At 72.8% G+C, this 57,671-nt stretch carries 18 protein-coding genes and 1 pseudogene (1 of these 19 cut by a window edge); 8 read left to right on the forward strand and 11 right to left on the reverse strand.

Annotated features, from left to right (window positions below; all coding sequences use genetic code 11):
* Nucleotides 1-268: 268 nt before the first annotated feature.
* Nucleotides 269-1,309: a lactonase family protein gene (locus tag ACIPAE_RS26665; RefSeq protein ID WP_329362469.1), complete on the reverse strand. Its 1,041-nt coding sequence runs from the start codon at nt 1,307-1,309 to the stop codon at nt 269-271.
* Nucleotides 1,310-1,463: 154 nt separating this feature from the next.
* Nucleotides 1,464-3,263: a hypothetical protein gene (locus ACIPAE_RS26670; protein WP_402448437.1), complete on the reverse strand. Its 1,800-nt coding sequence runs from the start codon at nt 3,261-3,263 to the stop codon at nt 1,464-1,466.
* A gap of 250 nt (nt 3,264-3,513) precedes the next feature.
* Here ACIPAE_RS26670 and ACIPAE_RS26675 point away from each other — a divergent pair.
* Nucleotides 3,514-3,981, forward strand: a pseudogene (locus ACIPAE_RS26675) (Lrp/AsnC family transcriptional regulator); the annotation flags it as partial.
* A gap of 257 nt (nt 3,982-4,238) precedes the next feature.
* On the opposite strand, the gene ACIPAE_RS26680 reads toward ACIPAE_RS26675, so the two are convergent.
* Together ACIPAE_RS26680 and ACIPAE_RS26685 are read right to left on the reverse strand one after the other, a co-directional pair.
* Nucleotides 4,239-4,859, reverse strand: a complete 621-nt coding sequence (locus ACIPAE_RS26680; protein ID WP_402448440.1) for a DJ-1/PfpI family protein — start codon at nt 4,857-4,859, stop codon at nt 4,239-4,241.
* Between the two features lie 223 nt (nt 4,860-5,082).
* Nucleotides 5,083-6,162: a GlxA family transcriptional regulator gene (locus tag ACIPAE_RS26685; protein WP_402448443.1), complete on the reverse strand. Its 1,080-nt coding sequence runs from the start codon at nt 6,160-6,162 to the stop codon at nt 5,083-5,085.
* Nucleotides 6,163-6,634: 472 nt separating this feature from the next.
* Between ACIPAE_RS26685 and ACIPAE_RS26690 the strand changes: the two genes are divergently transcribed.
* The 3 genes from ACIPAE_RS26690 to ACIPAE_RS26700 are packed head-to-tail and all read left to right on the forward strand — an operon-like array spanning nt 6,635 to nt 8,615.
* The gene (locus ACIPAE_RS26690) at nt 6,635-7,057 is read left to right on the forward strand and encodes a hypothetical protein (protein WP_328472195.1); all 423 of its coding nucleotides are present in this window, start codon (nt 6,635-6,637) and stop codon (nt 7,055-7,057) included.
* 26 nt (nt 7,058-7,083) lie between these two features.
* Entirely contained in the window at nt 7,084-7,716 is a 633-nt protein-coding gene (locus ACIPAE_RS26695; RefSeq protein ID WP_329362481.1) for a cell wall protein, read from the forward strand.
* A gap of 11 nt (nt 7,717-7,727) precedes the next feature.
* Nucleotides 7,728-8,615, forward strand: a complete 888-nt coding sequence (locus ACIPAE_RS26700) for a MauE/DoxX family redox-associated membrane protein (RefSeq protein WP_402448447.1) — start codon at nt 7,728-7,730, stop codon at nt 8,613-8,615.
* Nucleotides 8,616-8,741: 126 nt separating this feature from the next.
* Here the strand turns inward: ACIPAE_RS26700 and ACIPAE_RS26705 are convergent, their stop codons facing one another.
* Entirely contained in the window at nt 8,742-13,313 is a 4,572-nt protein-coding gene (locus ACIPAE_RS26705) for an endo-alpha-N-acetylgalactosaminidase family protein (RefSeq protein WP_402448449.1), read from the reverse strand.
* A gap of 292 nt (nt 13,314-13,605) precedes the next feature.
* On the reverse strand, nt 13,606-14,637 hold the full coding sequence (locus ACIPAE_RS26710; protein WP_329362487.1) for a LacI family DNA-binding transcriptional regulator: 1,032 nt from the start codon (nt 14,635-14,637) through the stop codon (nt 13,606-13,608).
* Between the two features lie 278 nt (nt 14,638-14,915).
* On the opposite strand from ACIPAE_RS26710, the gene ACIPAE_RS26715 reads away from it, so the two are divergent.
* Nucleotides 14,916-16,820, forward strand: a complete 1,905-nt coding sequence (locus ACIPAE_RS26715) for a glycoside hydrolase family 35 protein (RefSeq protein WP_402448451.1) — start codon at nt 14,916-14,918, stop codon at nt 16,818-16,820.
* 147 nt (nt 16,821-16,967) lie between these two features.
* Here the strand turns inward: ACIPAE_RS26715 and ligD are convergent, their stop codons facing one another.
* Nucleotides 16,968-17,978, reverse strand: coding sequence for a non-homologous end-joining DNA ligase (ligD, locus tag ACIPAE_RS26720; protein WP_366413451.1), 1,011 nt, complete (start codon nt 17,976-17,978; stop codon nt 16,968-16,970).
* Between the two features lie 130 nt (nt 17,979-18,108).
* On the opposite strand from ligD, the gene ACIPAE_RS26725 reads away from it, so the two are divergent.
* On the forward strand, nt 18,109-19,185 hold the full coding sequence (locus tag ACIPAE_RS26725) for an ATP-dependent DNA ligase (RefSeq protein ID WP_329362493.1): 1,077 nt from the start codon (nt 18,109-18,111) through the stop codon (nt 19,183-19,185).
* Nucleotides 19,186-19,209: 24 nt separating this feature from the next.
* Here the strand turns inward: ACIPAE_RS26725 and ACIPAE_RS26730 are convergent, their stop codons facing one another.
* Nucleotides 19,210-19,911, reverse strand: a complete 702-nt coding sequence (locus ACIPAE_RS26730; RefSeq protein WP_329362496.1) for a TetR/AcrR family transcriptional regulator — start codon at nt 19,909-19,911, stop codon at nt 19,210-19,212.
* Between the two features lie 1,130 nt (nt 19,912-21,041).
* On the opposite strand from ACIPAE_RS26730, the gene ACIPAE_RS26735 reads away from it, so the two are divergent.
* Both ACIPAE_RS26735 and ACIPAE_RS26740 read left to right on the forward strand, forming a co-directional pair.
* Nucleotides 21,042-23,678 carry an AAA family ATPase gene (locus ACIPAE_RS26735; protein ID WP_329362497.1) on the forward strand — a complete coding sequence of 879 codons (2,637 nt, stop codon included), beginning with the start codon at nt 21,042-21,044 and terminating at the stop codon, nt 23,676-23,678.
* Between the two features lie 279 nt (nt 23,679-23,957).
* Nucleotides 23,958-25,010 (forward strand): LuxR C-terminal-related transcriptional regulator, encoded by a 1,053-nt coding sequence (locus ACIPAE_RS26740; protein WP_329362498.1) that lies wholly within the window; start codon nt 23,958-23,960, stop codon nt 25,008-25,010.
* 4 nt (nt 25,011-25,014) lie between these two features.
* Here ACIPAE_RS26740 and ACIPAE_RS26745 read toward each other — a convergent pair whose 3' ends face one another.
* The 3 genes from ACIPAE_RS26745 to ACIPAE_RS26755 form a co-directional block, all read right to left on the reverse strand.
* Nucleotides 25,015-25,911 carry a proline iminopeptidase-family hydrolase gene (locus ACIPAE_RS26745; protein WP_329373689.1) on the reverse strand — a complete coding sequence of 299 codons (897 nt, stop codon included), beginning with the start codon at nt 25,909-25,911 and terminating at the stop codon, nt 25,015-25,017.
* A 111-nt stretch (nt 25,912-26,022) separates the two neighbouring features.
* On the reverse strand, nt 26,023-43,185 hold the full coding sequence (locus ACIPAE_RS26750; RefSeq protein ID WP_402448457.1) for a type I polyketide synthase: 17,163 nt from the start codon (nt 43,183-43,185) through the stop codon (nt 26,023-26,025).
* Nucleotides 43,186-57,671, reverse strand: the 3' portion of a protein-coding gene (locus ACIPAE_RS26755) for a type I polyketide synthase (protein ID WP_402448459.1). 1,966 nt of this gene lie beyond the right edge of the window; 14,486 of the gene's 16,452 nt are visible here — the last part of the coding sequence; its start codon lies off the right edge, out of view — the gene reads right to left on this strand; it ends in the stop codon at nt 43,186-43,188.

The following is a 57,671-nucleotide window of genomic DNA, read 5'->3' on the forward strand; positions in this document are numbered from 1 at the left end:
CCCCCCCCCCCGGCCGGGGCCCCCCCCCCCCCCCCCCCCCCGGGGGGCCCCCGCCCCCCCCCGCCCGGGGGGGGGGGGGGGCGGGCGGCCCCCCCCCCCCCCCCGCCCCGCGCCCCCCCCCCCCCCCCCCCGCTCCAGGAGGCGCCTGTGCGGGCGCTCGCGCGCCTGCGGACGGCCGCCTTGCGCGGCAGGACCGACCGCCGGTCAGACGAACCACCGGTCAGACCGACCACCGGTCAGGTAGGCCGCCGGTCAGGTAGGCCGTCGGTCAGACGAACAGCACGCAGGACACCGCGGGCAGTGCCAGCGAACCCGTCTGCTTCGGGATGCCGGTGGCCGGGTCGACGTCGAACCAGCTCACGTCGCCGGAGTGCTCGTTGGCGGCGTACAGGCGGGTGCCGGACGGGTCGAGGGTGAGGTGGCGCGGCCAGGCGCCGCCGCAGCTCACGGTGTCGAGGAGTTCGACCTGCTCGCCGGTCTCGTCGATGCCGAGCACCGCGATGCTGTCGTGCCCGCGGTTGGCTGCCCACGCGAACCGGCCGCCGGGCGAGACCACCAGCTCCGAGGGGTAGTTGTCGCCCTTGACGCCGTCGGGCAGCACCCGTGTCTCGGCGAGCGGCCGGAGGCTGCCCTTGTCGGCGTCCCAACGGCAGACGGTGACGACCGAGTCGAGCTCGTTCATCACGTAGGCGTGACCGCCGCCGGGGTGGAAGGTGAGGTGGCGCGGGCCGATGCCGGAGCGCAGGCCGAGTTCCCGCTCGACCTCCAGCTCGCCGGTGGCCGGGTCGAGTTCGCAGACCCGTACCGAGTCCGTGCCGAGGTCCACGCTGAGCAGCCAGCGGCCGCTGGGGTCGGGCAGCACCGCGTGCGCGTGCGGGGCCTCCTGGCGCTGCGGGTTCGGCCCGTCGCCCTCGTGCGCCAGGACGCACCGGACCGCGCCCAGCGCGCCGTCGTCCTCGACGGCCAGCACGCTCACGCTGCCGGGCGCCGCGTAGTTGGCGGTCACCAGGTGGCCGTGGTGCAGCGCCAGGTGCGTCGGCGCGCCGCCGCGGACCGGCACGGGGACGCCGAGCAGCTTGGGGGCGGCCGGGTCGGCCAGCGAGAACGCGGCGGCCGTGCCGTCCGGATCGGTCTCGCCGACCGCGTAGAGCGTGCCCCCGTCGGCGGACGCGGTGAGGAAGGACGGGTTCCGCACCTCGGCGGTGTGGCCGAGCGCGGTCAGCGCGCCCGTGCCCGGGTCGACCTCGGCGGCGGTGAGCCCGTGCCCGCCCGCCGACGTGAACGACCCGATGTATGCATGTGCGGCCACTTGCCGTACCTCTTCCGACTGACACCTGTACGGCGGCTGAGAGTAGTACCTGCGGCGGTCGGCGTCGCCCCCGGGTCACCCGGTGGGGGCATGTCGGACCCCCGGGGCGACGCCGTCGGGCGCCCCGGGGGTCCGGATTCCGTTCCGCGGACGGTCAGAAACCGCCGTAGGACGACACGGTGTAGGCGCAGTCCGTGTAGTAACTGCCCGAACGCAGCGTCTCGGAGTCCGCGTGCGAGGTGGCGCCCGAATCGCCCGACGGCTTGTGCAGGAAGTAGATGGTGCCGGTCGGCAGGTAGATGGTCTTCTCCGGGTAGTGCTTGCCGCTGGCCTGGCAGGCGCTGCCCTGCGCACTGGCCTCGCTGGAGTAGGCGTGGCAACTCCCGCACGCCTTGAGGGTGAAGCTGCCGGTGACCTTGCCGGTGTAGAGGATCTGCACCGGGTCAGGGCTGTCGTTGCTGACGATCAGCTTGATGCTGCCGCCGGAGGCCATCGTGGGCACGTGCTTGCCGGCCGGGGCCTCCTCCTTGGCGATCTCCGCGGCGATGGCGAACTTGTGGGCCAGCGCGTGGTTCTTGTCGTGCGGGTACTTGCCGGTGAAGTCGTTCATCGTGGTGAGCGCCGTGTCGAAGTCACCGGACTTGTACTGGTGCACGCCGCACGCGTACGTACCCGACTCCACATGGCTGCCCGCACGCGAGGAGTCCTTGGCCAGGGCCGCCGCGGCGCTGCCGTGCGCCTTGCCGGAGAGGGTGGTGGCGAAGGAGCCGAGGCCGGTGACCTTCTGGGTGGCGCCGCAGGGGTCGCTGCCGCCGATCGCCTTGGCCGCCTTGTCGATGGTGGAGCTGACCGCCGGTTCCACCTTCGCGGCCTGCGGCGACTGCGGGAAGGTGGTGAGCAGTTCGCCCAGGTCGTTCTCGTCGCCGCCGGAGGAGGTGGACTGGTCGGTGCTCTGCAGGTCGACGACCCCGCACTCGTACAGCGACGTCGCCAGCTTGTCGTCGGGCCAGGTGGCCAGTGAGCCGACGCCGTCCTTGCCGAACGAGTCGGGCACGGTGCGCAGGTACTTCAGCGGGGGTATGGCGTCGCAGTACTGCTGCTGGTCGAACGGCGCGGCGACCGTCGAGTAGAACGTCTGCAACCGGGCGGGCACCAACTTGGCGGCCTTGGAGCCGGAGTGGTGCTTCTTGAGGTCGCTGTAGGAGGCGAGGGCCGACTTGTAGGCGGGCTGGGCGGACGAGAAGTCCTTGCCCTTGGCGGCGGTCACCTTGCTGTCGGCCGCGGCGAGGCGGTCCAGCAGCATCTTCTGCGTCGCGTTGTCCCGCGCGTTGTCGTAGAGGACCACGCCGCCGGCCGGCACGGCGAGCAGCACCAGGCCGACCACGACCGCGACCGGTGCGAGCGGCGGCCACGACAGGCGGGTGCGCAGGCCGCGCCACGCGCCGTGTGCGGCGGCCAGCACCAGGAAGGCCAGATAGCCGGCGAGGACGCCGCCGGAGACGCCGTCCGGCTTGGCGGGCAGCGCGACGACCACCAGCGCGGCGGTGGCGATCAGGCAGATCGCCAGGCCCAGCCAGCGGCGCATGAAGGCGTAACCGAGGCCGAGGCCACTGAGGTTGAGCAGCCCCACGGCGACGGCCCGCAGCGCGTCGGCGGGCGGTTTGGGCGCGGCGGGGGGCGCGGGCGGCGGGGGCGGCGGATATCCGCCGGGGCCGCTGCCGGGCGGGCCGAAGCCGCCCGCCGGGGCGCCGTAGCCACCGTAGCCGCCGGCGGTGGGCGGAGCCGGCGGGACGGGCGGGACGGGTGGCGGTGCGCCGTAGCCGCCGGGGCTGCCGTAGCCGCTTCCCGGCGGGTTGCCGGGACCGCCCGGACCACCGGGTCCTCCCGCGCCGCCGGGTGGCGGCGCACCGTAACCACCGCCGCCACCAGCCCCGTTCTGCCCATCCCAAGACACCGCGAACTCCCCCACCCTCGGTCACCGTCGACATCGCCGGGCGCGCGTGATCGCGCCCGGGTGTGGCCGGAGCCTATGCGCACGGCCCGGTTCGTGCCCGTGAATATGAAGATTCCGCCGATGGTCCGCCGGTTCCCTTCCGGCGCGACTTTTCCGTCGGCCATGGCGGTGGCTCGAAATGATCGTCGGCCGACGACCCGTCGGTACGGTGAATATGCCAAGAACACAGCCGTGAGGGGACCACCGGCCCATGCCCGTCGACGCCCTGGACGCCCGTATCCTGCGGCTGCTCCTCCAGCAGCCGCGTACCAGCGTCCGCGAGTACGCCCGTATCCTCGGCGTCGCCCGCGGCACCCTCCAGGCGCGGCTGGACCGCATGGAGCGCGACGGCGTGATCACCACCGCCGGCCCGCGGGTCTCGCCCGCGGCGCTCGGCCACCCGGTGCTGGCGTTCGTCCGGATCGAGGTCGCACAGGGCCATCTCGACGAGATCGGCACCGAGTTGGCGGTGGTGCCCGAGATCATCGAGGCGTTCTCGATCACCGGCGGCGGCGACCTGCTGGCCCGGGTCGTGGCCCGCGACAACGCGCACCTGGAGGACATCATCCAGCGGCTGATACGGCTGCCGGGGGTGGTCAGGACCCGCACCGAGATCGCGTTGCGGGAGCGCGTGGCCGAGCGGGTGCTGCCGCTGGTGGAGACGGTGGAGCGGGCGGCCGAGCGGCTGCGGGCCGCCGAACCGCGGCTGCCGGAGGGGCAGGAGGCGGACGGGGCGGGGTCCGACGCTGATCGGGAGCCGGACCCGGGTACGGACGAGGGTCCGGGTACGGACGAGGGTCCGGCCACGGACGAGGACGCGGGCGCGCCGGCGTCCGCTCCGGCCGCGCGCTCCGCCTCCCCCGCGCCCGGTGCCCCGCCGGCGCCGCGCCCGCAGGGCGGGTGGCACGGCGGGGCGGCGTCCCACGCGCCCGCGGCTCAGCGCGCCGCGAGGTAGTCCTTCGCCTCCTGGGACGCCTTGGACAGCGCGCCGGAGTCGAACGGCGGCTGCGGGTCGTACTCGATGGCGAGCTGGAACGCCTCGGCGGCGACCCGGCCCGCGGCGAGTTCGGCGAGCCGCAGCGCCATGTCGATCCCGGAGGAGACGCCCGCCGAGGTGATGATCCCCCCGGGCTGCTCCACCACCCGCTGCTCGGTGTAGGTGACGCCGAAGGACGCCAGCTTCCCGGCCGCGCTCCAGTGCGTGGTGGCCGTCAGCCCGTCCAGCAGCCCGGCGGCGCCCAGCAGCAGCGAGCCGGTGCACACCGACGTGGTCCACCGGGTGGTGGCGTGGATGCGGCGAATCCACTCCAGCAGCGCCTCGTTGCCGAGGTTGCGGGACGCGCCGGGGCCGCCGGGCACGAGCAGCACGTCGGCCGACGCCGTCGCGTCGAGCGTGGCGGAGGGGATCACGGTCAGCCAGCCGGCGTCGTCGGTGACCGGGGCGGTGGACTGCGCGGCGAAGACCACCTCCGCGCCGGGCAGCATCCGCAGCAACTCGTAGGGGCCGATGGCGTCGAGCGAGGTGAAGCCGTCGAAGACCGGAACGACGATTCGCACGGGCGGAACCTTTCGGGAGTGATCGTTTTCGGGCGTGTCCGACGCCGCTCCGGACCCTTGGGGGCCGGTACGTGTCGCCGTACGGGCGTGTCGGTTTGTCGACCTGACATGTGGTCGGTTCGTCGACTCGTGGGCAGGAAGGGGCAGTTGGGGGTCAGGGGCCCGGTGGTACGCCGAGCCCGGGCGAGTGGCCGGAAGGCGCCCAGGGCACCGATCCGGCCGGCTACCGGGGCGGTTCGGCGGCCGCGGCCGGGCCCGCGGGTACGGGAACGGGATCGGGCGCCGGCGCCGGCGCGGGTACGGGCACGGAGAAGTGCCGTCGGTACTCCCCCGGAGTGACCCGGACCCGGCGCTTGAAGCTGCGGTGCAGCGTCTCGACCGTGCCGAACCCGCACCTGCGGGCCACGCCGTCGAGCGTGGCGCCGGTGGACTCCAGCAGCCGGCGCGCGGCCTCGATCCGGGCGCCCTCGACGTACGCCCCCGGGGTGCGGCCGGTCTCGGCGCGGAAGACGCGGGTGAAGTTGCGCTCGCTCATCCCGGCGCGGGCGGCGAGCGCGGGCACCGCGAGGTCGTCGCAGAGGTGGTCCGCGATCCAGTCGAGCACATCCCGCAGCGGCGACCTGTCCGGGCGCTGCGCGGCGAGTTGGGTACTGAACTGGGCCTGCCCGCCCGGTCGTTGCACGAACATCACCAGGTGACGGGCGATCGTCCTGGACACCTCCGGGCCGTGGTCCGCCTCGACCATGGCGAGCGCGAGGTCGATGCCCGCGGTGACCCCGGCCGACGTCCACACGTCGCCGTCGCGGACGAAGATCGGGTCGGGGTCGACCGTGACGGCCGGGTAGCGCTCGGCCAGTTCGGCGCAGACCGACCAGTGGGTGACGGCCCGGCGCCCGTCGAGCAGCCCGGCCTCGGCGAGCAGGAAGGCGCCGCTGCACACGGACGCAGTACGCCGGGCGGTGCGCGCGGTGGCCGCGAACCACTCGACGAACTCCCTTTCCTGGCAGGCTCGTTGGACGCCGGGTCCACCGACCGCGACGAGCGTGTCGACCGGGCTGCCGACTCGCGCGGGGGGCAGTGTCGGGGTCACCGCGAGGCCGCCGCTCGACGCGACCGGGCCGGCCTCGGCGGAGACGACCTCGATCACCGTCCGGTCCGCGCCGTCACCCACGTGCGGGTCCGCCGCCCCGGCGCCCGCCGCGGCGGCTATCCGTCCGGCGCTCGCGAACACCTCGTGCGGCCCGGTGAGATCCAGGATCTGGAAGTCCGGGTAGACGGCGAAGACGATACGGCGGCTGGTCACGTCACCATCCTGGGCGCGGCCCGGGAATGGCGGCAAGGACAGGGTTATGACGATTCCGGCCACCGTCGGTGCACCGGGAAACCATCTACGCGCGTCCGCCCTCTGGCGGACGCGCGTAGAAGCGCGCATCATGGCCGTGCTCCACCGCACTACAGCCCCAACGTCCCCACCCGGCACAGCCGGAGGCGCCCGATCCCGGGGCCCACGCGCGCAGCGCCGCGTCGCGTGCGGCTCCACGAGACACCACGGGCACGCCACACCCCGGGCACGTCGCAGACCGTACGTCGCAGACCGCGTTTCGCACGTCGCACCTCGTACGCCGCACGTCGCACCTCGTACGCCGCACCTCGCGCATCGCACCTCGTACGCCGCATCCTGAACTCCTCCCGAACTCCCGCGAACCCCACCTCGCATCCCGAATTGTCATGCACAGGACACCTCGGTATTCCGACATCAGCGAAGGGAACCCGACATGGCTTGCGGATCGACCAGCCTCTGGGCAGGTGAGACCTCCTGGTTCTGCTGCGGCAGCTCCTGGGGCCCCTGCGGCAGCGCCGGCACCGGCGCCTGCGGCACCTGCCAGTCCAGTTCCAACCAGGCCGCCTGGCCCTACGCCAGCCAGGCGTGCTTCAACATCACCCGGCCCGACCTGTGCGGCGAGGGCCTTCCGCAGCGCGGCTGCGGTTCGGTGATGAACGTCAAGCACCAGTGCTCCGGCGCCCAGGTCTGCGTCACGATCTCCGACTGCGGCCCGAGCACCCACAGCTTCTGCGGCGAGGCCACCTGCTGCAACGGCGCCTGCCGCACCAACCGTGTGATCGACCTGACCCCGGCGGCCTTCTCGGCGATCGGGAGTCTCAGCTCCGGCCTGCTGCCGGTCTACATCTACGAGTGACCCGACCCGGCAGGAGGAGCACCGACATGAGCAACCGCCAGGACCCCAGGGCCCGTTCCGGCTTCGACCGCAGGCGCTTCCTGACCACCGCCGCGCTCGGCGGCGCCACCATCGTGGGCGCCTCGGCGCTCGGTGGACTCGACGCGGACGCCGCGTTCGCCGCGCCGTCCCCCTCCCTCGACCCCGCGATCGCGAAGTCGGCGTTCGCCGAGGGCCGGATCACCGCCATCAAGGGCACCGTGCTCGAAGTGGCCGGCTCGTACGGCGACCGGCACCTGATCCAACTCACCAACGCCACCAGCGTCTGGAAGCTGCACACCACCACCGCCGATGCGATCGAGGTCGGCGACGGCCTGTACGCGCGGGGCGTCGACATGCCCGACGGCACCATCGCCGCCGACGCGGTGTGGGTGAACATCGTGAACCTGTTCTGCACGATCCGGGGCATCGCCAAGGACCGCCTGCACCTCACGCACGGCGACGGCAACCACGCCGTGGTGGGCCGGATCGTGCCCCAGACGACCACCGCGTCCTACCTCGGCGGGTCGCTCACACCGGACCTGTCCCGGGTGCGGATCGGGCAGTCGGCGCAGGTGCTCGGCGCCTGGCGGCCCGCGGACGACTCGGTGGACATCGCCCGCGTCACGGTCGGCCATTGAGGAGCGGCGCGATGATCCTCGACCTCGCTCCCCTGGTGTGCGGTGTGCTGCTCGCGGTGAGCGGCGCGGCCAAGCTGCTGGGCCGGCGCACCGCGCAGGTGGCGGCGAACACCGTACTGGTGCGGGTGCTCGGCAACGGCCACCGGGCGGCGTTCGCGCTGCGCGCGGTGGGGGCCGTCGAACTCGTGGTGGCCGCGGGTCTGCTGGCCGCCTTCCCCGGCACGGTCCTGCCCGGCGCGGCCACCGCGCTGCTCGGGGCGGGCTTCACCGGCTACCTCGGCTATGCGAAGGCGACCGCGCCGCAGTCCTCCTGCGGTTGCAGTGCCCGTGACGAGGGCCCGATCGGCGTGCGCTCGTTCCTGCGGGCCGGCGCGGTACTGGTCGGCGGGGTGGCCGCGGCCTTCGCGGGCACCGCCTGGTGGTCGCGGGTGGCCCGGGACCCGGGCTGGTCGGTGCTGGTGGTCGCGGTGGCCGCGGCGGGCCTGCTCGCCCTGTCCACCGACCTGGACCGGGTGTGGATGCCGCTGCGGCGGCTGCGGCTGCGGGTCTTCGGCACTCCGCTGCCGGTCGGCCCGCGCGGCTGGGTGCCCGTCGAGGCGTCGGTGGAACTGCTGGAGCGCTCGCTCGCCTGGCAGGCATCGGCGCCGATCGTCCGTTCCGCGCTCCTGGACTCCTGGGACGACGAGGGCTGGCGGGTGTTGCGGTTCGCCGGCGTGCACCACGACGCGGGCGGCGCGCGGCCGGTGAACGTGCTGTTCGCTCTGGACGACCAGGCGACCAGGGACGCGAACCCGAGCCCCGCGGTGCGGGTGTCGGTGATCGACGACCGCACCCAGGAGGTCGTGCCGGTGGACCTGCTGGAGCTGTCCGGGCTGCACAAGCCGCTGCGGATGGCCTGACCGCGCCCTCGCGGGACCCGCGCCCGGGGTTGCTCGCGCGCCCTGCGTGCCCCGCGGCGGCCGGAACCGCGCCCGGGGTGGCCGCTCTCCGTGAAGAGCGGCCACCCCGGTTTCCGTGCGTCTGCCCTACTGCGGCGGGTAGCCCACCGGCGGGTTGGCGTACGACCCGTAGACCCGCATCTCGGCGGCGGCCGCGAACGGCAGGCCGTTGAGCGCGTTCAGCCCGGTGAAGCGGACGTAGGAGGCCCTGACCGGGGGGAAGTTGATCGCTTGCGTCTGCGGGGAGTCCACGAGGGTGCCGTGGGTGACGGTCTGCCAGGTGGTGCCGTCGTCGGAGACCGCGATCTCGTAGTCACCGATCCGGCCGTTGAGACCGCCGCTCTGGCGGTCGAGGTAGCCGAAGCCGTCGACGTCGGCGGGTCCGGACAGCTTCAGGGTGACCCAGTGCGGGTAGGGCGCCTCCGAGTTGGTGTAGTCGGTGTGCCAGATGGTGCCGGGGTCGCCGTCGAGCACGTTGGCGACCGGGCCTTCGGTGGGGTCGGAGGAGAGGTTCTCGGAGTCGGCGGTGGCGGTCATGGAGCCGGGCGAGAGCAGCGCGCGGGAGGCGACCGTCGCCTTGGCGTCGGTGGCGACGGTCTTGGTGGCTCCGCCGTTGGTGTAGGAGGCGGTGGCCTTCCAGCTCGCCGAGGTGCCCGCCGCACCGGCCGGCGCGGTGATCAGCCAGGTGGTGGTCGCGCTCGCGCCGGGCTTGACGGCCGCGAAGGCGTTGCCGCCCTGCTTCTCCACTTCGGCGGTCCAGCCCGCGGGCAGCCCGTCGAGTGTCATCCGCACGCCGGTGGCGTCGGTGGTCTCGCTGTTGGTGAAGGTGGTGGCGTACTCGCTCGGCACCCCGGGGCTCAACTCCGCGGTGGGCGGCACCGTGACGCTCGCGCAGGCCGGCCCGGTGGCCGAGGGGCCGAGGTCGGTGACGGTGAAGTCGTCCAACACGAAGTCCGTGCCGGAAGCCCCGCCGAGCTTGCGCAGGCCCACCCAGGTGTCACCGCACCCGGCCACGATGTCCTTGCTGTAGGTGGCGGTGTCCAGCGCCGGGTCGAGGGTGTCGCGGGTGACGTCCTTCGACGTGACCTTGCCGCCGCCGACGGTGTCGGCGCCCGTCACCCAGGCCCACTGCCCGGCCACGTTGGTCTGGTACCTGAACGACACCCGGTACTGGTGCCCGGCGGTGAAGGGCACGGTCGCCGGCACGGTGCGGTAGACCAGTCCGGTGTTCTCCTCGTGGGCCTTCAGCGAGTGGTCGCCGCCGATGACGTCGTCCACCGCCTGACCCTTGAGGGTGCCGGAGTTGTAGGGGGCGTAGGTGTTCTTCCAGGTCTTCTGGCTGTAGGGCGCGTGCAGGTCGCTGATGCTGGTGCGCGGGTCGGTGACGCCTCCCGCGTCGCCCTTCACGAAGGGGCCCCAGCCGGGCTGGTTCCCCTCGAAGTCCTCGCTCGCGACGAGGGTGCCGCCGGCCGCCTTGCTGCCGGCCTTGGGCAGCGGGACGGTGCTGTCGGCCATCAGCCGCACGTCGTCCAGGGTGACCGCCGGGTCGCCCGCGGCGGCGCCGATGGCGACGGTGACCCGGCCGCCGGGCGGTGCGGTGAAGGTGACCGAGGCGCGCTGGGCGTACGTCCCCTCCTTGGCGTCGGCCGCCACCTCGTTGGGCGCGGGTGTGGTGTCGAAGGTGTTCGCGGCGGGCTGCTTGCCGCCGCTGACGCCGAGGGTGACGGCGCGCCGCTGCCCCTTGGCGATCTCGACGTCGGCGCTGAGCGTGTAGGTCTTCCCGGCCTTCAGTCCCTTGACCTGCTGGGAGATGCCGGACGCGGCGCCGGTGCCGAGGCGGGCGACGTTGTCGCCGTTGGTGGTGCGCGCGACGGCCGCGCCGCCGGTCGGGTGCCAGGCGGTCAGGTCGCCCGCGTTGAAGCCCGGGTCGGACAGGCCGCTGCCCTGGCCGTAGTCCACGTCCGTGTGCGGGGCCTTGCCGCCGGTCGGCACCAGGACGTACGGCTGGTTCTTGGTGGTGGTCAGGGTGACCTGGCCACCGGACGGGGTGATGTCGGCGGCCTTGACCCGGCCGGTGTCGGTGAGCCGGTAGAGGGTGAAGTGCCGGTCCCGGGCGAACTGCGCGGTGAGCCCGAAGGTGTGGGTGCCGCCCGACGCGCTGAAGGCGTACATCTTGTCGGCGTCGCTCGGCGAGGAGGTGCCGTCGCCGCCCTTGGCCTCGCCCCACGGCAGCAGGTAGCTGTCGCCCTTCAGGACGAGGGCGCCGCCCATGGTGATCTGCCGCACCCCGTCGGTCATCGCGATGTCGACCCCGCCGGTGAGCCGGGCGGACTTCCCGAAGTCCCAGTCCGTCACCTGGTAGTGCTGGAGGAACTTGGTGGGCAGGTTCTCGGTGAAGATGTTGCTGTAGAAGGCGTTCCAGTCGTCCTGGCCGGTCCAGCCCTCGAACTCCTTGATGTCGGAGCCGCCGAGCAGCGGGTCGACGTTCCACACGTCACGGTCGGTGTTGCCGATGAAGCGGACGATGTTGGAGTTGATGCCCTTGTTGGTGGGGCCGCCGTAGTTCTTGTCGCTGGCCCAGTGCGACCAGATCGACTCGCCCTCGAACTTGTACGCCCACTCGCTGGCGACCTCGAAGCCCATCTTGTGCAGCTGGGTGGCGAGTTCGTCGGCGAGCCAGCCGCTGGAGTAGTAGGCGTCGATGTAGACGGTCTTGATGCCGGGCGCTTCCTTGCGCAGCTCCTTGAAGCGGTCGAGGATCGCGCCGCTGCCCAGGTCGGTGCGCTGGTCGATGTGGTACGACTGGTTGAGCCAGTCCCAGCCGTTGACCTGGCCCTGGACCAGGCCGGAGCTGAAGTGCTTCGCCTGCGGGTACGCCTCGGTGACGTTGACGTGCACGGCCAGGTCGGCGTTGTACTTCGCGCCCTGGGCGGCGAGTTGGTTGAGGTCGCTCAACCCGCCGGCCCGCACGTTGTAGTCGCCGCCGTAGTCCGGGTGCCCGGAGTCGTGGCCCTCGTTGGCGTAGCCCTTCTCCAGCACCCACTGGCCGAGGTCGTCGGTGGCCAGCGAGATCCGCTTGACGTTGTCGAGCGTCTTCAGGAACGGGTTGGTCGCCTCGCTGGCGAAGTTGAACGGGATGTGCTGCACCACGCGTTCCGGGACCCGGTCCGCGCCCAGCGGGCGCGTCATCGCGTTCCGGTAGGCGATCGCGCCGTCCTCCCAGGTCACCTGGCCGTCGCCGTTGGCGTCCCCGGCCAGCACCACCGTGGTCTTCGGCAGCGTGTACGTCGCCACCCGCGGGTCGGTCGCGCCCTTGGCCGCGTAGGTGTAGTTGCCGACCGACAGCTCCGCGCGCCGGGCGCCGCCGCCCGCGTCCACGATCCGCGACTGGAGCCGGGTGTTGCCGTTGTCGTTGTTGTCCTGCGCGGCGTCGTCGGTGGCGTCGGTGAGCAGCCCCGCGGACAGCCGGGAGTCGGCGACGAAGCCGTAGGGGGTGCCGACCGACGCGGCGTCCGGCGTGGTGGCACCGGTGACCGCGATGAACTGGTCGGCGGTCGTGGTGGAGTCGGTGGAGATCCTGGTACGGGCCAGGTTCGCGTGCGGGTCGGAGGTGTCGACCGACACCAGCGACTGGTCGGGGATCGACAGCTCGTCCACGGTGCGGGCCGCACTGCCGGCGATCTTCTTCACCTCGAACACCACGGTCTTCTTCGCGGTCACGGTGATCGCCGAGGTGATGGTGACGTTCGGCAGGTCGGCGAAGGTGGATGTGTACGTCGCGGTGTCGCCCGTGACGCGCATCGCGGTGGTCGCGGTGTGCGCCTTGCCGTTGATGTCGAAGGTGTCCAGCACCGACGGCTGCCCGCCGAGCGTGCCGCCGTCCATCGCGTACGACACGACCTGCGGGAACTCCTTGGCCACCTGGACCTTCAGCCCGCCGCGGGACAGGGTCACCGGGGTGGCGGGGTGCGCCGGGGGCGGCGGCGTCACCGGCGCGGGCGTGGTGTCGCCGGTCGCGCGCACCCGCAGCTCGGAGACGGACGCGTTGTCGCTGCCGTTGATCGCGCTGTCCGCCTCGAACCTGACGTAACGGCCCTTGACCGGCTTGTCGAACGCGACCGTCTGCACCTCGGTGTCGGCGGTGGGCTGGTGGAACGACCCCGTGGCGGCGGGTGCGCCCCAGTCGCCCTTCGGGTCCTTCGCGACGGCCGGGTCGTCGGTGACGTAGACCTTGAAGTCCTTGACCGGGCCGTTGTCCTGCTTCTTCACGGAGTAGTCGAGGCCGGTGAGGGTGAACGACCCGCCCACGTCGACGGTGAGCCAGTGCGGCATCGGCGTCTTGGCGACGCCGGCCCCGTTCACGACGTCGTACGCGACGGTCCACTGCGTGCCGGTGTCGTCGTCGAACGCCGCGAGCGCGGTGCCGTCCAGCGCCGGCGGCGCCGGATACGCCGGCGACTGCGAGTCGGCGCCGACCAGGCTGTACTGGCCCGGGTCGATGGGTGTGCCGGGGTCCGCGGCCGCCTGCGCGGCCGGCGCCGCCGCCAGCGCGGGGGTCACTCCGACCGACAGCAACGTCAGCGAGGCGAGGAACGCGACCGCGGTCGCAAGCCGCCGGCTACGTCTGCGACGCGGTGAACGGGGTGGGCTCGAGGTCATGCTCAAGGTCATGCCAACTACCGCCTAGGGCTGGGAGAGCGCCGAAAGTGGTGCCGACTGTAGCCGCGATGGCATCGATAACACCAGAGTCTGTGAACCAAGCGAGCAAGCCTGATATCGCCGCACACCCGATGAGCATCCGGTCCAGCCGGATAGCGGGCGCGTGGGGCCGCTCCCCCTGGCTCCGCCGGGGGCGCCCCCACCCGGGCGAAGCCCTGGGGGGGACAACGGCGCGGCCAGCCCACCACCGGCGGGTGGTCCCTCGACCGACAGCACCCACCACCCCGGAGGGTCAGGGCACCCTGACGGGAGCAGTGCTCGCGCGGACCACCAACGTGGGCTCCACGGAAGCGGGTTCGGGGGCGGCGCCCGGCTCGGCGATCGCCCGGACCAGGTGCGCCACCGCGAGCGCCCCCATCTCCGCGAACGGCTGCGCGACCGTGGTCAGCGAGGGCGAGCAGTACTCGGCGAGCGCGATGTCGTCGACCCCGACCACGGAGATGTCGTCCGGCACCCTGCGCCCGAGTTCGTGCAGCGCCCTGATCACGCCGAACGCCATCTCGTCGCTCGCTACGAACACCGCGGTGACGTCGGGGATGCGGCCCAGGATCAGGCCGTTGCGGTAGCCGGACGCGGGCGACCAGTCCCCCGCCAGCTCCGGCGGGACGGTACGCCCGGCGGCCTCCAGCTCGGCCCGCCAGCCGGCCGCGCGGCTCGCCGCGTCCAGCCACTGCCCGGGCCCGGACACGTGCCACACCGTCTCGTGGCCCAGGTCGAGCAGGTGCCGCGTCGCCAGCCGCGCGGCGAGCGACTGGTCGACGGCGACCACCTCGGTCGCCGAGGTGCGCGAGCCGTCGATGGTGATGGTGGGCACCGCACCGGTCAACTGCTCGATCTGCCGCGAGACATGGATCAGCGGCACCGCGAGGATCACGCCCTCCACGTGCTGGTCGGCCAGCCGCTGCAGCGCCCCCTCGATCGCGGAGGTGTCCAGCGACGCGGTGGTGGCGGTGCTCACCGCGTACCCGGCGGCCTGCGCGGCGTGCTCGATCCCCGAGGTGAGCGCGGTGCGCGAGTAGAAGCTGGTCTGGAGGGTGACCACGCCGATGGTGCGGCTGCGGCCCGAGGAGAGCATGCGGGCGGCGTTGTTCCGCCGGTAGCCGAGCTGCTCCACCGCGGCGAGCACCTTCGCGCGGGTCTTCTCCTGCACGTTCGGGTGCCCGGCCAGCGCCCGGGAGACCGTCTGCGCGGACACTCCCGCGACCCGCGCGACGTCCGTCATCCCCGGCGGCCGTACGCTCTCGCGCCCGCTCTGCTTCTCCATGGGCCCCTTCCGCTCCTCCCTCGATGATAACGGTCCCATCCGCCCCCCTCCCGTGCGGCCGAGCGCCCCTCGGGGGTGGCCGCCGCCCGTGAAGGACACCCCGGCCCCGGAGAGGGGCCACCCAGGGGCCGCCGGACACCCGGCACCGGCCGGGCTTGGCATCGATATCATCCTGTGCAACAGTTCCCCCGAGGTTGCTCCACCCGTGAGCACGTCACTAGGGAGCGAGCATGGCGAAGTCGGCGGTGGACCGGACGGTATCGGTATCATTCCGCGGGATGGCGGTGGGCGTGGACGCCGATCAGCGGGACACTGCCGATCAGCGGGACGCGACGGCCGCCGTGGTCCCGGTCGGGAGCCCGGCGCAGCCACCCGCCCCGATCCTGTCCTACCCGCGGGGCGAACTCCTGCGGGACGGCGAGCCGCACCGGATACTCGCCGGGTCGCTGCACTACTTCCGGGTGCACCCGGCGCAATGGGCGGACCGGCTGGCCCGGTTGGCCGCGCTGGGCCTCAACACCGTGGACACGTACGTTCCGTGGAACTTCCACCAGCCGCGCCGCTCGGCGCCCCGCTTCGACGGCCCGCGCGACCTCGCACGGTTCCTCGACCTCGCGCAGGACGCCGGCCTGGACGTGATCGTCCGCCCGGGCCCGTACATCTGCGCGGAGTGGGACAACGGCGGGCTGCCCTCGTGGCTGACCGGCATGCCAGGGCTGCGGCCACGCACCTCGCAGCGGCTGTTCCTGGACGAGGTGGCACGCTGGTTCGACGTCGTGGTACCGAAGATCGCGGCGGCGCAGGCGGCGTACGACGGGCCGGTGGTCGCCGTGCAGGTGGAGAACGAGTACGGCAGCTACGGCGACGACACCGACTATCTGGAGTGGCTGCGGGACGCGCTGGTGGATCGCGGGATCAGCGAGCTGCTGTGCACCGCGGACGGCCCGACCGAGCTGATGCAGGACGGCGGTTCGCTGCCGGGGGTGCTGACCACCGCGACGTTCGGCTCGCGGGCCGGGCAGGCGGCGCGGCTGCTGCGCGAGCGCCGGGCCGACGAGCCGTTCGTCTGCGCCGAGTTCTGGAACGGCTGGTTCGACCACTGGGGCGACCCGCACCACGTTCGATCGGCCGGCAGCGCGGCGGGCACGCTCGGCGAGATCCTGGACGAGGGCGGCTCGGTGAGCCTCTACATGGCGCACGGCGGCACCAACTTCGGCCTGTGGGCGGGCGCCAACCATGACGGCACCCGCTTCCAGCCGACCGTCACCAGCTATGACTCCGACGCGCCGATCGCCGAACACGGCGCGGTCGGGGCGAAGTTCGTCGCGCTGCGGGAGCGGCTGCGGGCGGTGGCCGCCGGGACGCAGGACGGCGCCGCGGCGTCCGGGGTACGGGATCGCCCGCTGCCGCCGCCGGCCGAACTGCTCGCCCCGCGCGACCTGCCGGTGCGGCAGGGCGCGGGTCTGCTCGGCGGGCTCACCGCGATGTCCGCGGCGGTGCGCTCGCCGTACCCGATGAGCTTCGAGGAGCTGGGGCAGCCCTCCGGCCTGGTGCTGTACCGGGCGTGGCCCCGACTGCCGCACGGCAGCTGCGAGTTGACGGTGACCGGACTGCACGACCGGGCGCAGGTCTTCGCCGACGGGGTGCCGTTGGGCGTGCTCGACCAGGAGACCGGCTCGCTGGCCGTCGAGGGCGCCGGGCAGCGGGTCCGGCTCGAACTGCTGGTGGAGAACCAGGGCCGGATCAACTACGGCCCGCTGCTGGGCCAGGGCAAGGGCATCCTCGGCGGGGTCCGCGTCGAGCGGCGGCTGGTGCACGGCTGGGAGATGCGTGAACTCCCGCTGGACGAATGGTCGCCGGACGACGTGCGGATCGCGCCGGACGCGGCCGCGCCCTCGGGCGGCGCGGGCTTCGCCGTCGCGTCGTTCAGCGTGCCGCGGCCCGCCGACACCTTCCTCGCCTTCCCCGGCTTCGGCAAGGGCTTCGCCTGGGTCAACGGCACGCTGCTGGGCCGCTATTGGGAAATCGGTCCGCAGCTGACGCTGTACGTGCCCGCGCCGCTGCTGGCCGCGGGCGGCAACACCGTGACGGTGCTCGAACTGGAGCGCTTCGGCGACCGGATCGAGCTGCGTGACCGGCCGGAGCTGGGCCCGCCGCAGGAGTTCGTGGAGACCTTCGACTGAGGCCCGCCCCCATGACGTGACCCGGGTCCCGGTGCCTCCGGGCCCGGGTCACCCCCCACCGCACTCCCCCGGCCGCTACGCGTCGGTGCCTTCCGGCGCCCGCGCTTCCTCCCGTGTCCCCTTCTCCTTGCTCTCCCTGCTTCTCCCTTACTTCTCCTTCTTCGCGCGGCTCGGCTGCACCCGCTTCGGCTCGCCCGCCATCTTCGGGTGGTCCGGCGGATAGGGCAGGTCGCCCAGCCCGTGCTCGGCCTCGTCGCGCGCGGCCAGCTCCAGGGCGGCGTCGAGCCGGAAGGCGTGGTCCTCCATGTCGGCGTGCAGGTCGCCGACCTCGGCGTACCGGCCCGGCATGGTGGCGAGGTCGAAGTCGGCGGGCACCGCGCTGTCCAGCTCGTCCCAGCGCAGCGGTGCGGAGACGGGGGCCTGCGGGCGGGGCCGTACCGAGTAGGCGCTGGCGATGGTGCGGTCGCGGGCGGTCTGGTTGTAGTCGACGAAGATCTTCGCGCCGCGCTCCTCCTTCCACCAGGCGGTGGTGACGTGCGCCGGGTCGCGCCGCTCCAGTTCGCGGGCGATCGCGATGGCCGAGCGGCGGACCTGGACGAAAGTCCACTCGGGGGCGATCGGCACGAAGACGTGCAGGCCCCGGCCGCCGGAGGTCTTGGGCCAGCCGGTCAGGCCCAGCCCGTCGAGCACGTCGCGCAGTTCGTGGGCGGCGCGCACCGCGTCGGCGTAGTCGGTGCCCGGCTGCGGGTCGAGGTCGATACGCAGTTCGTCGGGGTGCTCGGTGTCGTCGCGGCGCACCGGCCAGGGGTGGAAGGTGAGGCAGCCGAGGTTGGCCGCCCAGGCGACGGCGGCGGTCTCGGTGGGGCAGATCTCGTCGGCGTGGCGCCCGCTGGGGAAGGAGATGCGGCCGGTCGGAATCCAATCGGGCAGGTTCTTGGGCGCGCGCTTCTGGAAGAACGACTCGCCGCCGACGCCGTCGGGGTAGCGCTCCAGGGTGGTGGGCCGGTCCCGCAGGACGCGCAGGATGCCGTCCCCGACGCTCAGGTAGTAGCGGACGACGTCGGCCTTGGTGAAGCCGCGCTCCGGGAAGTACACCTTGTTCGGGTTGGACACGCGGACCGTGCGCTCGCCGACCGTGAGCTCCAGCGCCTCTGCCATGCCCCTCACGCTAGGCCGCCTCGCCGCGGATCGCCCGTCGGCGCGGCAGCCGCCTCACGCGCGCGGGCCGGGGCTCCCCCCGCCCGTCACTCGGCGGGCGCCTCTCCGCCGCGCGGCGGAGAATCCCGGCATGGACCTTCCCGTGATGCCGCCGGTGCGGCCGATGCTGGCGAAGTCGGCGGCGGCCGTCCCGCCGGGGATGCTGTACGAGCCGAAGTGGGACGGCTTCCGGGCGATCGTCTTCCGTGACGGCGACGAGGTCGAGCTGGGCAGCCGCTCGGGCAAGCCGCTGACCCGCTACTTCCCCGAACTGGTCGAGGCGCTGCGCGAGCAGGTGCCCGCACGCTGCGTGCTGGACGGGGAGATCGTGATCGCGAGGGACGGCCGGCTGGACTTCGACGCGCTGCTGGAGCGCATCCACCCCGCCGACTCGCGGGTGCGCCATCTGGCGGAGGTCACGCCGGCGAGCTTCGTCGCGTTCGACCTGCTGGCGCTGGGCGACACCTCGCTGGTGGCGGCGCCCCAGCGCGAACGGCGCGAGGCGCTGCTGCTCGCGCTGCGCGACGCGGCGGCCCCCGTGCACGTCACTCCCGCCACCGACGACCTGGCCGTCGCGCGGGAGTGGTTCGCGCAGTTCGAGGGCGCGGGCCTGGACGGCGTGGTCGCCAAGCCGCACGAACTGCCGTACCAGCCGGGGGCGCGGTCCATGGTCAAGGTCAAGCACGAGCGGACCGCGGACTGCGTGGTGGCGGGGCTGCGGCCGCACAAGAGCGGGCCGGTGGTCGGCTCGCTGCTGCTGGGCCTGTACGACGCGGACGGCCGGCTCCAGCACGTCGGGGTCTGCGCGTCCTTCCCGATGGCCCGGCGCGCGGCCCTCATGGAGGAGCTGGCGCCGCTGCGGATGGAGTCGGTCGAGGGCCACCCCTGGCAGGAGTGGGCCAGCGAGGAGGCGCAGTCCGCCGACCGGCTGCCGGGCGGGCCCAGCCGCTGGACGGGCAAGAAGGACCTCTCCTGGGTGCCCTTGCGCCCGGAGCGCGTCCTGGAGGTGGCCTACGACCACATGCAGGGCGACCGTTTCCGGCACACCGCCCAGTTCCGCCGCTGGCGCCCGGACCGGACCCCTGACAGTTGCACGTACGCGCAACTGGAGGAGCCCGTCTCCTACGACCTGGCGCAGGTGCTGGGCGGCGGCGGGCCGGCCGGCTGAGCGCCGGGCCCGGGCCGCGCGGGCTCACGACTGTACGGGCTCCGCGCCGGCCCCGGGTGCCGCGCTGTCCTCGCGGATGCCCTCCTCCTGTTCCTGGGCGGTTTCGGACTTCTCACGGGACGGTTCCGCGCCGGATGCCCCCTGCGTGGACGCGGCCGGGCCGCCGGCGACGATGCGCAGCGCCTCGGCGAGGTCGTGGCCGGTGGGGGCCTGCTCCGGGTCGATGAGCCACAGCGCCAGCACCCCCGTGAGCAGGGCCTGGTGGAACATGCCGACCAGCTGCGCCGACTTCTCGTCCGCGGCGCTGTCAACGCCCTGGAAGAGCTCGGCGATCGCCTCGTGGGCGTCGGGCAGGGCCCCCGCGATCGTCTTGCGGAGCTCCTCGTCGTGCGGGATCTGTGCGAAGACCTCGAAGCTCACCCGCCACAGGCGGCTGTTGTCCGGAAACAGTTCGATCATCCGCGTCCAGGTGGACTCGAAGCGCTCCAGCGGGTCCTCGGACGCGGGGGCCTCGGCCGGAAGCGCGCGCAGCATCTCGCTGCCCCACTCGTTCATCGCCCTGATCAGGGCGGCGCGCAGCAGGACTTCCTTTGTCCCGTAGTGGTAGCCGATGGAAGCAAGATTGGTGCCGGACGCCGCCACAATGTCACGTGCCGTAGTCCGGGCGTAACCCTTTTCATACAGGCAGTGCTTGGCGCCTTTGAGCAGTTCCTCGCGATGTCCCATGGTCCAACTGTAGCTCTGGATCAGACGTATGTATTACACACTGCGCGCAATTCGTAGGAACGCATGTGGCTGCTGGTGAAGAAGCCGCTTTGCCGGACGAAAAGCCGAGGTGAGCGAGGGCGCGGCCCGGGACGCGACCGCACGCCGCGAACCGGTCCGCGCCCCCGCCCACCTGGCGTCGAGCCGATCTCCCGAGCGGCCGGCGCGGCCCGCGGACCCTTCCGCGCACCCCTCGGAGGGCGGCGCGCGGACCCTCGGGGGCGGCCGACGATCGGGCAACCGGGGGGAATTCCGGGCGCCGGAACCGGGTCGGGCGAGGGTCGTCGGGAAAAACCGCCGAGCCCGGCGAACGGAGGCAGCGGATTTTCTCCGCTTGGCGCTCCGCGGTGGGCTCCCGTCCCCCGGCCGGCCGTCGTCCGGCGCCTTTTCCCGTTCCCGTACCGGGCGGACAAGGGGTGTTCGGCCCAGGAACACGCGGTGAGCCGAAGCCCCCTTCTCCCCGCCACCGCATAACATTCCGACCTGATTCCGAAAGCTATTCCCGAGGAATATCGCGGGTATCCGCATTCGCCGGAGGCCCCGGCGTGGACCCCGCTCCCGCACGCGGACGCGGTAGGGGCCGTATACAAGCGAAAGTCATCCAACTGTCAACCAGATTTTTCCGGCCAGGCCATTCCGGCCCGTCGGGGCAACCCGGCAGTGGCCGCCTCGGCCGCCGATCGACGGCTCGCCCGCGCGGGCGCGGCCGCTCGGCCAACGGCGTTCGCAGGGCGTCCGGCCTGGGCCGACGCCCCCACTCAGGGCGTGCCGGCTCCCCCGCTCCGACGGCGAACCGGCCGAATGTGGATCATAGGGGCCCGCGGACCGAAGGAGCCCTGTGAGTCCGCCACGAACTGCCGCGGACTTCAGGACCGGAACGTGCCCCCGCGGCTAGCCGGCGAAGGGACATCTCCCCTGATCCAACCCCCTATGCGCCCGTAGAGAGGGCGCCACCCCTACATGCGAACTTACTGCCGTGCAACTTGCGGTCAGCGCGAAACGACTGCCCGCTCTCTAGACTTACGCCGTTGATCGTACGTTGCATCGAGTCGCCAATTCGGGGGAAGATGATGACTCTCGTGGAACATCGTATGGACATTGAGATCATCGAATCAACACTGGCCGATTTCCTCTCCGGGCAAGCCCGTCTGCTGTTTATCGAGGGCGCCTCAGGCTGCGGAAAGAGCGATTTAATCGACTTCCTCGCAAAGCGAGCGGTGGCCGAGGGCGCCGCCCTCCTGCACGGGGTCGGGTCACCGGGCGAGGCGGACGTCCCGTCGGGAGTACTGCGGCAACTGCTCGCCGACGCGCCGACCCCGCGGCTGGCCCAGGTGCCGCAGGCCACGGACGGCCGGCCGCGCGCCGAGGCCATGCGCGAGTTCTGCGCGGCGATCCAGGAGCTGAGCCAGAACGTGCCGGTCGTCTGCTGCGTGGACGACCTCCAGTACGCGGACGCCGTGTCGTTGCAGTACCTCCAGGCGCTCATCCGGCACGCCCGTACCGGTCCGGTCCTGCTGGTGGCGGCGCGGTCGCTGCACTTCAGCTCCCAGGACCCGACGTTCGACACCGAGTTGCTGCGCCGGCCCGACTTCCGGCGCATCCGGCTGGGCCGGTTGAGCGAGGCGGCCGTCGCGGAGGCGGTCGCCGGCTACCCGCGGATCGCCGCCATCCCCGGGTCCGCCGCGGCGCTGCACGACATCAGCGGCGGCAACCCCCTTCTCCTGCGGGCCCTGCTGGAGGAGACCCGCGCCACCACCCCGCCCGCCACCACCACGGAGGAGTTGGAGCCGGAGCGCGGCGGGCTCTTCTCCCAGGCCGTGCTGACGTGCGTGCTGCGCAGCGGCCCGGCCGCCTTCGACCTGGGCGTCGCCCTCGCGCTGCTCCAGGACCGCGGCTCGCCGGAGCAGGCCGCGCTGCTGCTGGGCATCCCGGTCTCCGCGGTCGAGCAGGCCGACACCGCGCTGCGGGCGGCGGGCATCCTCGACGGCCACCGCTTCCGGCACCCGGGCGCCGCGGCCGCCGTGCTGGACGCGCTGGAGCCGGCCAAGCGGGCCCGCCTGCACCGGCGTTGCGCCCGCCTGGCCTACCAGGCGCAGGAGCCGGCCGCGAAGGTCATCCAGCACCTGCGCGCCTCCGTCCACGCCCACGAGCCGTGGCCGGACACCCTGTGGGCGGTCGACGTGCTGCGGGAGCGAGCCGAGCAGCTGATGGTCACCGACGACCCGCGGCAGGCCGCCGACCTGCTCCACCTGGCCTACGACGCCTGCACCGACGAGGGAACGCGGGCGGAGATCAAGACCCGGCTGTCCTCGATCACCTGGCGGTTCGACCCGGCCGCGGCCGAGAAGCACCTCGCCGAGCCGCTGCGGCTGGCGCGCGCGGGCCAGCTCAGCAAGGGCCGGCTGACCGCTCTGGTCCGCTCGCTCAGCGCGCAGGGGCGCATCGCCGAGACCGACGAGGTCCTGCGGCGGATGAACCCGCCCGGGCCGGACTCCGGTACGGCGCACGATCCCTACCCGAACCTGCCCCACGCGGCCTTCTGGGCGGTGCGGGACCGGGGCATGAGCGATCTGGCGGACTGCGAACGGTTCCTGCAGGACGCCGTCCTGACCGAGACCACGCTGCTGCCGATCGTGCAGGCCCTCCAGACGCTCATCCTGTCCGAGCACCCGGAGCGGGCCACCCCGTGGTGCCAGACCTTCGCCGACGACGCCGCCTGCCGCAACGCCCCCGCGTGGACCGCGGTGTTCGCCACGCTCCACGGCGACGTCCTGCTGCGTCTCGGTGACCTGCGCGGCGCCGAACGGCAAGCTCTACGCGCGTGGGAGGCGCTGCCCGGCCGCAACGGCACCGTCTTCGTGGCGGCGCCGGCCGCCCTGTTGATCAGGGCGCGGACCGCGATGGGCCAACACGCCACGGTGGCCCGGCTGCTGGACCTGCCCATCGCCAACTCCCGTGACGACAGCGTGTACCTGTCCTCCTACCTGTACGCGCGCGGCGTGCACTACGTGGCGACCAACCAGTACGCCTCCGCGCTGCGTGACTTCCTGGAGGTCGGCAGGCTGCTGCGGTCCTGGGGACTGGACCGGCCGGTGGCCCTGCCGTGGCGGACGGAGGCCGCGGACGCGCTGGTACGGCTCGGGGAGCCCGAGCAGGCGGAGCAGTTGGTGGCGGAGCAGCTTTCCCTGCCGGACGCCCGGCATCCGCGGGTACGGGGCATCTCGCTCCGGCTGCGCGCGGCGATCCGGCCGCCGGAGCAGCGGCAGGCGCTGCTGAAGGAGGCCATCGACGAGCTGCGGCTGTCGGGGGACCGGGTGGAACTGGCCCGGGCGCTCGCCGACCTCGGCCAGCACCTCCAGGCGGTCGGGGAGACCAACCGGGCGAGCATGCTCACCCGGCGGGCCTGGAACCTGGCGCACGCGTGCGGCGCGAAGACGCTGCGCGAGGTCATCCTGCCCGGGCTCGCCGCGCAGTTGAACCCCTGCTATCCCACGGTGCCGCGGCAAAGACGGGGGGCCGAGGAGAGCGACGCGAAGCTGAGCGAGTCCGAGCGCCGGGTGGCCGCGCTCGCCGCGCACGGCTACACCAACCGGGAGATCTCCTCGAAGCTGTACATCACGGTCAGCACCGTCGAGCAGCATCTGACCCACGTCTACCGCAAGTTGAGCATCAGCCGCCGCCAGGACCTGCCGGTGGACCTCCCGCTCGGCTCCATGGAGAGCGCCTGAGCGACCGGGCGACGCGCAGGGCGGCCGCCCCACCGGCCGCCCCACCGTTCACCCGTCCCGCCGCCCCACCGTTCGCCCGTCCCGCCTCCCCACCGGCTTTCCGCACCGGCCGCCCCACCGGCCGCACGTCTCGCCGCCGCACCGGCTGCCCCACCCGCCGCCCTCGTCGCCGGCGCCGGCGCCGGAAACTGTGGGCGTTCGCATACCCGCCGTGCAAAGCAACCTGGAGTACGTTGACCCTCGGCATATCCAGATGCGACGGACGGGGGTCCTGTCAGGATGTCGGAGCCGGTATCTGATGAGCGGAACTGCCTCGAACTGGACGACGTCAGCGCCGCGGCCTACCGGGAAGCGATCCAGATCGGGACGTTCTCCCGCCAGGAGCTGGGCGACCGGATGGAGTTGCCGTCGGAGGAGGTCGTCAGGGCCGAACGGGTCCTGCGCCGGCTCCGGCTCCTTCAGGCGATGCCGGGCGCGCCGGACGTGCTCGTCCCGGTGAACCCGGACGTCGCCTCCGCCGATCTCGTCGGGCCGCTGGACGAGGAGGTCCACCGGATACAGAGGGCGGCGGCCGAGATCCGCAGCCAACTGCTGTCGCTCGTACCCGTGTACTTCGAGGCGCGCCGGCGGCGCAACGAGGTGGAGGCGTTCGACATCGTGTCCGACGCCGACACCGTCCAGTCGATGCTCGACCACTACCGCAGGCGGTGCCGCAGCGAGGTGCTGGACGTGCAGCCCGCCCGCCCCCGGTACGGCGCCGAGTCGGACCGGCCGGGGCCGTCGATGCTCTCCGCCCTCGAACGCGGGGTCGAGCTGCGGACGATCTACCAGCACACGGCGCGCGGTGATCTGACCACCATCGCCTACGTGCGGCAGATCACCGCCCGTGGCGCGCACGTACGCACCACGGAGGAACTCGTCGACCGGATGGTCGTCTACGACCGGGAGGTGGCCTTCCTGCCCGCGCAGTCGGCCCGGGGCGGCGGGGACGGTGCGGTCGTCGTGAAGGAGCCGAACCTGGTGGCCTTCATCTGCTCGCTCTTCAACTACTTCTGGAGCCGGTCGGTTCCGTTCGCGCCGAACACCGCGTCGCCGGCGCCGCGCACCGACGACCTCAAACGGTCGATCCTGCGGCTCATGGCGAACGGCTACAAGGACGAGATGGTGGCGCGCCGGCTCGGGATGTCGGTGCGCACCTGCCGCCGGCACATCTCCGACCTGACGGAGGAGCTGAAGGCCACGAGCCGGTTCCAGGCGGGTGTCATCGCCGCGCAGCGCGGTCTGATCGACGGCCAGCCGGAGCCCGGGGCGGGCTGGCTCGACGACAGGTGAGCGGTCACAGCCCCGCGAGGAAGGCCAGCAGGATCTCGTCGAAGCGCTCGGGCTCCTCCAGGTGGGGCAGGTGGCTGGACTCCTCCAGGATCTTCCAGCGCACGTCGGGGATCAGGTCCTGGTAGGGCTGCACGGTCGCCGGCGTCGCCTCGTCGTGGCGGCCCGAGATCAGCAGCGTCGGCACGGCGATGTCGGCGATGACGTCCTCCACGGACCAGTCGCGCAGGGTGCCGACGACGTGGAACTCGCTCGGGCCGTTCATGGCGTAGTACACGGTGGGGTCGTTGTACAGCTCGTAGAACGACGCGGTCCAGTCCCGGGGCCAGGGCTTGAGCCGGCACACGTGCCGCTCGTAGAAGGGCTGCGCGACGGCGTGGTACGCGTCGGTGTCGGTGGTGCCGGCCGCTTCGTGGCGGGCGAGTTCCTCGTCGGTGCCGGGCGGCAGTTGGGACCGCAGCACCTTCATCTCCTGCATCCACAGCGGGTAGGAGGCGGGCGAGTCGGCGATGACGAGGCCGCGCAGCCCGGCGGGGCGGGTCGAGGCGTGCTTCGCGGACAGCAGGCCGCCCCAGGACTGCCCGAACAGGATGTAGTCGTCGGCCACGCCCAGGCCGCGCAGCAGGTTGTCGAGTTCGTCGAGGAACAGCTCGACGGTCCAGAAGTCCGCGCCGGCGTCCGGCAGATGGGTGGAACCGCCGTTGCCGAGCTGGTCGTAGTGGACGACCGGCCAGCCGTGCGCGGCGAAGCCGGCCAGCCGCAGCAGGTAGTCGTGCGTGCTGCCGGGACCGCCGTGCACGGCGACCAGTGCCGGCCGGCCGGCGCCCAGCTCGCCGGTGACGCGGTACCAGGTCCGGTAGGGACCGAACGGCAGGGTTCCTCGGGCGCTCGGGGCCGGGTGCATGATGTCCATCGCCTCTCTTTGGCACGTCGGTGACACGTCGGTTCCTGACGGTGGGGGGAGGCCGGCCGGACCGGCCTCCCCCGGAGCCGCCCGCACAGGGGCGGGCGCCGCTCAGTCCAGGGTGGTCAGCCACTCCTGGACGACCCGCGCGGTGTCCGCTGCCTTCCCCTCGATGAGGCTGAAGTGGTTGCCCGGGACGGTCCGGTACTCCTGGCGGCTGTCCCAGGGCTTCGCCTGCCAGTCGTCGTCGGGGCCGGCCGAGTCGCCGGCGCCGGGCAGGAACGACTCCTCCGCCCCGACGAACAGCACCGGTGCCCGCAACTCCCCGACGGTGAACTGCGGGACCAGGTCGAAGTAGCAGCTCATGGCCGACAGCACGGTGCTGTCGAACATCTCGTACTCCGAGTCCTTGGCCACCAGCCCCATCACCAGCTGCCGCATCAGGTCGCGCTGGTCGCCGTCGCCGGTGTCCACCTGGTAGGTGTCGATCAGCACCAGGCCGGCGGGACGGACGCCCATGTGCTGCTCCAGGTGGACCGCCACGGCGTGGGCGATCACCCCGCCCCCGGAGTAGCCGAGGAGCACGAACGGCTCGCCGGCCGCCGTCTCGACGGCGCCGGCCGCGAACGCGGCGGTCGCGGCCTGGACGGACGACGGCAGGCTCTCCCCGTGTCCGAAGCCGGGTGTCGGCAGCGAACTGACCGAGCGCAGGCCGCGGAAGGGCGCCGCCAGCCGGGCGTGCTGGTGCGGGCCGGCCGTCGCCATCGGCGAACTGATGCAGATCAGCCGGTTCGTGGCCGGGCCGTCGGCCAACCGCACCCCGACGGGCGGGTGTTCCAGCTCCGTCACCGAGGAGAACACCGGCCGCAGCGCGGCCACCGCCCGCAGCAGGTCGAAGCCCTGCGGGACGTTGTCGGACAGCACCGCGCCGCGGAACAGCTCCGACAGGGTGTCGGGGCGGCGGCCGGGCGCCTGCTCCGGCTGCTGCGCCGCCGCGGGTTGCCCGGTGAGCGTCCCGTCGAGCTGGCCGGCGAGCTCCTCGTGCAGCCGGGACGCCAGCTCGGCGGGCGTCTTGGCGTCGAAGACGGCCATGGGCGGCAGCCGCAGCCCCGTCGTGGCGTTGAGGTGGTTGCGCAGCTCGACGGCGCTGAGCGAGTCGAAGCCGGACTCCAGGAAGTCCCGTTCGGGCTCCACGGCCTCCGGCCCGCTGTGGCCCAGCACCATCGCCGAGTACCGCAGCACGACGTCCTGGATGGCCCGCTTCTGCTCGGCCTCGGCCATGCCGGCCAGCTGCCGGCGCAGCGAGACCGCGTCGGCGCCGCCGCCCGCCGCACGGCGCCTGGCCTTCGGCGCGAGCCCCCGCAGCAGCGCCGGCGGCTCGCCGGACCAGCCGCGCAGCCCCTTCGGGTTGACCCGCAGCGGCACCAGCGTCGGGTGCGCGGTGGTCAGCGCCGCGTCGAACGCCGCGAGGCCCTCCTGCTCGGTCAGCGCGGGCAGGCCCTGGCGCTTCATGCGCTCCCGGTCCGCGTCGGTCAGCCACCGGCTCAGCCCGGTCGCCACGTCCCACAGGCCGTAGGCGAGGGAGCATGCCGGCAGGTTCAGGGCGCGCCGGTGCCGGGCCAGCGCGTCGAGGAACACGTTCGACGCGGCGTAGCCCGCCTGTCCCGCGGCCAGCACCAGGCCGCCCGCGGAGGAGAACATCACGAACGCCGCCAGGTCCATCTCCCGGGTCAGCTCGTGCAGGTGCCAGGCGGCGTCGGCCTTGGGCCGCAGCGACGTCTCGACGTTCTCCGGGGTCAGCGCGGAGACCAGCCCGTTGTGCGCGACACCGGCGACGTGGACCACGGCCCGCAGCGGATGCCCGTCGGGGATCGCGGCGAGGACGCCGGCGAGCGCCGAGCGGTCCGAGACGTCGCACGCGGCGATCGCCACCTCGGCGCCGGCGCGCCGCAGCTCCTCCCGCAGTTCCTCCGCCTCCGGGGCGTCCGGCCCGCTGCGGCTGACCAGCAGCAGGTGCCGGACGCCGTGCGCGGTCACCAGGTGCCGGGCGACCAGGCCGCCGAGCCCGCCGGTGCCGCCGGTCACCAGTACGGTGCCGTCGCCGGCGAGCACGCCCGGTTCGGCCTCGCCCGAGTCGCCCTCGCGCGGTTCGCTCTCGGCCGGGTCGCTCTCGGCCGGTTCCTCCTCGGCCCTGACCAGCCGCGGCGCGAGCAGTTCACCGCCGCGCAGCGCCGTCTCCGGCTCGTCCCCGGCGACGGCGGCCGCGAGCGCCCGCTCGGACTCGGGGGTGCCGTCGACGTCCACGAGCAGGAAGCGGTCCGGGTTCTCCGCCTGCGCCGCCCGCACCAGACCCCACACCGGTGCCTGCTCCAGCCGAACGTCGCCGCCGTCGGCCGCACCGGTGGTCACGACCGCCAGCCGCGACCCGGCGTACCGCTCCTCCGCCAGCCACTCCTGGACCAGTGCCAGGACACCGTGGACGGTCCCACGCACCGCGGCGGGCATGTCCGCCTCCCCGGGCGGGCCGTCCACGGCGGCCACCGCGTCCACCCGTACGGCGACCACCTCGGGTACGGCGGCGCCGGCCTCGACTGCGGCGGTGAGCGCGGCGAGGTCCGCGTAGGAAGCGGCGTCGCCGAACCCGGTCGGGTCCGCGAAGGAGCCGATCAGCGCGGAGGGCACCGCGCGGGCAGGCAGGGCGACCGGCGTCCAGTCGATCCGCAGCAGCGGCTCCTTGCGCCCCGCGGCGGGCACCCGGAACTGCTCCGGCGACGCCTCCCGCAGCATCAGCGACTCGATGTGGACGACGGGGGCGCCCGTGGGGTCGGCGAGTTCCACGGACACCGCCTGCGGTCCCGTCGCGGCGATCCGTATCCGCACCGCCCGCGCGCCCTCGGCGTGGACCGACAGGCCGCTCCAGGAGAAGGGCAGCACGGTGGCGCCCAGGGTGTCGTCCTCGCGGATTCCGGCGAAGGCCATGATGTGCAGGGAGGCGTCGAGCAGGGCGGGGTCGACTCCGAGCCGGCTGACGTCCTGGTGCGCGTCCTCGGGCAGCTCCACTTCGGCGAACAGGTCCTCGCCGCACCGCCAGGCGGCCTTGAGCCCCTGGAAGGCCGGACCGTAGCCGTAGCCGTACTCCGCCAGCCGCTCGTAGGCGCCGTCGACGTCGATGGTCGTGGCGTCGGCCGGCGGCCACTGGGTGAAGTCGTACGACGGTGCCGCCGCGCCGGTGCCCAGGAACCCCTCGGCATGCAGCGTCCAGGACTGGTCGTCGCCCTCGGGCCGCGAGTGGACGGTCAGTGACCTGCGGGCGTCTGCCGGGCCGGCCTCCCCCGGCTCCCCGACGGACACCTGCACCTGGACCCCGCCCTCCTCCGGGAGGATCAGCGGGGCGTGCAGGACCAGTTCGTCCAGCACGTCGCAGCCGACCTGGTCGCCGGCCTGCACGGCGAGTTCGACGAAGCCGGTGCCGGGGAAGAGGATCGCGCCGCCGACGCGGTGGTCGGCGAGCCACGGGTGGGTCGCCACGGAGAGCCGGCCGGTGAGGAGGACGGCCTCGGACTCCGCGAGCGTGACGGCCGCGCCCAGGAGGGCGTGATCGGGGGTGTCCAGGCCCGCGGAGGCCACGTCGGCGTGGTCCTCGGGGAGCAGCCAGAAGTGCTGGCGTTGGAAGGCGTAGGTGGGCAGGTCCAGGACGTGGCGGGGCGCGGGGCTGGTGAAGGTCTTGGGCCAGTCCACGGTGACGCCGGATGTCCACAACCTGCCTATCCCGGTGAGGACTTCGGCCGCCTCGGGGCGATCGCGGCGTACCAGCGGCACGATGACCGCGGAACTGGCCGCGCTGGTGGCTGTGTTGGTGGCTGCGTTGTCCTCTTCGGTGGCGGCTTCGAGGCAGGGGGTGAGCATTCCGGACAGCACCGCGTCAGGTCCGATCTCGACCCAGCGCGACACCCCCTCACTCGCCAGCCAGCTGACGCCGTCGGCGAACCGCACCGCCTCTCGAACGTGGCGCACCCAGTAGTCGGGGGTGCACAGGTCCTCGGCCGTCGCGAGGCCGCCCGTCACGTTCGACACGACCGGAATCTGCGGCGCCGCGAAGGACACCCCCGCCAGCACCTCCCCGAACTCAGCCAACATCGGTTCCATCAACGCCGAATGGAACGCGTGGCTCACCCGCAGCCGACTCGTACGGCAGCCACGCCCCGCGAACACCTCCGCCACTTCGGCCACGGCGTCCTCGACCCCGGACACCACCACCGACGAGGGGCCGTTCACCGCAGCGATGGACACGCCTTCCGGCAGTTCCGCGCACACCTCGGCCTCGGAGGCCCCGATCGCCACCATCGCGCCGCCCGCGGGCAGGGCCTGCATCAACCGGCCTCGTGCCGCCACCACCCGCGCGGCATCCTCGACCGACCACACCCCGGCCACACACGCAGCCGCCACCTCACCGATCGAGTGACCCACCACGAAGTCCGGCCGTATCCCCCACGATTCGACCAGCCGGAACAGCGCCACCTCGAACGCGAACAACCCCGCCTGAGCAACGACCGTCTCGTTCACCCGGTCCGTGTCAGAACCCCAGAGCACCTCCCGCAACGAGAACCCGAGATGGCGGTCCAACTCGGCCACCGCCTCGTCGAAGGCCGTCGCGAACACCGGGAACGCTCCGCACAACTCCCGCCCCATTCCCACTCGCTGCGCGCCCTGCCCCGTGAACACGAACGCCGAACGACCCGAGGCCGTCACACCGCGAGACACATTCGCCGCCCGCGCCTCGCCGGCCGCCAACGTCTCCAGCCCTCGGACCAGTTCGGCACGGTCCTGCCCGACGACCACCGCACGGTGCTCCCACGCGGCGCGGCCTGCCAACGACCAGGCCACATCCCCCACCGGCACACCACTGCCAGCCCCACCCACCCACTCACCCAACCGGCCCGCCTGAGCCGCCACCGCCGACTCCGAACGACCCGACACCACCCACGCCACCAACCCCGAACCCGCCTCGGACTCAGCCCCGTCGGCCTCCGCCGCCCCCTCCAGCAGCGGCAATTCCGAGCCCACCACCGGTGCCGACTCAGGCTCGTCGGGGGCTTGTTCGATGATCACGTGGGCGTTGGTCCCGCTGATCCCGAAGGACGACACCGCAGCCCGCCGTGCACGATCCACCCGCGGCCACTCCCGAGCCTCCACCAGCAACTCCACGGCGCCCGAGGCCCAATCCACCTCACTCGACGCCGCCCCCGCATACAGCGACCGCGGCAACACCCCCCGCCGCAACGCCTCCACCATCTTGATGACGCCACCCACACCCGCAGCCGCCTGCGTATGACCGATGTTCGACTTCAACGACCCCAACCACAAAGGCGAGTTCTCCGCACGGCCACGCCCATACGTCGCCAACAACGCCTGCGCCTCGATCGGATCACCCAACGACGTCCCGGTGCCGTGCCCCTCCACCACATCCACATCCACCACGGACAACCCCGCCGCACCCAACGCCGCACGAATCACCCGCTGCTGCGCCGGACCGTTCGGCGCCGTCAACCCGTTACTCGCCCCGTCCTGGTTCACCGCGGAACCCCGCACCACCGCCAACACCGAGTGCCCACCCCGCCGGGCATCCGACAACCGCTCCACCACCAGCATGCCCGCGCCCTCACCCCACCCGGTACCGTCCGCCCCCTCCGAGAAGGACTTCGAACGGCCGTCGGGAGCAAGGCCGCGCTGGCGGCTGAACTCGATGAAGACGTCCGGGGTCGCCATCACGGCGACACCGCCGACCAGCGCGAGCGAGCACTCGCCCGAACGCAACGCCTGCACAGCGGAGTGAAGGGCGACCAAGGACGACGAGCACGCCGTGTCGATGGTGATCGCGGGCCCTTCGAGGCCGAAGGTGTAGGAGATCCGACCCGAGGCGATGGAACCGGTGTTGTTGTTGTTCGCGTAGTCGTGGTACATCATCCCGGCGAAGACACCCGTCGCGCTCCCGCGCAACGACGCCGGGTCGATACCCGCCCGCTCCAGCGCCTCCCACGAGACCTCCAGCAACAGCCGCTGCTGCGGGTCCATCACCAGCGCCTCATTCGGACTGATCCCGAAGAACGCCGGATCGAACTCCCCCGCGTCATGCAGGAATCCGCCGTGCCGGGTGTAGGTGCTGTTAGGCCGCTCACCCGTCGGGTCGAAGATGCGTTCCGTGTTCCAACCGCGGTTGGTCGGGAACTCGGAGATCGCGTCCACGCCGTCCGCCACCAGCCGCCACAGATCCTCCGGCGACTCCACGCCACCCGGATACCGGCACGCCATCCCCACGATCACGATCGGGTCGTCACCGTCCACCTGTGTACGGAACGCCACCGGCGTCAACGCCTGCGCGGCGCCGGTCAGTTCGTCGACGAGGTGGGCCGTGACGGCCTCGGCGCTCGGGTAGTCGAAGACCAGGGTGGCCGGCAGGTGGATTCCGGTCGCCGTGTTGAGGCTGTTGCGCAGCTCGACGGCGGCCAGCGAGTCGAAGCCGAGGTCGCTGAAGGCACGGTCCGGTTCGATCGCGTCGGAGGACGCGTGCCCGAGCACGTCGGCGACGTGCTGCCGGACAAGGGTGAGCACCAACGCGTGCCGCTCGGCGGGCGCCAGGCCCGTCACCCGGCCGGCCAGGCCGGAAGCGGCGGCGCTCACCACGCTCTGCCGGGCGGGCACGCGCACGAGGTCGCGCAGTACCGGCAGGACGAAGCCGGAGGACACCGCCTGGGCGCGCAAGGCGGCGGGGTCCAGCCGGAGCAGCACGGTCAGCGCCTGTCCGGACCGCGTGACGGCGTCCGACCGCATGACCTCGTCGAACAGGGCCAGGCCCTCGGCGTCGGACAGCGGCGGGAAGCCCTGCCTGCCGAGGCGCCGTACCTCCACCTGTGTCAACTGGCCACCCATGCCGGTCGCCCACAGGCCCCACGCCATGGACACCGCGGGCAGGCCGGCGGCTTTGCGCCGTTGGGCCAGGGCGTCGAGGAAGACGTTCGCCGCCGCGTAGTTGGCCTGGCCGATGCCGCCGAACGTGCCGGCCATCGACGAGAACAGCACGAACGCGGACAGGTCGAGATCGCGGGTGAGCTCGTGCAGGTGCCAGGCGGCCACGGCCTTCGGCAGCAGCACGGTGTCGAGCCGTTCGGGCGTGAGGGCGGAGACGACGCCGTCGTCCAGCACGCCCGCGGTGTGGATCACGCCGGTGAGCGGGTGCTCAGCGGGGATGCCGTCGATGACGGCCGCGATCTGCGCGCGGTCCGCCACGTCGCAGGCGGCGATCACCACGTCCGTGCCCAACGCGGCCAGCTCGTCGCGCAGTTCGGCCGCACCGGGGGCCTCGGCACCCCGGCGGCTGACCAGGAGCAGCCGTCGCACCCCGTGGGCCGTCACCAAGTGACGGGCCATCAGCGCGCCCAGGCCGCCGGTGCCGCCGGTGATCAGCACGGTCCCGTGCGCGTCCCAGACGGGTTCGGCGTCGCTGGGCACGGTGCTCGACCTGACCAGTCGAGGCGTCCGCATGACGCCGTCCCGTATCGCGATCTCTGCCTCGCCGGTGGCGAGGGCGGCGGGCAGCGCGGCCCACGGATCGGTGGCGGCGTCGGCATCCACGAGGACGAAGCGGCCCGGGTTCTCGCTGTGGGCCGCCCGGACCAGGCCCCACACCGCCGATGCCGACAGCACGGCCTCGGACAGGGCTTCGGCCTCGGGTATTGCTTCGGGCACGGCTTCTGGCACGGTTTCGGGCCGGGCCTCGGACGCGGACTCACCGTCCTCCGGCAGGCGGATCGCCCCGTCCGTCAGCAGCACCAGTCGGGACGGCGCGAAACGCTCGTCCGCGAGCCAGGACTGCACGACCTCAAGGGCACGGTGGGCGATGACGGTCAGGCCGGGGCCGTCCGCGCCGTCAGTGCCTTCGGCGCCGTCGAGAAGGGCGGCGTACGGCAGGACGACCGCGTCGGGGAGCGGCTGTCCGGCTTCCAGCGCCGCGCCCAGCGCCTCCAGACCGGTGAACGAGGGGGGTTCGGTCGCTCCGGGCCGGCCGGTCGCCGGTTCGGCCGCTCCGGCGGGCCGGATGACCGCCCAACTCGGCGCGTCGGCCGTGCCGGTGGGCGCGGGCAGCGTGGCCCACCCCAGGTGGTACGGGACCTGCTCCGTACGGCGTGCCGCCGCGAGCTGTTCCGGGGAGACCTCGCGGGCGACGAGCGAGGAGACGCTGAACACGGGCTGACCGTCGGCGGTCGCGGCGACGATGGACATCCCGGCCGGGGCCGGACCGCCATCGGCCGTCCGTCCGGCTTCCTGCGGTGTCAGCCGCACGCGCAGCGCCGTGGCCCCGCGCGCGTGGAGCGCCAGGCCGTTCCAGGCGAACGGGACCACGGTGCGGTCCTCGTCGTCGGAGTCCCCCGCGGCGACCAGATTGACGTGCAGGGCGGCGTCGAGCAGGGCGGGGTGCAGCCCGAATCGGGAGGCGTCGGCGTGCGACTCCTCCGGCAACTCCACTTCGGCGAAGAGGTCGTCGCCGCGCCGCCAGGCGGACTTGAGCCCCTGGAAGGCCGGGCCGTAGACGTAGCCGGCGCCGAGCAGCCGCTCGTAGGCACCCGCCACCTCGACGGGCACCGCACCGGGCGGCGGCCACGCGGCGAGGTCGAACGCCGGGGCCTCCTGCTCAGGGGTGAGGACGCCCTCGGCATGCAGGGTCCAGACGGCCTCTTCGCCGTCCTCCTCCGGCCGCGCGTGGATCGCGAGTTCCCGCAGACCCGCGGCGTCGGGCGCGCGCACCACCACCTGGACGGCTACGCCGCCGCGCTCCGGGAGGACCAGCGGGGCGTGCAGGGCGAGTTCCCGCAGACCCCCGCAGCCCACCTCCAGCCCTGCGCGCAACGCGAGTTCGACGAACGCGGTACCGGGCAGCAGGACCGCCCCGAGGATGTCGTGGTCGGCCAGCCAACGGTGGGTTTCCGTCGAGAGGCGCCCGGTCAGCACGACGGAGTCACCGTCGGGCGACGGCAGTACGGCGCTGAGCAGCGGGTGGTCGACGGCCTCAAGTCCCGCCGCGCCCACGTCCGTTCCGCCGCGTGACGCGTCCAGCCAGTACCGCTTCCGCTGGAAGGCGTAGGTGGGCAGGTCCACGACGTGGCGGGGCGCGGGGCCGGTGAAGGTCTCGCGCCAGTCCACGGCCACGCCCGAGGTCCACAACCGCCCTACCCCGGTGAGAACTTCCGCCGCCTCGGGGCGATCACGGCGCACCAGCGGCACGATGACCGCCGAACTGGCCGCGCTGGTGGCTGCGTTGGCGGCTGCGCCGTCCTCCTCGGTGGCGGCTTCGAGGCAGGGAGTGAGCATCCCGGACAGCACCGCGTCAGGTCCGATCTCGACCCACCGCGACACCCCCTCACTCGCCAGCCAGCTGACGCCGTCGGCGAAGCGCACCGCCTCTCGAACGTGGCGCACCCAGTAGTCGGGGGTGCACAGGTCCTCGGCCGTCGCGAGGCCGCCCGTCACGTTCGACACCACCGGGATCTGCGGCGCCGCGAAGGACACCCCCGCCAGCACCTCCCCGAACTCCGCCAACATCGGCTCCATCAACGCCGAATGGAACGCGTGACTCACCCGCAGCCGACTCGTACGGCACCCCTGCCGCTCGAATACGTCCGCCAGCGCAAGCACCGCGTCCTCGACCCCGGACACCACCACCGACGAGGGGCCGTTCACCGCAGCGATGGAGACACCTTCCGGCAGTTCCTCGCGAATGGCCGCCTCCGAGGCCCCGATCGCCACCATCGCCCCGCCCACCGGCAACGCCTGCATCAACCGCCCCCGCGCCGCCACCACCCGCGCGGCATCCTCGACCGACCACACCCCGGCCACACACGCAGCCGCCACCTCACCGATCGAATGACCCACCACGAAGTCCGGCCGTATCCCCCATGATTCGACCAGCCGGAACAACGCCACCTCGAACGCGAACAACCCCGCCTGAGCAACGACCGTCTCGTTCACCCGGTCCGCATCCGAGCCCCACAACACCTCCCGCAACGAGAACCCGAGATGACGGTCCAACTCCGCCACCGCCTCATCGAACGCCGCCGCGAACACCGGAAACGCCCCGCACAACTCCCGACCCATCCCCAACCGCTGCGCACCCTGCCCCGTGAACACCAACGCCGAACGACCCGAACCCGCCACCCCCCGAGACACACCCGCACCCGGCAGACCGGCCGCCAACGCCTCCAACCCCCGCACCAGTTCGGCACGATCCTGCCCGACGACCACCGCACGCTGCTCCCACGCAGCACGCCCCGCCAATGACCACCCCACATCCCCCACCGACACACCAGAACCAACCCCACCCACCCACTCACCCAACCGAACCGCCTGAGCCGCCACCGCCGACTCCGAACGACCCGACACCACCCACGCCACCAACCCCGAACCCGCCTCAGACTCGGACTCCGCCGCAATCTCCAGCGGCGCCGGCCCAACCCCCGCCGACACCGTTCGCGCTTCTTCCCCCTCCGGTGCCTGCTCGATGATCACGTGGGCGTTCGTCCCGCTGATCCCGAACGACGACACCCCCGCCCGCCGCACACGACCCACCTGCGGCCACTCCCGAGCCTCCGCCAACAACTCCACCGCACCCGACGCCCAGTCCACCTCACCCGACGCCGTTCCCACGTGCAGTGACCGCGGCAACACCCCCCGCCGCAACGCCTCCACCATCTTGATCACACCACCGACACCCGCAGCCGCCTGCGTATGACCCACATTCGACTTCAACGAGCCCAACCACAAAGGCGAGTTCTCCGCACGGCCACGCCCATACGTCGCCAACAGCGCCTGCGCCTCGATCGGGTCACCCAACGACGTCCCCGTCCCGTGCCCCTCCACCACGTCCACGTCCACCACGGACAACCCCGCCGCACCCAACGCCGCACGAATCACCCGCTGCTGCGCCGGACCATTCGGCGCGAAGAAGCCGTTGCTGGCGCCGTCCTGGTTGACGGCGGAGCCCCGCACCACCGCGAGGACGGGGTGCCCGTTCCTGCGGGCGTCGGAGAGCCGTTCGACCAGCAGGAGGCCCAGGCCCTCGCCCCAGCCGGTGCCGTCCGCCGCGTCCGAGAAGGACTTCGAACGGCCGTCGGGAGCAAGGCCGCGCTGGCGGCTGAACTCGATCAGCATCTCCGGCGTGGCCATCACCGCGACACCGCCGGCCAGTGCGAGCGAGCACTCGCCCGAACGCAGCGCCTGCACCGCCAGATGCAGCGCCACCAGGGAGGAGGAGCACGCCGTGTCCACCGTCACCGCCGGCCCCTCCAGGCCGAAGGTGTAGGCGATCCGGCCCGAGACGAGGCTTCCGCCGCTGGTGCTGGCGCCGCCGTTGCCCTGGCCGTAGTCGTGGTACATCAGGCCGGCGAAGACACCGGTCGAACTGCCGCGCAGCGCGGTGGGGTCCATCCCGGCCCGCTCGAACACCTCCCATGACGCCTCCAGCAGCAGCCGCTGCTGCGGGTCCATGGAAAGCGCCTCGCTGGGGCTGATGCCGAAGAAGTCGGCGTCGAAGTCGGCCGCGTCGTAAAGGAATCCGCCCTCCGACGCGTACGACTTCCCCGCCTTGCCGGGCTCGGGGTCGTAGACGTCCGGGTCCCAGCCGCGGTCGGTCGGGAAGGGCGCGATCGCGTCCACCTCGTCGGCCACGAGTCGCCACAGGTCCTCGGGCGAGGAGACGCCGCCCGGGTAGCGGCAGGTCATGGCGACGATCGCGATCGGCTCGGCGTCCTGACGGGTGAGCGGCAGCGGGGTCACCGGCACGTTCGCCACCGCTCCGGCGATCTCGTCGTCGAGGTACCGCGCGACGTCGGCCGCGGTCGGGTAGTCGAAGACGAGGGTGGCCGGCAGGCGCAGGCCGGTCTCCGTGTTGAGGACGTTGCGCAGCTCGACCGACGTGAGCGAGTCGAAGCCGAGTTCCTGGAAGGCGCGGTCCGGCTCGATCGCGTCGGAGGACCCGTGCCCGAGCAGCGCGGCCACGCGGTCGCGGACCAGATCCAGCAGGACGCCGCGGCGCTCGTCCGCGGGCAGGCCGGCCAGCCGCTGGGCCAGGGCGGTGCCCTGGGACGGTCCGCCGGAGCCGGACACCTGACGGCTCCTGACCAGCCCGCGCAGCAGCGCGGGGACCTCGCCACGGGCACGCAGCGCCGCGGTGTCCACGCGCAACGGCACCAGCACCGCGGGTGCGGCGGACGGCGGCGTGCTCGCCGGCCCGGCTCCGCGCAGGGCGGCGTCGAGTGCCGCGAGTCCTTCCTCCGCGGACAGCGGCGGGAAGCCCTGCCGCTTCATCCGGTGCAGGTCGGCGTCGCCGAGGGCCGCGCCGAGGCCCGCTTCGACACCCCACAGGCCGTAGACGAGGGAGGTCGCCGGCAGACCGTGGGCCCGGCGGTGTGCGGCCAGCGCGTCGAGGAAGACGTTCGCGGTGGCGTAGGCGCTCTGTCCGGCGGCGAAGAGCAGGCCGCCGGCGGACGAGAAGAGCACGAACGCCGACAGGTCGAGGTCGCCGGTCAGCTCGTGCAGGTGGTGGGCGGCGTCGGCCTTGGGCCCGAGAACGGCGTCCAGCCGCTCGTCGGTCAGCGCCGTCACGAGTCCGTTGTGGGCCACGCCGGCGGCGTGCACGACCGCGGTCAGCGGATGCGCGGGGTCGATTCCGGCGAGCAGGGCGGCCAGCGCGTCCCGGTCGCTCACGTCGCACGCGGCGACCGTGACGGAGGCGCCCGCCGCGACGAGTTCCGCCCGCAGTTCCTCGGCGCCGGGTGCCTGGAGGCCGCGGCGGCTGGTCAGGAGGAGGTGCCGTGCGCCGTGGGCCGCCACCAGATGGCGGGCCACGAGGGCGCCGAGGCCGCCGGTGCCGCCGGTGACCAGCACCGTCCGCTCGGGGTCGAGTCGCGGGGTGTCCGCGCCAGTGGCCATGTCGGTGTCGGGGTCGGTGTCGGTGTCGGTGACCGCGGCGGTGACCGCGGCGGTGATCTCGTCGGGCGCGACCCGGGCGAGCCTCGGCACCCGCGCCTGTCCGTCGCGCAGCGCGATCTCGGGTTCGCCGGCGGCCACGGCGGCACGCAGCAACTCCGGCGCGTGGTCGTCGTCGAGGTCCACCAGTACGAACCTGCCCGGCTGTTCGGCCTGCGCGGCCCGCACCAGTCCCCAGACGGGGGCGAGCGCCAGGTCGATGTCGTCGCCGTCGGCCGTGGCGACCGCGCCGCGGGTCACGACCACGAGCCGCGAGCCGGCGAAGCGGTCGTCGTCGAGCCAGCCCTGTACCGCCGCCATGACGGTCGCCGCGCGAGCCCGTACCGCGGCGGGGACCGGACCCGCGGTCTCGTCCGGCGGCAGGGCGAGAAGCGCGACCGGGGGGACGGCGGCTCCGTCGTCATCGAGCGCCGCCCGCAGCGCCGCGACATCGCGGTACGCGGATCGCCCGGTCATGCCGAGCCGTTCGGCCGTCTCCGGGCCGTCCGAGTCCGCGGTGAGCAGTACCCACTCCGACGTCTCCGGCTGAGCCTGGGAGACGGCAGTCGCGGTCCACTCCACCCGGAACAGCGCCTGGTTCTGTGCCGCGCCCGCCGCCCGGGCCGCGCCCAGTTGCTCCGACGAGACCGCCCGGGACACCAACGACCCGACGGACAGGACCGGTTGACCGTACGCGTCGGCCATCTCCATGGACACGCTGTCCTGGCCCTCGGCGCGCATCCGCATCCGCAGCCCGGTGGCACCCGACGCGAAGAGGGAGACGCCGTTCCACGAGAAGGGCAGCAGCGTCTCCTCGCCGGTCTCCTCCTCCTGGAGCAGGGCCGCGTGCATGGCCGCGTCGAAGAGGGCCGGGTGCAGGCCGAACCGGGCGGCGTCGGGGTGTGCCGCGTCGGGCAGTGCGACCTCGGCGAACAGTTCGTCGCCGCGCTCCCAGGCGGAGGTGAGGCCCTGGAAGGCCGGGCCGTAGCCGTACCCGCGGTCCAGCAGGCGCTCGTAGCCGCCGGTGACGTCGATGGGCGTGGCGCCGGCCGGCGGCCACTGGGTGAAGTCGTACGAGGGCGTCGCCGCACCCACGCGCAGGAGTCCTTCGGCGTGCGGTGTCCAGAGCTGGTCGGCGCCTTCGGGACGCGAGTGGATGGTCAGCGACCTGGCACCGGAGCCGTCCGCGCCGCCGACGGTGACCCGGAGCAGGACGCCTCCGCTGTCGGGCATGACCAGGGGCGCCTGGAGTGTCAGCTCCTCAACGACGTCGCACCCGAAGTGGTCGCCCGCGTGGATCGCGAGTTCGACGAAGGCGGTGCCGGGCAGCAGGACGGCCCCGAGGACGTCGTGGTCCGCGACCCACTCCTGCGTGTCGAGCGCGAGCCGGCCGGTGAAGACGGCCCCGTCGGTCTCCGGCAGGGCCACAACGGCACCGAGCAGCGGGTGTTCGACCGCGCTCAGCCCCATCGCCTCGGGCCTGCCGCCCAGTTCGGCCGCGAGCCAGGACTCGGCGAGGAACTCCAGAGGGTGCAGCCAGTAGTGCTGGCGTTGGAAGGCGTAGGTGGGCAGGTCCAGGACGTGGCGGGGCGCGGGGCTGGTGAAGGTCTTGGGCCAGTCCACGGCCACGCCCGAGGTCCACAACCGGCCCACCCCGGTGAGGACTTCCGCCGCCTCGGGGCGATCGCGGCGTACGAGCGGCACGATGACCGCCGAACTCGCCGCATGCGTCTCGTCAGTTACGGTGGCGGCTTCGAGGCAGGGGGTGAGCATCCCGGACAGCACCGCGTCAGGTCCGATCTCGACCCACCGCGACACCCCTTCACTCGCCAGCCAGCTGACGCCGTCGGCGAAGCGCACCGCCTCTCGAACGTGGCGCACCCAGTAGTCGGGGGTGCACAGGTCCTCGGCTGTCGCGAGGGCGCCCGTCACGTTCGACACGACCGGGATCTGCGGCGCCGCGAAGGACACCCCGTCCAGCACTTCCCCGAACTCGGCCAACATCGGTTCCATCAACGCCGAATGGAACGCGTGGCTCACCCGCAGCCGACTCGTACGGCACCCCTGCCGCTCGAATACGTCCGCCAGCGCAAGCACCGCGTCCTCGACCCCGGACACCACCACCGACGAGGGGCCGTTCACCGCCGCGATGGAGACGCCTTCCGGCAGTTCCTCACGTATGGCCGCCTCCGAGGCCCCGATCGCCACCATCGCGCCGCCCGCCGGCAACGCCTGCATCAACCGCCCCCGCGCCGCCACCACCCGCGCCGCGTCCTCGACCGACCACACCCCGGCCACACACGCAGCCGCCACCTCACCGATCGAATGACCCACCACGAACTCCGGCCGCACCCCCCACGATTCGACCAGCCGGAACAACGCCACCTCGAACGCGAACAACCCCGCCTGCGCCACAACCGTCTCGTTCACCCGGTCCTTGTCAGAACCCCACAACACCTCCCGCAACGAGAACCCGAGATGGCGATCCAACTCCGCCACCGCCTCATCGAAGGCCGCCGCGAACACCGGAAACGCCCCACACAACACCCGCCCCATCCCCAACCGCTGCGCACCCTGCCCCGTGAACACGAACGCCGAACGACCCGAACCCGCCACACCCCAAGACACATTCGCCGCCCGCGCCTCACCGGCCGCCAACGCCTCCAGCCCCCGCACCAGTTCGGCACGGTCCTGCCCGACGACCACCGCACGGTGCTCCCACGCGGCACGGCCCGCCAACGACCAGGCCACATCCCCCACCGGCACACCAGAACCAGCCCCACCCACCCACTCACCCAACCGGCCCGCCTGAGCCGCCACCGCCGACTCCGAACGACCCGACACCACCCACGCCACCAACCCCGAACCCGAACCCGAACCCGACTCAGACTCCGCCGGCGCCGACTCCACCTCCTCCGGTGCCTGCTCGATGATCACGTGGGCGTTGGTCCCGCTGATCCCGAAGGACGACACCGCAGCCCGCCGTGCACGATCCACCCGCGGCCACTCCCGTGCCTCCACCAGCAACTCCACGGCGCCCGAGGCCCAGTCCACCTCACTCGACGCCGCTCCCGCGTGCAGTGACCGCGGCAACACCCCCCGTCGCAACGCCTCCACCATCTTGATGACGCCACCCACACCCGCAGCCGCCTGCGTATGACCGATGTTCGACTTCAACGACCCCAACCACAAAGGCGAGTTCTCCGCACGGCCACGCCCATACGTCGCCAACAGCGCCTGCGCCTCGATCGGGTCACCCAACGACGTCCCGGTGCCGTGCCCCTCCACCACATCCACATCCACCACTGACAACCCGGCTGAACGCAGTGCCGATCGAATCACCCGCTGCTGCGCCGGACCGTTCGGCGCCGTCAACCCGTTACTCGCCCCGTCCTGGTTCACCGCGGAACCCCGCACCACCGCCAACACGGAATGCCCGTTCTGCCGAGCGTCGGAAAGCCGCTCGACCACCACCATTCCCGCGCCCTCACCCCAGACCGTGCCGTCCGCCCCCTCGGAGAACGAACGGCACCGACCGTCACGCGACAATCCGCGCTGACGGCTGAACTCCACGAACACATCCGGAGTCGCCATCACCGCCACCCCACCCACCAGCGCGAGCGAGCACTCGCCCGAACGCAACGCCTGCACAGCGGAATGAAGCGCGACCAGGGAGGAGGAGCACGCGGTGTCCACCGTCACCGCCGGCCCCTCAAGGCCCAGCACGTAGGAGATCCGGCCCGAGGCGATGGAGCCCGTGCTGGCATTGGCCGGGTAGTCGTGGTACATCATCCCGGCAAACACGCCGGTCGCGCTCCCGCGCAACGACGCCGGGTCGATACCCGCCCGCTCCAGCGCCTCCCACGACACCTCCAGCAACAACCGCTGCTGCGGGTCCATCACCAACGCCTCATTCGGACTGATCCCGAAGAACGCCGGATCGAACTCCCCCGCGTCATGCAGGAATCCACCGTGCTTCGTGTACGTGGTATTCGCCCGCTCACCCGTCGGGTCGTACAACTCCTCCGTTTTCCAACCCCGGTTGGTCGGAAACTCCGATATCGCGTCCACACCGCCGGACACCAGTTGCCACAAATCCTCCGGCGACTCCACACCACCCGGATACCGGCACGCCATCCCGACGATCGCGATCGGTTCGCGGGCACCGGCAACGAGACTCTGGTTCTGGGCGCGGAGCCGCTCGGTCTCCTTGAGGGAGGAGCGGAGGGCTTCGACAAGCTTCTGGTCAGAGCTGGACATCTACAGTTCTCCCGTTTCCTGTGTCGGCTCGTCAAAGCCATGCCCGTCAAGTGCCATGCTGATCAGTGCCGCGGTGTCCATCTCGTCGATGGACGGTCCGCCGTCGGCCGCGCCCGGGGCCGACGCGCCGGAGTCCGGACCGTGCGCTCCGCCGAGTTCCAGCAGCAGTTCCATCAGGCCCGCCTCGCGCAGCCGGCTGACCGGAATGCTGTGCAGCACGCGCCGGATCTCCGCCTCCTCGCGGTCGGCCGGGTCCTCCTCCGGCAGCAGTTCGCCGTGCACATGGGCAGCCAGGGCGCAGGCGTTGGGGTAGTCGAAGACGAGCGTCGGCGGCAGCCGCAGACCGGTGGCGGAGTTGATCAGGTTGCGGAACTCCACCGCGCTCAGCGAGTCGAAGCCGAGTTCCTTGAACGCCCGATCGGGTTCGATGGCGTCGGAGGACGCGTGTCCGAGCACCTCAGCGGCCCGGGTCCGCACCAAGTCCAACAGCAGCGCGTCGCGTTCCTCCGCGGTGGCGTCGGCGAGCCGGCCGCGCAGCGCCGCACCGCTGCCCGGCCCCCCGTCCGCGCTCCGCCGGGACGTGCGACGGACCAGGGAGCGCAGCAGCGGCGGGACGTCGTTCGGCCCGCCACCGCGCCCGCCGGCGGGCGCGGTGAGGTCCAACCGGATCGGTACGAGCACGGCGGCGTCGAGTCCGCGGGCGGTGTCGAAGAGCGCCAGCCCCTCGTCGGTCGCGAGCGGGCGGACTCCCGTGCGGCTCATCCGCTGCCTCCCCGCCACGTCCAGCTCGCCCGCCATGCCCTCGTCGTCCTCCCACAGCCCCCAGGCGAGGGACTGGGCGGGGCGGCCGGCAGAACGGCGGTGTGTGGCCAACGCGTCGAGGAAGGCGTTGGCGGCCGCGTAGTTGCCCTGGCCCGGGGTGCCGAAGACACCGGCGGCGGAGGAGAACATGACGAAGGCGGAGAGCTTCGTGCCCATCTCCTCGGTGAGTTCGTGCAGGTTGAGCGCGCCGTCCACCTTGGGCCGCAGCACGGTGTCGACCCGCTCGGGGGTCAGCGCGCTGATCACCCCGTCGTCGAGCACCCCCGCCGCATGGACCACCGCTGTCACCGGATGTGCGGCGAGCACGGCGGCCAGGGCGGCCCGGTCCGCGACATCGCAGGCCACGAGGGCCGCTTCGGCGCCGAGTTCGGCGAGATCCGCGACGAGTTCGGCGGCGCCCGGGGCGTCCATGCCGCGGCGGCTCGTGAGCACCAGACGCCGGACGCCGCAGCGTACGACCAGATGGCGTGCGACGAGGCGGCCCAGCGTTCCGGTGGCGCCGGTGAGCAGCACGGTCCCGTCGGGGTCGAACGACGCCGGGCGTTGGCCGCCGTCCGCACCGGCGTCCTCAGCCGCGATCGGTTCCGGGGCCGCGGCACGGACGAGCCGAGGCGCGTGGAGGAGGTCGCCGCGCACCGCGATCTGCGGTTCGCCCGTCCCGACGACCGCGGCGATCAGCGCGTCGGCTGTGGCCGCGGTCACCTCTCCGGTCGCCTGGCCGCTCGCCTGGCCGGGCTCGAACGACGCCGCGGCTTCGTCGAAGTCGGCGACGAGGAACCGGTCCGGATGCTCGGACTGCGCGGAACGCATCAGCCCCCAGACCGCCGCACCCGCGAGGTCCGCGATGTCCTCGCCGCCGACCGACACCGCGCCGCCGGTCAGGACGAGGAGCTTCGCGAACGTGAAGCGCTCGTCCGCGAGCCAGCGTTGGAGCACGTCGAGGACGCGGTGCACGCGTGCCTGCACGGTGCCGTCGTCGCCGTACGAACGCAACACCACGGTCGCGGGCGGCACTTCGTCGTCGGGCAGCGCCTCCCACTCGCACCACGCGGGCACGGCGGACGCGGGCGCGGGCTCCGGCACCGGAACCGGCACGGGTGTCCAGGAGAGTTGGAACAGCGCGTCGCTGTGCCCGGCGGCCCGCGCCGCCGCCAGTTGCTCCGCCGACACCTCGCGCAGCGCCAACTGCCGGACGTGCGCCACCGGGCCGCCCGCCTCGTCGGCCACCGACAGCGAGACCGCGCCGGTGCCGGCGGGCGAGACGCGCACGCGCAGAGCGGCAACTCCGCTGGTCCGCAGGGTCACCCCGTGCCAGGCGAAGGGCAGCCGCGCCGCGCCGGGTTCACCCTCGTGCGCCGCCTTGAGGCCGATGGCGTGCAGGCACGCGTCGAACGCGGCCGGGTGCAGGCCGTACGACGCGGCCTCGGTCGTGAACCGCTCGTCCAGGCGCACCTCGGCGTAGATGTCGTCGCCGCCGATCCAGGCCCGGTGCAGCCCCTGGAACGCGGCGCCGTACTCCAGCCCGGCGTCGGCCAGTTGCTCGTACAGCGCGTCGACGTCGACCGGTTCGGCCCCGGCGGGCGGCCAGTCGGTGAGGTCGACGTCCGCGCCGGGGTCGCTCGGGCCGGTGGTGAGCGTTCCACTGGCGTGCCGCACCCACGGCGACTCCGCCTCTTCGCCGCGCGAGTGCACCGTGAGCGTACGGCCGCCCGCCTCGTCTATCTCGCCCACAGTGAGCTGGAGTTGGACCCCGCCCTGCTCGGGCACCGCGAGCGCCGCCTCGATCGTCAGCTCCTCCAGTACGTCGCAGCCGACCTGGTCGCCGGCCTGCACGGCGAGTTCGACGAAGCCGGTGCCGGGGAACAGCACCATGCCGCCGACGCGGTGGTCGGCGAGCCACGGGTGCGTCGCGAGTGACAGCCGACCGGTCAGCACCACGCCGTCGGCCTCCGCCAGCGGCACGGCCGCACCGAGCAGCGGCGAACCGGTGGCGCCCAGGCCCAGCGACACCGCGTCGCGCCGCGTGTCCCCGTGTACGGAGTCGAGCCAGAAGTTCCGGCGCTGGAAGGCGTACGTGGGCAGGTCCACGACGTGGCGGGGCGCGGAGCCGGTGAAGGTCTCGCGCCAGTCCACGGCCACGCCCGAGGTCCACAACCGGCCCACCCCGGTGAGGACTTCCGCCGCCTCGGGGCGATCCCGGCGCACCAGCGGCACGATGACCGCCGAACGGGCCCCGCTGGTGGCTGTGTTGGTGGCTGCGCTGTCCTCTTCGGTGGCGGCTTCGAGGCAGGGGGTGAGCATCCCGGACAGCACCGCGTCCGGTCCGATCTCGACCCAGCGCGACACCCCCTCACCCGCCAACCAGCTGACGCCGTCGGCGAAGCGCACCGCCTCTCGAACGTGGCGCACCCAGTAGTCGGGGGTGCACAGGTCCTCGGCCGTCGCGAGGCCGCCCGTCACGTTCGACACCACCGGAATCGTCGGCGCCGCGAACGACACCCCGTCCAGTACTTCTCCGAACTCGGCCAACATCGGCTTCATCAGGGCGGAATGGAAGGCGTGGCTCACCCGCAGGCGGCTGGTCCGGAATCCTTGCCGCTCGAATGCGTCCGCCAGCGCAAGCACCGCGTCCTCGACGCCGGACACCACCACCGACGAGGGGCTGTTCACCGCAGCAACCGACACGCCTTGCGGCAGTTCCGCGCACACCTCGGCCTCGGACGCCCCGATCGCCACCATCGCGCCGCCCGCGGGCAGGGCTTGCATCAACCGGCCTCGTGCCGCCACCACCCGCGCCGCGTCCTCGACCGACCACACCCCGGCCACACACGCAGCCGCCACCTCACCGATCGAGTGACCCACCACGAAGTCCGGCCGCACTCCCCACGACTCCACCAGCCGGAACAACGCCACCTCGAACGCGAACAACCCCGCCTGCGCCACAACCGTCTCGTTCACCCGGTCCGCATCCGAACCCCACAACACCTCCCGCAACGAAAACCCGAGATGACGATCCAACTCCGCCACCGCCTCATCGAACGCCGCCGCGAACACCGGAAACGCCCCACACAACTCCCGCCCCATCCCCAACCGCTGCGCACCCTGCCCCGTGAACACCAACGCGGTCAGGCCCTCCGCCACCGCACCCCGGAGGACACCGGCCCGCACCTCGCCGGCCGCCAACACCTCCAGCCCCCGCACCAGTTCGGCACGGTCCTGCCCCACCACCACCGCACGCTGCTCCCACGCAGCACGCCCCGCCAACGACCACCCCACATCCCCCACCGACACACCAGAACCAACCCCACCCACCCACTCACCCAGCCGGCCCGCCTGACCCACCACCGCCGACTCCGAACGACCCGACACCACCCACGCCACCAACCCCGAACCCGAACCCGAACCCGCCGGCGCCAACTCGGCCTCCTCCGGTGCCTGCTCGATGATCACGTGGGCGTTGGTCCCGCTGATCCCGAACGACGACACCGCAGCCCGCCGTGCACGATCCACCCGCGGCCACTCCCGAGCCTCCACCAGCAACTCCACGGCGCCCGAGGCCCAGTCCACCTCACTCGACGCCGCCCCCGCATGCAGCGACCGCGGCAACACCCCCCGCCGCAACGCCTCCACCATCTTGATCACACCACCCACACCCGCAGCCGCCTGCGTATGACCCACATTCGACTTCAACGACCCCAACCACAAAGGCAAACCCTCCACCCGACCACGCCCATACGTCGCCAACAACGCCTGCGCCTCAATCGGATCACCCAACGACGTCCCCGTCCCATGACCCTCCACCACATCCACATCCACCACCGACAACCCCGCCGCACCCAACGCCGCACGAATCACCCGCTGCTGCGCCGGACCATTCGGCGCCGTCAACCCATTACTCGCCCCATCCTGATTCACCGCGATCCCACGAATCACACCCAGAACGGGGTGGCCGCTCCGCCGAGCATCGGAAAGCCGCTCCACCACCAGCATTCCCGCACCCTCACCCCACCCGGTACCATCCGCCCCCTCCGAGAACGAACGGCACCGACCGTCACGCGACAATCCACGCTGACGGCTGAACTCCACGAACACATCCGGAGTCGCCATCACCGCCACCCCACCCACCAGCGCGAGCGAGCACTCACCCGAACGCAACGCCTGCACCGCGGAATGAAGAGCGACCAAAGACGACGAGCACGCCGTGTCAAAGGTGATCGCGGGCCCTTCCAGGCCGAAGGTGTAGGAGATCCGACCCGAGGCGATGGAACCGGTGTTGTTGTTGTTCGCGTAGTCGTGGTACATCATCCCGGCGAACACACCCGTCGCACTTCCCCGCAACGACGCCGGGTCGATACCCGCCCGCTCCAACGCCTCCCACGACACCTCCAGCAGCAACCGCTGCTGCGGGTCCATCACCAACGCCTCATTCGGACTGATCCCGAAGAACGCCGGATCGAACTCCCCCGCGTCATGCAGAAAACCACCGTGCATCGTGTATGTGGTATTCGCCCGCTCACCCGTCGGGTCGTACAACTCCTCCGTGTTCCAACCGCGGTTGGTCGGAAACTCCGATATCGCATCCACGCCATCGGACACCAGCCGCCACAGATCCTCGGGCGAGGAGACTCCACCCGGATACCGGCACGCCATCCCGACAATCACAATCGGGTCGTCACCGTCCACCTGCGTACGGAACGCCACCGCTCCGGCGTCCACGGTGTCGGTCGAGCCGGTCAGCTCGCCCAGCAGGAACGCGGCGACCGCCGCGGCGGACGGGTAGTCGAAGACGAGGGTGGCCGGCAGGCGCAGACCGGTCTCGGTGTTGAGCACGTTGCGCAGCTCGACGGCGCTCAGCGAGTCGAAGCCCAACTCGCCGAACGCGCGGTCCGGTTCGATCGCTTCGGGGGACGCGTGCCCAAGTACGTAGGCGACCTGCGCGCGTACCTCGCCCAGCAGGAAGGCCATGCGGTCCCGCTCGGGCAGCGCGGTGAGCCGTGCGGCGAGTGCGGAACCGTCCTGGGTTCCCTTGCCGCCCGCCCGGCGCAACGGCGCGGGCACCAGGCCGCGCAGCAGAGGCGGGAGCGCGTCGACTCCGGCGGACGCGACCTGGGCCCGTAGGGCGGCGAGGTCGAGCCTCAACAGCATGAGCAGCGCGGCATCGGAGCGCAGGGCCGCGTCGAAGTACGCGAGCCCCTCCTCCGGCGACATGGGCGGGAACCCCTGGCGTCGCAGCCGCCGGACAGCGGTCGCGTCAAGACCGCCGCCCATCCCGGTGTCCGTGGCCCACAGGCCCCAGGCCATGGACACCGCGGGCAGCCCGGCGGTCCTGCGGTGCTCGGCGAGCGCGTCGAGGAAGACGTTCGCCGCCGCGTAGTTCGCCTGCCCGGCGGCGCCGAGGGTTCCGGCGGCGGAGGAGAAGAGAACGAAGGCGGACAGGTCGGCGTCGCGGGTGAGTTCGTGGAGGTGCCAGGCCGCGTCCGCCTTCGGCGCCATGACGCGGTCGATCCGCTCCGCGGTCAGCGAGGAGAGCACGCCGTCGTCCAGGACACCCGCGGCGTGCACCACGCCGGTCAGCGGGTACCCGTCCGGGATGCCGTCGATGACGGCCGCGATCTGCGCGCGGTCCGCCACGTCGCAGGCGGCGATCACCACGTCCGCGCCCAACGCGGCCAGCTCGTCGCGCAGTTCGGCCGCGCCCGGGGCCTCGGCGCCCCGGCGGCTGGTGAGCAGCAGGTGCCGCACGCCGTGCTCGGTCACCAGGTGCCGGGCCACGAGCGCACCGAGCCCGCCCGTACCGCCGGTGACGAGGACCGTGCCGTCGGGAGCGAACGCGACGGGCGGGCGTTCCGCGGAGGGCGCACTCTCCAGTCGCGGGATCAGCATCTCGCCCGCACGCAGGGCGACTTCGGGTTCGTCGCTCGCGATGGCGGCGGGCAGCGCCCGGTAGGAGGCGTCGGTGCCGTCGAGGTCGATCAGCACGAGGCGGTCCGGGTGCTCGCCCTGCGCGGCGCGTGTCAGGCCGCGGACGGCGGCCGAGGGCAGGGAGGCGGGGTCCGCGGCACCGTCCACGGCCACGGCGTTCCGGGTGACGACGCAGCATCGGGTGCCTGCGAACCGCTCGTCGGCCAGCCAGGCCCGCATCGCCTCGAACACCGCGTGCAGGGTGGAGTGGGCCTCGGCGACGACGTCGGTGGCCGGCTCGTCGGGGGCGCACGGCAGGAGGACCACCGCCGGCGCGGGCAGCCCTGCGTCGACGGCCGCGGCGAGTGCGGCGATGTCCGGATGGACGGCGATGCCCGCGGCCCGCAACCGCGTCGCTGTCTCGGTGGTCGGCGCACCGACCAGAGCCCAGTCGGCGCCGGGCGCCTGGCCGGTGTCCTCGTGGCGCCCCGGTGTCGTGGCGGTGCGGTGACCGGCCGACCAGGTCACGCGGTAGGGGTGCGCGTCGCGCCGGCCGGCGAGCTGCGTCGCGGTGACCTGCCTGGAGACGATGGAAGCGACGGACAGTACGGGGGCGCCGGCGCCATCCGTGGCGAGTAGTTCGATGGCGCCGCGGGAGCCGGCGTCCCCGTTGGCGTTGGCGCGGACACGTATCCGCAGGGCGGTCGGTCCGGTGGCGTGGAGGGCGACACCGCTCCACGCGAACGGCACCATGGGACCGGCCTGTTCTCCGTCGCTCCCGTCCGCCGCGCCGTCGTCGTCGCCGCCGCCGAGGAGCGTGGCGTGGAGGGCCGCGTCGAGCAGCGCCGGGTGGACCCCGGTGCGCGGGGCGTCGTCGACGGCCTCGGGGGCGAGTTCGACCTCCGCGAACAGGTCGTCGCCGCGCCGCCAGGCCGCTGTCAGGCAGCGGAACACCGGGCCGTAGCCGTACCCGCGCTCGGCCAGACCGTCGTAGAAGCCCACCAGGTCGATGGGGGCGGCGCCGTTCGGCGGCCACTGTTCGAGGTCGGCGGCGGGTCGTACGGAGGGGGTACCGGTGACGGCTCCCTCGGCGTGCAGCACCCACGGCTCGCCCCCGTCGCCGACCCGCGAGTGCACCCGTACGGGCCGGGCTCCGGTGGCATCCGCCGCGCCGACGGCGACGCGCAGCACGACGTCGCCGCTCTCCGGCAGCAACAGGGGTGCCTGCAGGGTCAGTTCCTCCACCGTGTCGCACCCGAGGTGACCGCCGGCGCGCAGCGCCATCTCGACGAAGGCCGTCCCGGGCAGCAGTACGGTGCCCAGCGCCTGGTGGTCGCCGAGCCACGGGTTCGCCGCGAGCGACAGCCGACCGGTGAAGACGGTGCCGCTCTCACCGGGCAGCTCCACGACGGCCCGCAGCAACAGGTGGTCGACCGCCTCCACTCCGCTGGACCCGATGTCGCTTCGCGCCGCACCGGCCCACGGATCGGCCCAGTAATCAAGGGAGTCGAGCCAGAAGTGCCGGCGCTGGAAGGCGTACGTGGGCAGGTCCACGACCTGCCGGGGCGCGGGGCCGGTGAAGGTCTCGCGCCAGTCCACGGCGACGCCCGAGGTCCACAACCGCCCTACCCCGGTGAGGACTTCCGCCGCCTCGGGGCGATCACGGCGCACCAACGGCACGATGACCGCCGAACTGCTCACGGAGACGGTCGCGTCGGTGGCTGCGGACTCACCGGTGTCGGGTGCGCTGTCCTCTTCGGTGGCGGCTTCGAGGCAGGGGGCGAGCATTCCGGACAGCACCGCGTCAGGCCCGATCTCGACCCATCGCGACACCCCCTCACCCGCCAACCAACGCACACCGTCGGCGAAGCGCACCGCCTCTCGAACGTGCCGCACCCAGTAGTCGGGGCTGCACAGGTCCTCGGCCGTCGCGAGGCCGCCCGTCACGTTCGACACCACCGGGATCTGCGGCGCCGCGAAGGACACCCCCGCCAGTACTTCTCCGAACTCGGCCAACATCGGCTCCATCAGGGCGGAATGGAACGCGTGGCTCACCCGCAGCCGACTCGTACGGCAGCCCCGGCCCGCGAACACCTCCGCCACTTCGGCCACTGCGTCCTCGACGCCGGACACCACCACCGACGACGGACCATTCACCGCAGCAACCGACACACCCTCCGGCAACACCTCGCGAATCGCCGCCTCCGAGGCCCCGATCGCCACCATCGCGCCGCCCGCCGGCAACGCCTGCATCAACCGGCCCCGCGCCGCCACCACCCGCGCCGCGTCCTCGACCGACCACACCCCGGCCACACACGCAGCCGCCACCTCACCGATCGAGTGACCCACCACGAACTCCGGCCGTACTCCCCACGATTCGACCAGCCGGAACAACGCCACCTCGAACGCGAACAACCCCGCCTGAGCCACAACCGTGTCATTCACCCGGGCCGCGTCAGAACCCCACAACACCTCCCGCAACGAGAACCCGAGATGGCGGTCCAGCTCCGCCACCGCCTCGTCGAAGGCCGCCGCGAACACCGGGAACGCCCCGCACAACTCCCGACCCATCCCCATCCGCTGCGCACCCTGCCCCGTGAACACGAACGCCGAACGACCCGAACCCGTCACCCCGCGAGACACACCCGCACCCGGCAGACCGGCCGCCAACGCCTCCAACCCCCGGACCAGTTCGGCACGGTCCTGCCCGACCACCACCGCACGCTGCTCCCACGCGGCGCGGCCTGCCAACGACCACCCCACATCCCCCACCGACACACCAGAACCAACCCCACCCACCCACTCACCCAACCGAACCGCCTGACCCACCACCGCCGACTCCGAACGACCCGACACCACCCACGCCACCAACCCCGAACCCGAACCCGAACCCGACTCAGACTCGGACTCCGCCGCAATCTCCAGCGGCGCCGGCCCAACCCCCGCCGACACCGTTCGCGCTTCTTCCCCCTCCGGTGCCTGCTCGATGATCACGTGGGCGTTCGTCCCGCTGATCCCGAACGACGACACCCCCGCCCGCCGCACACGACCCACCTGCGGCCACTCCCGAGCCTCCGCCAACAACTCCACCGCACCCGACGCCCAGTCCACCTCACCCGACGCCGTTCCCACGTGCAGCGACCGCGGCAACACCCCCCGCCGCAACGCCTCCACCATCTTGATCACACCACCGACACCCGCAGCCGCCTGCGTATGACCCACATTCGACTTCAACGACCCCAACCACAAAGGCGAGTTCTCCGCACGGCCACGCCCATACGTCGCCAACAGCGCCTGCGCCTCGATCGGGTCACCCAACGACGTCCCCGTCCCGTGCCCCTCCACCACATCCACATCCACCACCGACAACCCCGCCGCACCCAACGCCGCACGAATCACCCGCTGCTGCGCCGGACCATTCGGCGCCGTCAACCCATTACTCGCCCCATCCTGATTCACCGCGATCCCACGAATCACACCCAGAACGGGGTGGCCGCTCCGCCGAGCGTCGGAAAGCCGCTCCACCACCAGCATTCCCGCGCCCTCACCCCACACCGTGCCGTCCGCCGCGTCGGAGAAGGACTTCGCCCGGGCATCACGCGCGAGGCCGCGCTGGCGGCTGAACTCCACGAACGCTTCGGGGGTCGCCATCACCGCGACACCGCCGACCAGCGCGAGCGAGCACTCGCCCGAACGCAGCGCCTGCACCGCCCAGTGGAGTGCCACCAGTGAGGAGGAGCACGCCGTGTCCACCGTCACCGCCGGCCCCTCCAGGCCGAAGACGTAGGAAATCCGACCGGAGGCAATCGCACCGGTGCCGCTGTTCGCGGCGTAGTCGTGGTACATCATCCCGGCGAACACGCCCGTCGCGCTTCCCCGCAACGACGCCGGGTCGATACCCGCCCGCTCCAGCGCCTCCCACGACACCTCCAGCAACAACCGCTGCTGCGGGTCCATTATCAACGCCTCATTCGGACTGATCCCGAAGAACGCCGGATCGAACTCCCCCGCATCGTGCAGGAATCCACCCTCACGGACATAACTCGTGTTCGGCCGCTCACCTGTCGCGTCGTACAACTCCTCGGTATTCCAGCCTCGGTTGGCGGGAAATTCCGAGATCGCGTCCACGCCGTCCGCCACCAGCCGCCACAGATCCTCCGGCGAGGAGACCCCACCCGGATACCGGCATGCCATCCCGACGATCACGATTGGGTCGTCGTCGGCGGCGGCCGGGGCAGCGGCGGCGGTGGGCGCGGCGGTGTCGACGGAGTGGTGGCCGGCGAGTTCCTCGCACAGGTAGCGGGCCAGGACGGTGGCGGTGGGGTAGTCGAAGACGAGGGTGGCCGGCAGGCGCAGACCGGTGTCGGTGCCGAGGCCGTTGCGGAGTTCGACCGCGGCCAGCGAGTCGAAGCCGAGGTCGCGGAAGGCGCGGTCGGGCTCGACGGCGCCGGTGGAGCCGAAACCGAGGACGAGCGCGACGCGTTGGAGGACGACGTCGAGCAAGGCGGCGGGCCAGTCTGCTGCCGGGAGGGCGGCCAACTGCCGGCGCAGCGCGGCGGCGGCGTCTTGGCCGCCGTCGGCACGGCGTCGCCGAGCCGGCGGGACCAGACCGCGCAGCACCGCCGGAACGTCGTCCGCCTGGCGCCGCATCGCGGCCAGGTCGAACCGGACCGGGACCAGGGCGGGCCGGTCGGTGGCGACGGCGGCGTCGAAGAGGGCGAGGCCGTGGTCGGCGGTGAGCGGCAGGACGCCGCCTCGTGACATGCGGGACCGTTGGCCGGCGTCGAGAGCGGCCGCCATCCCGGCGGGGCCGGCGGCGGACGCGTCGGCCCAGGGGCCCCAGGCGAGGGAGTGCGCCGGCAGGCCCTGGGCGTGGCGGTGCTCGGCGAGGGCGTCGAGGAAGGCGTTGGCGGCGGCGTAGTTGGCCTGACCGGGGGCGCCGAGGACGCCGGCTCCGGAGGAGAACATGACGAACGCGGTGAGGCCGAGTCCGGCGGTGAGCTCATGCAGGTGGAGCGCGGCGTCCGCCTTGGGGCGCAGCACGGCGTCGATCCGGTCGGGGGTGAGTTCGGTGACGACGCCGTCGTCGAGCACACCGGCCACGTGGACGACCGCGGTGGGCGCCGTCCGGCGCAGTTGCTCGGCGAGTGCCTGGCGGTCGGCCGCGTCACACGCCACGAGGTCCACATCGGCACCCATGGCGGCGAGTTCGTCGCGCAGCGCGTCGGCGCCGGGAGCGGCGGGGCCGCGCCGGCTGGTGAGCAGCAGGCGGCGCACGCCGTACCGGTGCACGAGGTGGCGGGCGAGCAACCCGCCGAGGGAACCGGTCGCCCCGGTGATCAGGACGGTGCTGTCGGGTCCGAACGCGGGCGTGGTGCCGGTCGGTTGGGCGCCCGTCGGTTCAACGCCCGTCGGTTCGGTGCCCGTCGGTTCGGTGCCGGTCGATCCGGTGCCGGTCGGTTCGGAAGGGGCGGGGGCCTGCGGAAGCCGGGTGAGGCGCGGTACGTGGACGAGGCCGTCACGCATCGCGACCTGCGGCTCGCCGCTGGCGAGGGCGACGGCGAGCCCTTCGTCGTCGGGTTCGCCGGCCAGGTCGACGAGAACGATGCGGTCGGGGTGCTCGGACTGTGCGGCCCGGACCAGGCCCCACACCGCGGCGCCGGCGAGGTCCGTGACCCCCTCCCCGCGAGGTCCGGCCGCACCGCGGGTCACGACGGCCAACCGGCCCGCGCCGCCGACCCGTTCGGCACTGATCCCTTCGGTGCCGTCCTTCTCCCGCGCCACATCCTGGGCAGCGGCTCCCGCCCCCTCCACGTCCACGTCCACGTCCTGCGTGGAGTGCTGTGCGCCGAGCAGCGTCCTGAGCGCCTCCAGTACGGCGTGGGTGGCCCGTCGTACCGCGTCGGCGTCGTCGCCGGGGACGCTGTGCAGCACCTGGACATCCGGCGGCAGAACGGTCGGAGCGGTCGCGGCGCCCGGGGCCGCCTGCGGGGTCCACTCCAGCCGGAACAGCGCGCCGTCGCCCGCCGAGCGGGCCGCCGCGATGGCGTCGCGGGACGGCGGGCGGACGGTGAGCTGCTGGACGGACGCCACCGGTCGGCCGGCGGTGTCGGCTGCTTCCAGGGAGACGGAGTCGGGTCCGGTGCGCCGCAGCCGGACCCGCAGACCGGACGCGCCGGAAGCGTGCAGCACGACTCCGTTCCACGAGAAGGGCACTGCGGCCTGGCCGTCGGCCGCGCCGGTGAAGGCGATCGCGTGCAGGGCGGCGTCGAGGGCGGCGGGGTGCAGCCCGAGGCGCTCGGCGTCGGCGTGGGCCTGCTGCGGGAGGGTGACCTCCGCGAGCACGGCGCCGTCGTGGCGCCAGGCCGAGGTGAGGCCCTGGAAGACGGGGCCGTACTCCAGCCCGGCGCCCGCGAGGTCCTGGTAGATGTCGTCGAGCGCAAGCTCCTCGGCACCGAGTGGCGGCCACTGCGGCAGGTCCTCGGGGTCGGCGGCCGGCGCGGCGATGGAGAGCGTTCCGATGGCGTGGCGGTGCCAGGGCGCGTCCGGCGCGGCCTCCTCCGCCCGGGAGTGGACGCCCAACGGCCGTACGCCCGTGGTGTCCGGCGCGCCGACGGTGACCTGAATCTGCACGCCGCCCTGCTCCGGCAGCACCAGCGGCGCTTCGATGACGAGTTCGTCGAGCGTTCCGCAGCCGACCTGTTCGCCTGCGCGCAGGGCGAGTTCGACGAAGCCGGTGCCGGGGAAGAGGATCGCGCCGCCGATCCGGTGGTCGGCGAGCCACGGGTGGGTGGCAAGGGACAGCCGGCCGGTGAGCAGGGTGCCCTCGGAGTCAGCCAGCGTCACGGACGCGCCGAGCAGCGCGTGGTCGGCCGAGCTGAGCCCGGCGGCGGCGACGTCGCCCGCGGTGTGCCGCGGGGCCACCCAGTAGTGCCGGCGCTGGAAGGCGTACGTGGGCAGGTCCGCGACCTGGCGCGGCGCGGGGCCGGTGAAGGTCTCGCGCCAGTCCACGGCCACGCCCGAGGTCCACAACCGGCCCACCCCGGTGAGGACTTCCGCCGCCTCTGGGCGATCACGGCGCACCAACGGCACGATGACCGCCGAACTGGCCGCGCTGGTGGCTGTGTTGGTGGCTGCGCCGTCCTCCTCGGTGGCGGATTCGAGGCAGGGAGTGAGCATCCCGGACAGCACCGCGTCCGGTCCGATCTCGACCCAGCGCGACACCCCCTCACCCGCCAACCAGCTGACGCCGTCGGCGAAGCGCACCGCCTCTCGAACGTGGCGCACCCAGTAGTCGGGGGTGCACAGGTCCTCGGCCGTCGCGAGGCCGCCCGTCACGTTCGACACCACCGGAATCGTCGGCGCCGCGAACGACACCCCGTCCAGTACTTCTCCGAACTCGGCCAACATCGGCTTCATCAGGGCGGAATGGAAGGCGTGGCTCACCCGCAGGCGGCTGGTCCGGAATCCTTGCCGCTCGAATGCGTCCGCCAGCGCAAGCACCGCGTCCTCGACGCCGGACACCACCACCGACGAGGGGCTGTTCACCGCAGCAACCGACACACCCTCAGGCAGTTCCGCGCACACCTCGGCCTCGGACGCCCCGATCGCCACCATCGCCCCACCCGCCGGCAACGCCTGCATCAACCGCCCCCGCGCCGCCACCACCCGCGCCGCGTCCTCGACCGACCACACCCCCGCCACACACGCAGCCGCCACCTCACCAATGGAATGACCCACCACGAAGTCCGGCCGCACCCCCC

Origin of the sequence: Streptomyces sp. NPDC087270, from assembly GCF_044744625.1 — a bacterium.
Taxonomy (GTDB): domain Bacteria; phylum Actinomycetota; class Actinomycetes; order Streptomycetales; family Streptomycetaceae; genus Actinacidiphila.

Bases quoted from the DNA above. Each gene is read 5' to 3' on its own strand.
- ACIPAE_RS26690 (WP_328472195.1), top strand. From the start codon at position 6,635: ATGGCTTGCGGATCGACCAGCCTCTGGGCAGGTGAGACCTCCTGGTTC.
- ACIPAE_RS26695 (WP_329362481.1), top strand. From the start codon at position 7,084: ATGAGCAACCGCCAGGACCCCAGGGCCCGTTCCGGCTTCGACCGCAGG.
- ACIPAE_RS26700 (WP_402448447.1), top strand. From the start codon at position 7,728: ATGATCCTCGACCTCGCTCCCCTGGTGTGCGGTGTGCTGCTCGCGGTG.
- ACIPAE_RS26705 (WP_402448449.1), bottom strand. From the start codon at position 13,313: ATGACCTCGAGCCCACCCCGTTCACCGCGTCGCAGACGTAGCCGGCGG.
- ACIPAE_RS26710 (WP_329362487.1), bottom strand. From the start codon at position 14,637: ATGGAGAAGCAGAGCGGGCGCGAGAGCGTACGGCCGCCGGGGATGACG.
- ACIPAE_RS26715 (WP_402448451.1), top strand. From the start codon at position 14,916: ATGGCGGTGGGCGTGGACGCCGATCAGCGGGACACTGCCGATCAGCGG.
- ligD (WP_366413451.1), bottom strand. From the start codon at position 17,978: ATGGCAGAGGCGCTGGAGCTCACGGTCGGCGAGCGCACGGTCCGCGTG.
- ACIPAE_RS26725 (WP_329362493.1), top strand. From the start codon at position 18,109: ATGGACCTTCCCGTGATGCCGCCGGTGCGGCCGATGCTGGCGAAGTCG.
- ACIPAE_RS26730 (WP_329362496.1), bottom strand. From the start codon at position 19,911: ATGGGACATCGCGAGGAACTGCTCAAAGGCGCCAAGCACTGCCTGTAT.
- ACIPAE_RS26735 (WP_329362497.1), top strand. From the start codon at position 21,042: ATGGACATTGAGATCATCGAATCAACACTGGCCGATTTCCTCTCCGGG.
- ACIPAE_RS26740 (WP_329362498.1), top strand. From the start codon at position 23,958: ATGTCGGAGCCGGTATCTGATGAGCGGAACTGCCTCGAACTGGACGAC.
- ACIPAE_RS26745 (WP_329373689.1), bottom strand. From the start codon at position 25,911: ATGCACCCGGCCCCGAGCGCCCGAGGAACCCTGCCGTTCGGTCCCTAC.
- ACIPAE_RS26750 (WP_402448457.1), bottom strand. From the start codon at position 43,185: ATGTCCAGCTCTGACCAGAAGCTTGTCGAAGCCCTCCGCTCCTCCCTC.